At 74.7% G+C, this 57671-nt stretch carries 48 protein-coding genes and 1 tRNA gene (1 of these 49 running past the window's edge); 25 read left to right on the forward strand and 24 right to left on the reverse strand.

From position 1 onward, the window contains the following. Positions 1-180: 180 nt before the first annotated feature. The 8 genes from mtrA to secA all read left to right on the forward strand — a co-directional run bounded on the left by mtrA (position 181) and on the right by secA (position 12484). On the forward strand, positions 181-861 hold the full coding sequence (mtrA, locus tag ACFU9A_RS20745; RefSeq protein ID WP_430577195.1) for an MtrAB system response regulator MtrA: 681 nt from the start codon (positions 181-183) through the stop codon (positions 859-861). Continuing rightward, positions 848-2629 carry an MtrAB system histidine kinase MtrB gene (gene mtrB, locus ACFU9A_RS20750; protein ID WP_430577196.1) on the forward strand — a complete coding sequence of 594 codons (1782 nt, stop codon included), beginning with the start codon at positions 848-850 and terminating at the stop codon, positions 2627-2629. Before mtrA ends, mtrB begins: the two co-directional genes overlap by 14 nt. Then, positions 2626-4350 carry an LpqB family beta-propeller domain-containing protein gene (locus ACFU9A_RS20755; protein ID WP_430577197.1) on the forward strand — a complete coding sequence of 575 codons (1725 nt, stop codon included), beginning with the start codon at positions 2626-2628 and terminating at the stop codon, positions 4348-4350. The genes mtrB and ACFU9A_RS20755 overlap by 4 nt, the downstream gene beginning before the upstream one ends. Before the next feature lie 131 nt (positions 4351-4481). Then, entirely contained in the window at positions 4482-5354 is an 873-nt protein-coding gene (locus ACFU9A_RS20760) for a ComF family protein (RefSeq protein WP_430577198.1), read from the forward strand. A gap of 192 nt (positions 5355-5546) precedes the next feature. Beyond that, positions 5547-6209: a ribosome hibernation-promoting factor, HPF/YfiA family gene (gene hpf / locus ACFU9A_RS20765; RefSeq protein ID WP_430577199.1), complete on the forward strand. Its 663-nt coding sequence runs from the start codon at positions 5547-5549 to the stop codon at positions 6207-6209. 257 nt (positions 6210-6466) lie between these two features. Then, positions 6467-7705 carry a winged helix-turn-helix domain-containing protein gene (locus ACFU9A_RS20770; RefSeq protein ID WP_430577200.1) on the forward strand — a complete coding sequence of 413 codons (1239 nt, stop codon included), beginning with the start codon at positions 6467-6469 and terminating at the stop codon, positions 7703-7705. 94 nt (positions 7706-7799) lie between these two features. Next, entirely contained in the window at positions 7800-9404 is a 1605-nt protein-coding gene (locus tag ACFU9A_RS20775; RefSeq protein ID WP_430577201.1) for a cation:proton antiporter, read from the forward strand. Positions 9405-9574: 170 nt separating this feature from the next. Then, positions 9575-12484, forward strand: coding sequence for a preprotein translocase subunit SecA (gene secA / locus ACFU9A_RS20780; protein ID WP_430577202.1), 2910 nt, complete (start codon positions 9575-9577; stop codon positions 12482-12484). A 78-nt stretch (positions 12485-12562) separates the two neighbouring features. Here secA and ACFU9A_RS20785 read toward each other — a convergent pair whose 3' ends face one another. After that, a complete protein-coding gene (locus ACFU9A_RS20785) occupies positions 12563-13195 on the reverse strand; it encodes an Rv3235 family protein (protein ID WP_430577203.1) in 633 nt (210 codons plus the stop codon). A gap of 43 nt (positions 13196-13238) precedes the next feature. After that, positions 13239-14039 carry a LysM peptidoglycan-binding domain-containing protein gene (locus ACFU9A_RS20790; protein ID WP_430577204.1) on the reverse strand — a complete coding sequence of 267 codons (801 nt, stop codon included), beginning with the start codon at positions 14037-14039 and terminating at the stop codon, positions 13239-13241. Between the two features lie 157 nt (positions 14040-14196). Here ACFU9A_RS20790 and ACFU9A_RS20795 point away from each other — a divergent pair, with 157 nt between their 5' ends. Next, complete coding sequence (locus ACFU9A_RS20795; protein ID WP_430577205.1) at positions 14197-14745, forward strand: hypothetical protein; 549 nt, start codon at positions 14197-14199, stop codon at positions 14743-14745. A 12-nt stretch (positions 14746-14757) separates the two neighbouring features. On the opposite strand, the gene ACFU9A_RS20800 is transcribed toward ACFU9A_RS20795, so the two are convergent. Then, positions 14758-14967, reverse strand: coding sequence for a helix-turn-helix domain-containing protein (locus ACFU9A_RS20800; protein ID WP_430577206.1), 210 nt, complete (start codon positions 14965-14967; stop codon positions 14758-14760). A 133-nt stretch (positions 14968-15100) separates the two neighbouring features. Here ACFU9A_RS20800 and ACFU9A_RS20805 point away from each other — a divergent pair, with 133 nt between their 5' ends. From ACFU9A_RS20805 to ACFU9A_RS20815, 3 genes are read left to right on the forward strand one after another with little or no spacing between them, the layout of a single operon-like run. After that, positions 15101-15757, forward strand: a complete 657-nt coding sequence (locus ACFU9A_RS20805) for a hypothetical protein (protein WP_430577207.1) — start codon at positions 15101-15103, stop codon at positions 15755-15757. Beyond that, on the forward strand, positions 15757-17124 hold the full coding sequence (locus tag ACFU9A_RS20810; protein ID WP_430577208.1) for a hypothetical protein: 1368 nt from the start codon (positions 15757-15759) through the stop codon (positions 17122-17124). The genes ACFU9A_RS20805 and ACFU9A_RS20810 overlap by 1 nt, the downstream gene beginning before the upstream one ends. 44 nt (positions 17125-17168) lie before the next feature. Next, positions 17169-17702, forward strand: coding sequence for a DUF6912 family protein (locus tag ACFU9A_RS20815; RefSeq protein WP_430577209.1), 534 nt, complete (start codon positions 17169-17171; stop codon positions 17700-17702). Between the two features lie 18 nt (positions 17703-17720). On the opposite strand, the gene hisN is transcribed toward ACFU9A_RS20815, so the two are convergent. The 8 genes from hisN to ACFU9A_RS20855 form a co-directional block, all read right to left on the reverse strand. Beyond that, positions 17721-18542: a histidinol-phosphatase gene (gene hisN / locus ACFU9A_RS20820; RefSeq protein WP_430577210.1), complete on the reverse strand. Its 822-nt coding sequence runs from the start codon at positions 18540-18542 to the stop codon at positions 17721-17723. Positions 18543-18618: 76 nt separating this feature from the next. Next, the gene (locus tag ACFU9A_RS20825; RefSeq protein WP_430577211.1) at positions 18619-19191 is read right to left on the reverse strand and encodes a hydrolase; all 573 of its coding nucleotides are present in this window, start codon (positions 19189-19191) and stop codon (positions 18619-18621) included. Beyond that, positions 19188-20651 carry an MFS transporter gene (locus tag ACFU9A_RS20830; protein WP_430577212.1) on the reverse strand — a complete coding sequence of 488 codons (1464 nt, stop codon included), beginning with the start codon at positions 20649-20651 and terminating at the stop codon, positions 19188-19190. Before ACFU9A_RS20830 ends, ACFU9A_RS20825 begins: the two co-directional genes overlap by 4 nt. Then, positions 20648-21130, reverse strand: a complete 483-nt coding sequence (locus ACFU9A_RS20835) for a MarR family winged helix-turn-helix transcriptional regulator (protein ID WP_430577213.1) — start codon at positions 21128-21130, stop codon at positions 20648-20650. Before ACFU9A_RS20835 ends, ACFU9A_RS20830 begins: the two co-directional genes overlap by 4 nt. 80 nt (positions 21131-21210) lie before the next feature. Further along, a complete protein-coding gene (gene rsgA, locus ACFU9A_RS20840) occupies positions 21211-22260 on the reverse strand; it encodes a ribosome small subunit-dependent GTPase A (RefSeq protein ID WP_430577214.1) in 1050 nt (349 codons plus the stop codon). Then, the gene (gene aroA / locus ACFU9A_RS20845; protein ID WP_430577215.1) at positions 22260-23627 is read right to left on the reverse strand and encodes a 3-phosphoshikimate 1-carboxyvinyltransferase; all 1368 of its coding nucleotides are present in this window, start codon (positions 23625-23627) and stop codon (positions 22260-22262) included. The genes rsgA and aroA overlap by 1 nt, the downstream gene beginning before the upstream one ends. Positions 23628-23686: 59 nt before the next feature. Next, positions 23687-24241, reverse strand: coding sequence for a DoxX family protein (locus tag ACFU9A_RS20850; protein ID WP_430577216.1), 555 nt, complete (start codon positions 24239-24241; stop codon positions 23687-23689). A gap of 96 nt (positions 24242-24337) precedes the next feature. Next, complete coding sequence (locus ACFU9A_RS20855) at positions 24338-24484, reverse strand: hypothetical protein (protein WP_430577217.1); 147 nt, start codon at positions 24482-24484, stop codon at positions 24338-24340. A gap of 93 nt (positions 24485-24577) precedes the next feature. Here ACFU9A_RS20855 and ACFU9A_RS20860 point away from each other — a divergent pair, with 93 nt between their 5' ends. The 3 genes from ACFU9A_RS20860 to rsrA all read left to right on the forward strand — a co-directional run bounded on the left by ACFU9A_RS20860 (position 24578) and on the right by rsrA (position 26748). Continuing rightward, the gene (locus ACFU9A_RS20860) at positions 24578-25543 is read left to right on the forward strand and encodes a helix-turn-helix domain-containing protein (protein WP_430577218.1); all 966 of its coding nucleotides are present in this window, start codon (positions 24578-24580) and stop codon (positions 25541-25543) included. Between the two features lie 237 nt (positions 25544-25780). Further along, positions 25781-26470: a sigma-70 family RNA polymerase sigma factor gene (locus ACFU9A_RS20865; protein WP_430577219.1), complete on the forward strand. Its 690-nt coding sequence runs from the start codon at positions 25781-25783 to the stop codon at positions 26468-26470. Beyond that, positions 26467-26748 carry a mycothiol system anti-sigma-R factor gene (gene rsrA / locus ACFU9A_RS20870; protein ID WP_430577220.1) on the forward strand — a complete coding sequence of 94 codons (282 nt, stop codon included), beginning with the start codon at positions 26467-26469 and terminating at the stop codon, positions 26746-26748. The genes ACFU9A_RS20865 and rsrA overlap by 4 nt, the downstream gene beginning before the upstream one ends. Positions 26749-26840: 92 nt before the next feature. Here the strand turns inward: rsrA and ACFU9A_RS20875 are convergent, their stop codons facing one another. Together ACFU9A_RS20875 and ACFU9A_RS20880 are read right to left on the reverse strand one after the other, a co-directional pair. Further along, positions 26841-26915, reverse strand: coding sequence for a 50S ribosomal protein bL37 (locus ACFU9A_RS20875; RefSeq protein ID WP_375791718.1), 75 nt, complete (start codon positions 26913-26915; stop codon positions 26841-26843). A gap of 65 nt (positions 26916-26980) precedes the next feature. Beyond that, entirely contained in the window at positions 26981-31681 is a 4701-nt protein-coding gene (locus tag ACFU9A_RS20880; RefSeq protein ID WP_430577221.1) for a hypothetical protein, read from the reverse strand. 217 nt (positions 31682-31898) lie between these two features. Between ACFU9A_RS20880 and ACFU9A_RS20885 the strand changes: the two genes are divergently transcribed. Both ACFU9A_RS20885 and ACFU9A_RS20890 read left to right on the forward strand, forming a co-directional pair. Next, positions 31899-32699, forward strand: a complete 801-nt coding sequence (locus ACFU9A_RS20885) for a DUF4097 family beta strand repeat-containing protein (RefSeq protein WP_430577222.1) — start codon at positions 31899-31901, stop codon at positions 32697-32699. 35 nt (positions 32700-32734) lie between these two features. Continuing rightward, positions 32735-33262: a DUF664 domain-containing protein gene (locus ACFU9A_RS20890; protein WP_430577223.1), complete on the forward strand. Its 528-nt coding sequence runs from the start codon at positions 32735-32737 to the stop codon at positions 33260-33262. A gap of 6 nt (positions 33263-33268) precedes the next feature. Here ACFU9A_RS20890 and ACFU9A_RS20895 read toward each other — a convergent pair whose 3' ends face one another. Next, positions 33269-33871 (reverse strand): GDSL-type esterase/lipase family protein, encoded by a 603-nt coding sequence (locus ACFU9A_RS20895; RefSeq protein WP_430577224.1) that lies wholly within the window; start codon positions 33869-33871, stop codon positions 33269-33271. A gap of 125 nt (positions 33872-33996) precedes the next feature. Continuing rightward, the gene (locus ACFU9A_RS20900) at positions 33997-34923 is read right to left on the reverse strand and encodes an aldose 1-epimerase family protein (RefSeq protein ID WP_430577225.1); all 927 of its coding nucleotides are present in this window, start codon (positions 34921-34923) and stop codon (positions 33997-33999) included. A gap of 137 nt (positions 34924-35060) precedes the next feature. On the opposite strand from ACFU9A_RS20900, the gene ACFU9A_RS20905 reads away from it, so the two are divergent. After that, positions 35061-36056: an aldo/keto reductase gene (locus tag ACFU9A_RS20905; RefSeq protein WP_430577226.1), complete on the forward strand. Its 996-nt coding sequence runs from the start codon at positions 35061-35063 to the stop codon at positions 36054-36056. Positions 36057-36164: 108 nt separating this feature from the next. Here ACFU9A_RS20905 and ACFU9A_RS20910 read toward each other — a convergent pair whose 3' ends face one another. The 3 genes from ACFU9A_RS20910 to ACFU9A_RS20920 form a co-directional block, all read right to left on the reverse strand. Beyond that, entirely contained in the window at positions 36165-39941 is a 3777-nt protein-coding gene (locus tag ACFU9A_RS20910; protein ID WP_430577227.1) for a multifunctional oxoglutarate decarboxylase/oxoglutarate dehydrogenase thiamine pyrophosphate-binding subunit/dihydrolipoyllysine-residue succinyltransferase subunit, read from the reverse strand. 344 nt (positions 39942-40285) lie between these two features. Continuing rightward, entirely contained in the window at positions 40286-41425 is a 1140-nt protein-coding gene (locus tag ACFU9A_RS20915; protein ID WP_430577228.1) for a sensor histidine kinase, read from the reverse strand. Then, positions 41425-42171 carry a response regulator transcription factor gene (locus ACFU9A_RS20920; protein ID WP_430577229.1) on the reverse strand — a complete coding sequence of 249 codons (747 nt, stop codon included), beginning with the start codon at positions 42169-42171 and terminating at the stop codon, positions 41425-41427. Before ACFU9A_RS20920 ends, ACFU9A_RS20915 begins: the two co-directional genes overlap by 1 nt. A gap of 205 nt (positions 42172-42376) precedes the next feature. On the opposite strand from ACFU9A_RS20920, the gene ACFU9A_RS20925 reads away from it, so the two are divergent. From ACFU9A_RS20925 to ACFU9A_RS20935, 3 genes are all read left to right on the forward strand, one after another. Further along, positions 42377-43759: a hemolysin family protein gene (locus tag ACFU9A_RS20925; RefSeq protein WP_430577230.1), complete on the forward strand. Its 1383-nt coding sequence runs from the start codon at positions 42377-42379 to the stop codon at positions 43757-43759. Next, on the forward strand, positions 43756-44820 hold the full coding sequence (locus tag ACFU9A_RS20930; RefSeq protein ID WP_430577231.1) for a hemolysin family protein: 1065 nt from the start codon (positions 43756-43758) through the stop codon (positions 44818-44820). The genes ACFU9A_RS20925 and ACFU9A_RS20930 overlap by 4 nt, the downstream gene beginning before the upstream one ends. 211 nt (positions 44821-45031) lie before the next feature. Continuing rightward, the gene (locus tag ACFU9A_RS20935; RefSeq protein ID WP_430577232.1) at positions 45032-45880 is read left to right on the forward strand and encodes a D-alanyl-D-alanine carboxypeptidase family protein; all 849 of its coding nucleotides are present in this window, start codon (positions 45032-45034) and stop codon (positions 45878-45880) included. Between the two features lie 255 nt (positions 45881-46135). Here the strand turns inward: ACFU9A_RS20935 and ACFU9A_RS20940 are convergent, their stop codons facing one another. The 5 genes from ACFU9A_RS20940 to ACFU9A_RS20960 form a co-directional block, all read right to left on the reverse strand. Further along, positions 46136-46762, reverse strand: coding sequence for a CYTH domain-containing protein (locus tag ACFU9A_RS20940; protein ID WP_430577233.1), 627 nt, complete (start codon positions 46760-46762; stop codon positions 46136-46138). Positions 46763-46850: 88 nt separating this feature from the next. Then, positions 46851-47642: a class I SAM-dependent methyltransferase gene (locus ACFU9A_RS20945; RefSeq protein WP_430577234.1), complete on the reverse strand. Its 792-nt coding sequence runs from the start codon at positions 47640-47642 to the stop codon at positions 46851-46853. Next, positions 47639-48793, reverse strand: a complete 1155-nt coding sequence (locus tag ACFU9A_RS20950; RefSeq protein WP_430577235.1) for a bifunctional 2-methylcitrate synthase/citrate synthase — start codon at positions 48791-48793, stop codon at positions 47639-47641. Before ACFU9A_RS20950 ends, ACFU9A_RS20945 begins: the two co-directional genes overlap by 4 nt. 30 nt (positions 48794-48823) lie before the next feature. Then, positions 48824-49735 (reverse strand): methylisocitrate lyase, encoded by a 912-nt coding sequence (prpB, locus tag ACFU9A_RS20955; protein WP_430577236.1) that lies wholly within the window; start codon positions 49733-49735, stop codon positions 48824-48826. A 20-nt stretch (positions 49736-49755) separates the two neighbouring features. Further along, positions 49756-51273 carry an MmgE/PrpD family protein gene (locus ACFU9A_RS20960; protein ID WP_430577237.1) on the reverse strand — a complete coding sequence of 506 codons (1518 nt, stop codon included), beginning with the start codon at positions 51271-51273 and terminating at the stop codon, positions 49756-49758. Positions 51274-51671: 398 nt separating this feature from the next. On the opposite strand from ACFU9A_RS20960, the gene ACFU9A_RS20965 reads away from it, so the two are divergent. Continuing rightward, positions 51672-53165: an MFS transporter gene (locus tag ACFU9A_RS20965; protein WP_430577238.1), complete on the forward strand. Its 1494-nt coding sequence runs from the start codon at positions 51672-51674 to the stop codon at positions 53163-53165. 131 nt (positions 53166-53296) lie between these two features. Here the strand turns inward: ACFU9A_RS20965 and ACFU9A_RS20970 are convergent. Continuing rightward, positions 53297-53369, reverse strand: a tRNA-Arg gene (locus ACFU9A_RS20970). Between the two features lie 109 nt (positions 53370-53478). Between ACFU9A_RS20970 and ACFU9A_RS20975 the strand changes: the two genes are divergently transcribed. The 3 genes from ACFU9A_RS20975 to ACFU9A_RS20985 all read left to right on the forward strand — a co-directional run. Further along, on the forward strand, positions 53479-55146 hold the full coding sequence (locus ACFU9A_RS20975; RefSeq protein ID WP_430577239.1) for an arginine--tRNA ligase: 1668 nt from the start codon (positions 53479-53481) through the stop codon (positions 55144-55146). Continuing rightward, positions 55143-56531: a diaminopimelate decarboxylase gene (lysA, locus tag ACFU9A_RS20980; protein ID WP_430577240.1), complete on the forward strand. Its 1389-nt coding sequence runs from the start codon at positions 55143-55145 to the stop codon at positions 56529-56531. The genes ACFU9A_RS20975 and lysA overlap by 4 nt, the downstream gene beginning before the upstream one ends. Positions 56532-56635: 104 nt before the next feature. Beyond that, positions 56636-57671, forward strand: the 5' portion of a protein-coding gene (locus tag ACFU9A_RS20985; RefSeq protein ID WP_430577241.1) for a homoserine dehydrogenase. Its footprint extends 320 nt past the window's final position; only the first 1036 of its 1356 coding nucleotides appear in the window; it begins with the start codon at positions 56636-56638; its stop codon lies off the right edge, out of view.

A 57671-nucleotide genomic window follows, 5' to 3' on the forward strand; every position in this document is an offset into this window, starting at 1 on the left:
GGGGGGTGCTCCGGGCGCCCGCGGGGGGGGGGGGGGGGGGGGGGGGGGGGGGGGGGGCCCCCCCGGGGGGGGGGGGGGGGCCCGGGGGGGGCCGCCGGCCCCCCCGACCCTAGTACGCGGGACGGCGTCGCTCACGCGGCGCTCCACAGGACGTCCCGCCGGACCTGGCAGAATGGGCCCATGAAGTCCCGTGTCCTGGTGGTCGACGACGACACTGCGCTGTCCGAGATGATCGGCATCGTCCTGCGTTCCGAAGGGTTCGAGCCGACGTTCTGCGCCGACGGCGACGGCGCGCTCGTCGCCTTCCGCGACGAGCAGCCCGACCTCGTCCTGCTCGACCTGATGCTCCCCGGCAAGGACGGCATCGAGGTCGCCCGCGAGATCCGCGCCGAGTCCGGCGTGCCGATCATCATGCTCACCGCCAAGACGGACACGGTCGACATCGTGCTCGGCCTGGAGTCCGGTGCCGACGACTACGTGACGAAGCCCTTCAAGCCGAAGGAGCTCGTCGCGCGCATCCGGGCGCGCCTGCGCCGCACCGACGAGCCGGGCCCCGAGCGCCTGCGCGTGGGCGACGTCGAGATCGACGTCACCGGCCACAACGTGGTGCGCGACGGCGAGCGCGTCAGCCTCACCCCGCTCGAGTTCGACCTGCTCGTGGCCCTCGCCCGCAAGCCCTGGCAGGTCTTCACGCGCGAGGTGCTGCTCGAGAAGGTCTGGGGCTACCGGCACAGCGCCGACACGCGCCTGGTCAACGTGCACGTGCAGCGGCTGCGCTCCAAGGTCGAGCGCGACCCCGAGAACCCGACGGTCGTGCTGACCGTGCGGGGCGTGGGCTACAAGGCCGGTGCCCCGCGCTGAGTCCGCCGCGCGCCGCGTCCGCCGGACGTGGCGCCGGTGGCGCGCCTGGACCGTCTCGCGGACGCGGTACGTCGTCCGTCGGTGGCGGTCCTCGCTCCAGCTGCGGGTGGTGACGTCGGGCCTCGCGCTGGGCGTGGTCGCCGTCGCCCTGCTGGGCCTGTACCTGTCCGTCTCCATCCGCGACGGCCTGTTCGAGCAGCGCCTCGACCGCATCGAGCGCGAGAACGCGTCCATGACCGAGCAGGTCCGCACCTCGTTCTCGAACTCGCCCGCGACCTCCACGTCCGACCTGCAGCTCCTGCTCGCGCAGATGGTCAAGACGCTCGACGCGGGCGCCTCGAGCGCGCAGGACTTCCTCTTCCTCAACCCGCCGGACCAGCCGCAGCGGCTCGCCGACACCGGGACGCAGACCGGGCTGAAGTCGATCATCAGCGAGAACCTGCGCGCGGCGACGCTCGCCAGCGACGGCCAGGTGCTGCAGTCCGTGCAGATCCCCTCGGAGTTCACGAACTCCGAGGCGCCCGAGCCCGGCGTCGTCGTCGGGTCCACCGTCGAGGTGCCGTCGATCGGGACCTACGAGCTGTACGCCATCTACTCGCTGCAGTCCGAGCAGCAGACGCTGTCGTTCGTGCAGCGCACGCTGGGGATCGGGGCGCTGGCGATCCTCGCGCTGCTCGGTGTGCTCACGTGGGTCGTGACGCGGCAGACGGTCGCCCCGGTGCGGCGTGCGGCCACCGTCGCGTCGCGCCTGGCCGACGGTCACCTCGACGAGCGGCTGCCCGACGCCAAGGGGCAGGACGAGATGGCGACGCTGACCCGCACGTTCAACGAGATGGCCGCGAACCTGGAGGACCAGATCGCGCGGATGGAGGAGCTGTCCGCCGCGCAGCGCCGCTTCGTCTCGGACGTCTCCCACGAGCTGCGCACGCCGCTGACGACGATCCGGATGGCGGGCGAGGTCATCCACGCCTCGCGCGAGGACCTGGACCCGGCCGCGCGGCGCTCGGCCGAGCTCCTGTACGCGCAGCTGGACCGCTTCGAGGTGCTGCTGACCGACCTGCTGGAGATCAGCCGGTTCGACGCCGGCGCCGCCGTGCTCGACGTCGAGCAGCGCGACGTGCGCGACATCGTCGCCTCGGTCGCGGAGGCGTCGATGCCGCTCGCGGAGACCAAGGACGTCTTCCTGTCCGTGACGCTGCCGGACGAGCCCGCGACGGCCGACGTCGACCCCCGGCGCGTGGAGCGCGTCGTGCGCAACCTCGTCGTGAACGCCGTCGAGCACGCCGAGGGCAAGCCCGTCGAGGTCACGGTGGGGGTGGACCAGGCCGCCGTCGCGGTCGTGGTGCGCGACCACGGCGTGGGGCTGTCGCCCGACGAGATCGAGCGGGTCTTCCACCGCTTCTGGCGCGCCGACCCGGCGCGGGCCCGCACGACGGGGGGCACCGGCCTCGGCCTCGCGATCGCGCTCGAGGACGCGCGCCTGCACGCGGGCTGGCTCGAGGCCTGGGGGCGGCCCGGCGAGGGGGCGAGCTTCCGCCTCACGCTGCCGCGCCGGGCGGGCATCCGCCTCGAGCGCTCGCCCCTGCCGCTGGAGGGCCCGTCGAAGGGCGTGTCGGCGCCGCCCACGGGGCAGCTGCCGGTGGTGAACCCGCCGACCGGCCCCACGCCGACGGCGATCCCCGAGCTCGGCGTCGTCGACTTCGACGGGGTGGACATCGTCCACCAGCCCGTCCCGCAGCTGAGGCCGGACCACGAGGAGGACCGATGACCGCAGACCCTGCTCGCCGGCGCTCCCGCGCGGCCGCCGCCCTGGTCTCGGCCGTCCTCGTGCTCGTCGTGACGGTCGCGTGCGCACGCATCCCCACCAACGGCCCGGTCCGCGACGGCGACACGCAGCTCGAGAACCTCAGCGAGATCGGCTACATCCCCGCGGGCCCGACGGCGGGCGCCAACCCCGACCAGATCGTGTCGGGGTTCCTCAGCGTCGCCCAGCTCGGCCCGACGTCGAACACCTCCTACTCCGTCGCGCAGGAATACCTCACGGCGCCGGCGTGGGAGGGCTGGGACCGCTACTCCCGGGTGCTCGTGCTGGCGGAGGACCCGCAGCTCGACCCCGTCGACGTGCCCGAGGACGCGACGGAGACCACGGTCACCGCCTCGGTCCGGGTGGTCGCGACGCTCGACGAGCGCGGGATGTACACGGAGGAGGCCACGCCCTACACGTTCGACGTGGCCTTCGGGCTCACGCGCAAGCCGGGCGGCGAGTGGCGCATCTCCCAGCTCGACGACGGCCTCATGCTCCCGTCGGCGTTCTTCAGCCAGGCCTTCCACACCACGACGCTCTACTTCCCGACGCCGGACCTGACCTGGTGGGTGCCGGACGTGCGCTGGTTCCCGCGTCAGACGTGGCGCACCGACGCCACCAGCGAGATCCTCGCGGGCCCGCCCGAGTGGCTCCAGGACTCCACGACGACCGTCATCCCGGAGGGCACCTCCCTCGCCATCGACGCCGTCACGGTCACGGACGACGGCTCCATCGACGTCAGCCTGACCTCCACGATCACGCAGGCCAGCGCCGAGGACCGCGCCCTCGCGGTCGCGCAGCTGCAGGCGACGCTGGCGGAGGGGGAGGGCCGCACCGTCGTCCTGTCCGAGGGCAACACTCCGCTCACCACGACCGGCACCAGCGCGCTGTCCGTGCCGCGGACGACCGGCGACGCGCTCGCCGTGACGGACGGGCGGCTCCAGCGGGTCGTCGGGCGCGAGCTGACCGAGCCGAAGCAGCCGGTCTCGCTCGCCGGCCTCGACCCGACGGCCCTCGCGGTCGGGCCGGGCGACGACCCGGTCGTGGTGCGCGACCGGTCGCAGGGGATCGTCCGCGTCTCCGGCGACGACGCGCCCTCCGTGCTCATGACCGGGAAGGACCTGGTGCCGCCGTCGATCGACCGGTTCGGCGCGGTGTGGACCGCGCAGGGGTCGAAGCTCCGGGTCGCGCTCGCGTCGGGGCAGGTGCGGACGCTGGACGTCGACTGGCTCTCGTCGCGCACCGTGCGGTCCGTGCGGGTCTCGCCGGAGGGCGCGCGGGTGGCGATCGTCAGCTCGGGGCCCAGCGGGCGGCTCGTGCACGTGGCGGGCGTGGTCCGCGACGCCGAGAACGTCCCGACCGGCCTCTCCGCACCCGTGCAGGTCGGCGCGTCCGTGCGGCAGGTGTCGCAGGCGACCTGGCAGGACGAGGCGACCCTCGCCCTGCTGGGCAAGGAGTCCGACGGCGACGGCGCGGTGTTCCTGGCCGGCGTGGGCGGCCTCGCGGGGCAGGGCGGGCTGTCGCGGGCGCTGGCCGGGGTCACCGACCCGAGCTGGGTGACCGGCTCGGTCGGCACGGGCGCGATGCTCGCCATCGACGACGGCGGCACCCTCTACTCGCGGCAGAGCTCCGCGCTGTGGTCGATGGTCGCCGACGACGTCGACCTGGTCGCCTACCCCGGCTGACGCGTCCGCGCGCACGCGCCCGGGACGCTCCGCCGCCGCGCACCGGACGGACGCTGCCCCCAGGTCGGTGCCGTCCACGGCACGGCCGCGGGGCCGCCGCCCGGGACGCGGTGCCGGTGAGCCTGGTCGGCATGCGCCCACCGCCCGCCGCGCCCGCCGTCCGACCTGCCGAGGCGCCACCGCCCGCCCGCCCGCCCGCGCCGCCCGCGGAGCGCTCCTGGCCGGCCGGCTGGCTGCGCGAGCTGGGTCGGCTGGTCGTCCCCGTGGCGTGCCCGGGCTGCGGCGCGCTCGACGTCCTGTGGTGCGCCGGGTGCGCCGCGCTGCTCGACGGGCCGGCGTCCCGGGTCGAGGGGGCCGCGCCCCGGCCGGACCGGCTCGACGGCGTGCCGCCGCTCCCGGTGTGGGCGCTCGCGGCCTACACCGGCCCGGTGCGCGAGCTCGTGGTCGCCTGGAAGGACCGCGGCCGCGTCGACCTCGACCGGCTCGTCGCGCCCCGCGTGGGCGCCGCAGCCCGGGACGCCGCCCCGGCCGTCCGCGAGGCGTGCCGCGGACGCCGGCTCCTCGTCGTCGGCGCGCCCTCCACCGGCGCCTCCCGACGGTCCCGCGGACGCGACCACGTGCGGGCCCTGACCCGTGCCGTCGCGGCCGGTCTGCGCGACGCCGGGGTCCCCGCCGACGTCGTCCCCGCGCTGGTCCGCCGCGGCCGCGGGCGCGACCAGGTGGGGCTCGGGGCCCGCGCCCGTGCCCGCAACCTCACCGGCTCCGTCGCCGTGCGGCGGGGCGTCGTCGAGAGCCCCGACGGCACCCCCGCGGCGGTGCTCCTCGTCGACGACGTGCTCACCACCGGGTCCACCCTCGCGGCCGCCGAGCGGGCCCTCGAGGGGGTCGGTGCCGACGTCGTCGGTGCCCTCGTCGTGGCCGCGACACCCCCTCCCGGGACCGTCACGAGACCCGTGACGGATCTCCCGCCGCCCCCGGTATACCTCGCGCTCGGGAGGGGTTAGCCTGGGGGTCCCACGCGGGCGGACAGCCCCGAGACCACGGTCCGGGACGTCCTTCCGTGCGACCCACGAGCGGTCCGGACCAAGCGTCCGGCGACCCGGGAGGTGGTGCCGAACACGGCGCCCCACAGGGTGCCCAGACCGGAACTCGGGGCCGCTCGCGAGGGTGGCCTCACGACGAAGTGGAGCAACACGATGGAGATCGTCGTCGTCGGCAGGCACACGGAGGTGGCGGACAGGTTCCGCCGTCACGTGGAGGACAAGCTGAGCAAGGTGACCCAGCTCGCACCGGCCGCCCGTCGGGTGGACGTGGAGGTGACCCGGGAGAACAACCCGCGGCTCTCCGAGGTCCGCGAGCGGGTCGAGCTGACCGTGCGCGACAAGGGGCCCGTGATCCGCGCGGAAGCCGCGGCGGACGACCGGTTCGGCGCCCTCGACATCGCGTTGGACAAGCTCACGGAGAGGTTGCGCCGCTCGCGCGACCGCCGCAAGGACCACCGCCGCCGCGCCAACGACGTCCTCCCTGCCGTGGACGTCCGCACCTTCGACCAGGTGGCCGCGGCCGAGCCCGTCGCCCCGACGCCCGCGCCCGTCGCACTGGCCGAGCCCGGCGACGCCGTCGAGCAGCAGCTCGGCGACTCCCCGGTCGTCATCCGCCGGAAGCTGCACCACGCGGAGCCCATGACCGTGGACGACGCGGTGTACCAGATGGAGATGGTGGGGCACGACTTCTTCCTCTTCATCGACAAGGAGACGGCCCGCCCGTCCGCCGTGTACCGGCGCCGGGGCTGGACCTACGGCGTCATCGAGCTCGACTCGACGGTCGGTGGCGTGGAGCCGGTGACTGAGCTGACGTGATCTGCTCTCCGCACCTCTCGGTGCGGTCGGAGCCGGTCGAGGCCTGCGGCGCGGGGACGCGTTCACGGGCGCCAGGGCGCCCTCCACTTCGGGAGGGATACGTCCCCGCGCCGCAGGCCTCGACCGGCTCCTCGCATGTCACCTCGGCTTGAGGCTCCGTCTCGTCAGGGTCTGAGCTGCTGGGTGCTGGGGTGCGGGTGCTGGCGTGCGGGTGCTGCGTGCCAGGTCCTGTCGGTGGGGTTCGGCAGGATGGGCGGGTGGACTCCCTCTCGCTCGCGCAGGCCCGCCGTGTCGCCCTCGGGGCCCAGGGGCTGCACCGGCCGAGGCCTGACGTCGCGGACGGCGGCGGCGTGACGATGCGGCGGGCGATGGCGACCGTCGAGCGGCTCAACCTGCTGCAGATCGACTCCGTCAACGTGCTGGCCCGGGCGCACCTGATGCCGCTGTACTCGCGGCTGGGGCCCTACGACGTGGGGCTGCTGGACCGGGCGGCGGGCCGGGCGCCGCGCAAGATGGTCGAGACGTGGGCGCACGCCGCGTCGTACGTGCCTGCCGAGACGTACCCGCTGCTCGACTGGCGGCGCCGCGACTACCTCGGGGAGGCGTGGGGCACGATCTCCGGCACGCCGCTGGCGCACGCGGCCGAGCTGGAGCTCGTGCGGGGGATGGTCGCCGAGCGGGGGCCGGTCACCGCGCGCGAGATCCACGACGAGCTCGTCGCGCACGGGCACTCCGGCCCGCGCTCGCGCGAGGAGTGGGGCTGGAACTGGACGATGGCCAAGCGTTGCCTCGAGTTCCTGTTCTTCACGGGCGAGGTGATGTCGGCGCGGCGCAACACCGCCTTCGAGCGGTGCTACGACCTGCCCGAGCGGGTGCTGCCCGCCGCGGTGCGCGCCGCCGGCCCCGTGCCCGACGACGAGGCGGTGCGCCGCCTCCTCGAGCTCGGCGCGCGGGCGCACGGCGTGGGCACCCTCCGCTGCTTCGCCGACTACTTCCGTCTCAAGGGACCCGCGGTGCGCCGCGCGCACGCGGAGCTCCTCGAGGAGGGCGTGCTGCAGCCCGTCGAGGTGCGGGGCTGGGGCGAGCGCACGTTCCGGCACCGCGACGCGCGGCTCCCGCGCCGCGCCGAGGCCAGGACGCTGCTCAGCCCGTTCGACCCGCTCGTGTGGGAGCGGCGCCGGCTCGAGGCGCTGTTCGACGTCTTCTACCGGATCGAGATCTACGTCCCCGCGCCGCAGCGGGTGCTCGGGTACTACGTGCTGCCGTTCCTGGAGGGCGACGCGATCACCGCGTTCGTCGACCTCAAGGCCGACCGGCAGGCCGGGGTGCTCCGCGTGCAGGCGGCGCACCCCACCGTGCACGCCGGGCCCGGCACCGCCGGCGCGCTGGGCGCCGAGCTGGACGTGCTCGCGGGATGGCTCGGCCTGGAGTCCACCGGGGTGTCGCCCGCCGGGGCCCTCGCCCCGGCGCTCGCGGACGTCGTGCGCGCGGCGTGACCCGCGCCGCGGCGGCGGCGCTCGTAGGATCGGCGCGTCACGACGTCGGGCGTGCCGCCGTCGGACCCGGATCGGGAGCAGGTCAGGAGCGCTGATGGCCACGGCCGTGCTGTACCTCGCCGCCGCGCTCGTGGGCGGGCTGGCGGCGACCTTCCTGCGCCTGCCGCCCCTCGTCGGGTTCCTCGCCGCAGGGTTCGCGCTCGGGGCCACCGGGGCGCCCGAGCTGCCCGGCCTGGAGACGGTCGCGGAGCTCGGCGTCGCGCTGCTGCTCTTCGCCATCGGGCTCAAGCTCGACGTCCGCTCGCTGCTGCGGCCCGAGATCTGGCTCACCACCCTCGTCCATCTGGTGCTGACCGTCGCCGTGGCGGTCGGGTTCCTCGGCCTGCTCGCGGTGGTGGGCATCACCCTGCTCGCCGACGAGTCGTTCGGCTCGCTGGCCCTCGTGGGCCTCGCCCTGTCGTTCTCCTCGACGGTCTTCGTGGTCAAGGTGCTGGAGGACCGCTCCGACGCGACGGCGCTCTACGGCCGCATCGCCGTCGGCGTGCTCGTGGTGCAGGACGTCGTCGCGGTGGTCTTCCTCGCGGTGTCCACCGGCGAGCCGCCGAGCCCCTGGGCGTTCGCGCTCGTGGCCCTCGTCCCCGGCGCCTGGCTGCTGCGCCGCATCTGGGACCGTGCCGGGCACGGTGAGCTGCAGGCGCTGTTCGGCGCGTTCGTCGCCCTCGTGCCCGGCTTCTGGCTCTTCGAGATCGCCGGCCTGTCCGGCGACCTGGGCGCGCTGGTCATGGGGGCGCTGCTGGCGGGGCACCCGCAGTCCACCGAGCTGTCGCGCTCGCTGCTGACGGTGAAGGACCTCGCGCTGGTCGCGTTCTTCCTCCAGATCGGGCTGCACGGCATGCCGGCCCCGGTCGACGTCGCCATCGCGCTCCTCCTGCTGCTCATGCTGCCGCTGCAGGTGGCGGTCTACGCCCTCCTGCTGTGGCTGATGCGGCTGCGCCGCCGCACCTCGTTCCTCGCGGGGCTCGCGCTCGGCAACTTCTCCGAGTTCGGGATCATCGTCGTGGCCTTCGGCGGCACCGCCGGCCTGCTCGACGAGGAGTGGACCGTCATCGTGTCCCTGGCGGTCGCGGCCAGCTTCGTCGTCTCCGCCGTCGTCAACCGGCGGGGCGTGGAGCTCGCCACGCGGCTCACCGCCCTCCTGCCGCGCCGGGACGTGGACAAGCTGCACCCCGACGACCGGCCGGTCGACATCGGCCAGGTGGACGCCCTCGTCCTGGGCCTCGGACGCGTCGGCTCGGCCACGTACCGGCGGCTGCGGGACGTGCACGGCCTGTCGGTGATGGGCGTCGAGCACGACCGGACCCGGGTGGCCGCGCTGCGCGACGAGGGCATCGCCGTCGTGCCGGCCGACGCCACCGACACCGAGTTCTGGGCGCGGGTCAAGCGGGCCGGTCGCGTGCGCCTCGCCGTCCTCGCGATGCCGTTCCACAAGGCGAACCTCATCGCGCTCGCGCGGCTGCGGGCCGCGGGCTTCGGCGGCCGGGTGGCGGCGATCGCGCGGTACGACGAGGACGCCGCGGAGCTGCGCCGGCACGGCGCCGACGCCGTCTTCCACCTGTACGGCGCGGCGGGCGCCGAGCTGGCGGACCGGGCGGCGAGCGAGCTCGCCGCGGGCGGCGGCCGCGGCGACGCGGCGTCCTGACCGTTCGTCCGTCGCGAACCCGCACCTGACTTTCAGGTGATCGGCCTAGGATGGCTTCGGTGTGACCCAGGCGACGGCGCGGACGGGCGAGCTCCCGCCGCCCCGTCGGCCGTCCGTCGCGCCGCACGGTCCCGGACATCCCCGGGGCGCCACCGACCCTGGAGTACTGCGTGCCTGCGATCCTCGAGAAGGTCCTCCGAATTGGCGAGGGCCGGATTCTCAAGAAGCTCAACAGTCTGGCCGAGCAGGTCAACCGGCTCGAGCCCAGCTTCGAGGAGCTGAGCGACACCGAGCTGCACGAGGAGACCGACCGGTTCAAGGAGCGGCTCGAGCACGGCGCCGGCCTCGACGAGCTGCTCCCCGAGGCGTTCGCCGCCGTCCGCGAGGCCGCGCGCCGCACCCTGGGGCAGCGGCACTTCGACGTGCAGCTCATGGGCGGCGCGGCGCTCCACCTCGGCAACATCGCCGAGATGAAGACCGGTGAGGGCAAGACGCTCGTCGCGACGACGGCCGCCTACCTGAACGCGCTCGAGGGCAAGGGCGTGCACGTCGTCACGACCAACGACTTCCTCGCGAAGTACCAGGGCGACCTCATGGGCCGCGTGTTCCGCTTCCTCGGCATGACGACCGGCGTCATCGTCTCGGGCCAGTCGCCGGAGGAGCGCCGCAAGCAGTACGCGGCCGACATCACGTACGGCACGAACAACGAGTTCGGCTTCGACTACCTGCGCGACAACATGGCGTGGTCGCCCGACGACCTGGTCCAGCGCGGCCACCACTTCGCCATCGTCGACGAGGTGGACTCGATCCTCATCGACGAGGCCCGCACCCCGCTCATCATCTCGGGGCCGGCGTCCGGCGACGCCAACCGCTGGTACACCGAGTTCGCCAAGGTCGTGCGCCGCCTCTCCCTCGACACGGACTACGAGGTCGACGAGAAGAAGAAGACGGTCGGCGTCCTCGAGCCGGGCATCGAGAAGATCGAGGACTACCTCGGCATCGACAACCTGTACGAGTCGCTCAACACGCCGCTCATCGGCTTCCTCAACAACGCCATCAAGGCGAAGGAGCTGTTCAAGCGCGACAAGGACTACGTCGTCCTCAACGGCGAGGTCATGATCGTCGACGAGCACACCGGCCGTATCCTCGCGGGCCGCCGCTACAACGAGGGCATGCACCAGGCCATCGAGGCGAAGGAGGGCGTGGAGATCAAGGCGGAGAACCAGACCCTCGCCACGATCACGCTGCAGAACTACTTCCGCCTCTACGACAAGCTCGCCGGCATGACCGGTACGGCCGAGACCGAGGCCGCCGAGTTCCAGGGCACGTACAAGCTCGGCGTGGTGCCGATCCCCACCAACCGGCCGATGGTCCGCATGGACCAGGCCGACCTGGTCTACAAGAACGAGGACGGCAAGTTCAACGCCGTCGTCGACGACATCGTGGAGCGCCACGCGAAGGGCCAGCCGGTGCTGGTCGGCACCACGAGCGTCGAGAAGTCGGAGCTGCTCTCGGGCCTGCTCAAGCGGGCCGGCGTGCCGCACAGCGTGCTGAACGCGAAGGAGCACGAGCGCGAGGCGTCCGTCGTCGCGCAGGCGGGCCGCAAGGGCGCCGTCACCGTGGCGACCAACATGGCCGGCCGCGGCACCGACATCATGCTCGGCGGCAACGCCGAGTTCCTCGCGGTCTCCGAGATGGCCGAGCGCGGGCTCGACGCGGCGGAGGACCCGGAGGAGTACGAGGCCGCCTGGCCCGACGTCCTCGAGAAGGCCAAGGGCGCGGTGGCCACGGAGCACGAGGAGGTCACCGAGCTCGGCGGCCTGTACGTGCTCGGCACCGAGCGTCACGAGTCGCGCCGCATCGACAACCAGCTGCGCGGTCGTTCCGGCCGTCAGGGCGACCCCGGCGAGTCGCGGTTCTACCTGTCGATGCAGGACGACCTGATGCGCCTGTTCAACTCCGGCCTCGCGTCGTCGATGATGGACCGCGCCGGGTTCCCCGACGACATGCCGCTCGAGTCGAAGATGGTGACGCGCGGCATCCAGAGCGCGCAGTCGCAGGTCGAGGCCCGCAACTTCGAGATCCGCAAGAACGTGCTCAAGTACGACGACGTGCTGTCCCGGCAGCGCTCCGTCATCTACGCCGAGCGCAAGCGCGTCCTCGAGGGCGAGGACCTCGAGGACCAGGTGCAGCACTTCCTCACGGACGTCGTCACGGCGTACGTCGAGGGCGCGACCTCCGAGGGCAACCCCGAGGCGTGGGACCTGGACTCGCTGTGGACCGCCCTGAAGTCGGTGTACCCGGTCACGATCACGCCCGAGGACGTGGTCGAGGAGGCCGGCGGCGTCGGTCGCCTCAGCCACGAGATGGTCCTGGAGGAGCTGCTCTCGGACGCCCGCGTGGCGTACGCGGCGCGCGAGGAGACCCTCGGCGAGGCCGCGATGCGCCAGCTCGAGCGCCGCGTGGTCCTCTCCGTGCTGGACCGCAAGTGGCGCGAGCACCTCTACGAGATGGACTACCTCAAGGAGGGCATCGGCCTGCGCGCGATGGCGCAGCGCGACCCCCTGGTCGAGTACCAGCGCGAGGGCTTCCAGCTCTTCCAGGCGATGACCGAGGCCATCAAGGAGGAGTCGGTCGGGTTCCTGTTCAACCTCGATGTGCAGGTGCAGCAGCCCGGCGCCCCCGGTGGCCCGGTGATCTCCGCGGCCAGCGCGGCGGCCGCCGCGCAGTCCGGCGCCGGCCAGCTCGTCGGCGCCCCGGTCGCCGAGCCGACGCCGGTGGTCGAGCCCGAGGCGCCCGCGGAGCCCGAGCCCGCCCCCGTGGCGGAGGCGGAGCCGGTGCTCCTGGCCAAGGGGCTCGACGCCCCGGCGCCGCAGCGGCTGTCGTACTCGTCGCCGAGCGAGGACGGCTCGACCACGACGACGGGCGGCGCCACGCGCCGGTCGCGCCGGGAGCTGCACGGCGAGGCGACCGCGGCCACCAGCGACGGCCGGAGCTTCCCGGGCACGCCGCGCAACGCCCAGTGCCCGTGCGGCTCGGGCAAGAAGTACAAGGTGTGCCACGGCGTCAACGAGGAGTGACCCGGACGCCCTGAACCACCGGTGAGCACGGAGCCCCGACCCGCGACAGCGGGCCGGGGCTCCGTCGTTCCGGGACGGTCAGCCGATCTCGAGCACGGCCACCCGCCAGGCCCCGCGCCGGGCCTCCAGCCGCACGGCGGCGGCGCGCACCCGACCGTCGTCGTCCAGCACGACGGTGGCCTCGGCGACGTCCTCGCCCAGCCGGACCAGGCGGACCCGCCGCACCTGGACGGGCCGGTGCTGCTCCGTGTGGCGCACGGGGTCGTGGGCGAGCCCGATGCGGGCGCGCTCGGCGAGCTGGTCGCGCACCTGCGGCGTCACCCAGCGGGCGAGCTGCGCGGAGGGCCGTTCGCCGCGCAGCACCTCCACGGCGGCACGCACCACCGCGCAGCACTGCGCCGTGGGGTCGGGCAGGGGCGCCGGCTCGTCCTCGCGGAGCGGTCGGCGCGGGGCGTCCGCGTCGTCGTCCCCGGGCCGCCGCACGCCCTCGGAGCCGACGCGCACCCGCCGCACCCGGGGCCCCGGGCGGGTGCTCGCCTCGGGATAGCCCGCCGGGCGGTCCCGCCGCGGCGGGGCGGAGACGCGGAGCGGGCGGTGGCCGGCGCCCTCGGCGGGGGCGGCGTCCGCAGGTGTCCCGGGGCCGGGCGTCTCCGGCGCGGGCGCACGGCGCTCGGCGGCGGTGGTCTCGGTGGGGGTGGTCGTCGCGGTCATGGTGCCCTCCGGTGGGTGCGGGTGTCGTGGGACGTCCGGGCCGTCAGGCGGGGGCGCGCAGGATCTGGCCGGGGAGGATGCGGTCCGGGTCGTCGCCGACGACGTCGCGGTTGGCCTCGTGCCACCGCGTCACCTCGCCGAGGACCTCCGCGTCGGACGGGGCGCCGCCCAGGGCGTCCCGCGCGATGTCCCACAACGTGTCGCCACGGAGCACCACGCGGGTGCCGTCGGTGTCGTCCGTCGCGTCCTGGACCGCGGAGGTGCGGGCGACGGGCGTCGCGGCGACCGTCTCCGACCGCTCCGCCGCGGGCGGGACGGCGGGGACCCCGGCGGTGTCCGCCCCGCCGGCGGCGTCCGCGGGCGCGAGGTCCTCGGAGGTGGGCTGCCAGCCGAGGTCGAGGACGACCGACGCCTCCCCGGCGGGCTCGACCGGCGGGAGGTCGGCGGCGAGGGCGGCCGTGGGGGCGAGGGCGAGACCCGCTCCGACACCCACGCCGACGGCGGAGCGGACGAGCCGCCGGACCGCGGCCGGCGCGAGGCGCTCGACGGCGGCCTCGCCCGCGCGCCAGCGGCGGCCCAGCCGTGCGGCGGCGACGCACGCGAGGGCGAGGGAGCCGCTCAGGAACAGCCACGCGGCGGCGACGAGCCCCGCGGCGAGCACCCCGAGCTCCACCCACCGGTCGACGGTGAGGCCGGTGGCGCCCGCCGACGTCACCGGCACGAGGGACGCCGTGCGCAGCACCAGCGCCGTCCCGACCACGCCGGCGACGAGGGTCAGGAGGACCAGGCGGCCGAGACCGTCGTCGTCCCGCGGGTGCCGTGGGGTGCCGCTGCTGCCGGACATCAGGTCTCCTTCGTCCTTAGCCTCGACCAAAGTTCACATCTGATGATGATGGTTGATAGCGGTTGATGGTGTCTGGTGCTCGATATTGAAGCGGACTGGTGCCGGTCTGTCTACCCGGGCATCCTGTGGGCACCGGTCGCGCGACGAGAGGAGCCTCATGACGGGCACGGGTCCGGCCAGGTGGGAGCTGCTCTTCGCCGACCTCGAGGCGCGCTTCGACGCCGAGGCGGCCGCGGAGCGCGAGGGTGCCGTGGCGGAGCTGACGCGTGCCGAGCAGGCGTCGATCCCGCTGGTCGACCGGCTGCGGGCGGCGACCGGTGCGGTGCTGCGCCTGGAGCTGCTGGACGGGGAGGGCGTCGAGGGTCGCGTGGCGAGGGTGGCGCGCACGTGGGTGCTCCTCGACGGCCAGGGAGCGCGCGGCCGGGTGCAGCACCTGGTGCCGTTGCCGGCGCTGGCCGCGGTGGTCGGGCTCGGGCTGCACGCGGCGCCGTCGCGCGCCCGGACCGACGGGCTCGGGCTCGGTCACGTGCTGCGCGGTCTGCAGCGCGACCGGGCGCGGGTGCTGGTGCGGACCGCCGGGGGGTCGGTCACCGGCCGGATCGGCCGGGTGGGCGCCGACCATCTCGACGTGGAGGAGGCGGACCGCGCGCGGCCGGTCGTGCGCACGGTGCCGTTCGGTGCCGTCCTGCGGGTCAGCGAGGCCTGACGGCGGCTCGGCTCAGAGGTCGCCCGAGGCGATCCGCTCGCGGGTGCGGGCGTACTGGTGCTCGATGTACTCCTCGAGCTTGCTGGCCTCGACCCGCCACACCTTCTTGGGGCCCACCTGGATCGCGGGCAGCTCGCCCGAGCGCACCAGGGAGTACGCCTGCGTGCTGGAGATGTTGAGCAGCTCCTGCACGTCGGCGAGGGAGAGGAACCGGCTGGTCATACGGGCATTCTGGCACAGCGATGATCGCCGTTGGCGGCGGTTGTCCACAGTGGATGCCCGAAGCACACGTGGGGTCGCCGATGATAGGTTCCGGCCGGCGCGACGCTGCGCCCCAGAACCCCGGAGGACGTCCGTGAGCACCGACCCCTTGCCGGCACCCGTCGCGGCACGACTGCGCCGCCCCACCTGGCGCGACCCCCGGCTGGTGGTCGGGGTCGTCATCGTCGCGGCTTCCGTGGCCCTCGGGTCGTGGGCCGTCTCCTCGGCGGGGCGCACGGTGCCCGTGTACGTCGCCGACGGCACGCTCACGCCCGGCGAGACCGTGGACGTGGCCCGGCTGCGCACGGTCGACGTGCGGATCGACTCGGGCACCGAGCTCTACGTGCGTGCCGACCAGGAGCTGCCGGAGTCCGTGGTGGCGCTGCGCGTGGTCGACGACGGCGAGCTCGTGGCGCGATCGGCCCTCGGGGATGCGGCCAACGTGGACGTCCGCTCCGTCTCCGTGCCCGTGGACCAGGCGATGTCCACGCGTGTCACGCCGGGCGCCGTCGTCGACCTGTGGGCGGTGCCCGAGGCGCCCGCGGGGTCCGACGCCCCCGCCGCGGACCCGTCACCGCTGGTCACGGACGTCGTCGTGGAGCAGGTGGACGAGGCCGGCACGGGGCTCGTCGTGTCCGACGGGGCGACGCTGCACGTGCTCGTCCCCGCCCCCGACCTGCCCGCGGTCCTGCGGGCGCTGGGCGACCCGGGGACCGTCACCGTGGTGCCGCAGGCCGGGACCGGCGTGTGATGGCCGCCGCGGTGACCGTGCTCTGCGCGGTGCGGGGAGCGGCCGAGACCGACGTCGTCGTCGCGCTCGGCGCGCCCGGGTCGGGGACGACGGTGACGCGCCGCTGCGGCGACCTCGCCGAGCTCCTGGGCGCCGCCGCGGCGGGAGCCGGGACCGTGGCCGTCGTGTCCGCCGACCTCGCGGGCCTGGACCGCGAGGCGGTGGGCCGGCTGCACGCCGCCGGGGTGCGGGTCGTCGCGCTCGGCGACGACGCCGCGCCGGTCGCCCGCCTGCAGGGCCTCGGGGTCGACGCCGTCGTCGAGCGGTACGACGAGGCCGTGCTGCTCTCCACCGTCCGCGACGTCGCCTCCGTGCGCACGGGTCCCGGCGGTCCGGGAGGTGGGCCCGCCGACCTCGTGCTCGGGTCCGGCGGCCCGCGCGGCCCGCGCGACCCGCTCGACGACCTGGTCGCCGGGGACGGCGGCGAGGATCTCGCGGCGGACGACGCCGGGCCGCGCCACGGCCGGGTGGTGACGGTGTGGGGGCCGGTCGGGGCGCCGGGCCGCACGACGACGGCGCTCGAGCTCGCGGCCGCGCTCGGAGGACTTGCCGGTCGACGCCGGCGGCACGGCCGGGCGCGTCGCGACGCGCCGGCGCCACGGCAGGACGCCGTGCTCCTGGTCGACGCCGACACCTACGGGGCCTCCGTGGCCGCCCGGCTGGGCCTGCTCGACGACGCGCCGGGCCTGGCCGCCGTCGCTCGGGCGGCCGGCCAGGGCGCCCTCGACCTCCCCACGCTCGCCCGCCACAGCCCGGTGGTCGAGGGCCGGCTGCGGGTGCTGACCGGGATCACGCGGGCGGCGCGGTGGCCCGAGCTGCCCGCCAGTGCCGTCGAGGTCGTGCTGGAGCGGGCCCGGGAGCTCGCCGACTGGACCGTCGTGGACTGCGGCGCGCTCCTCGAGGCCGACGAGCTGCTCATGTACGACACGCACGCCCCGCAGCGCAACGCCGCCACGTTCGCCGCGCTGCAGGCGGCGGACGTCGTGGTGGTGGTCGGGGCGGCCGACCCGGTCGGGATCCAGCGGCTCGTGCGCGGCCTGGAGGACCTGCGCGACGTGCCGGTGGCCGTCGCGGGGGAGCGGGTCGTCGTGGCGAACCGGGTGCGGTCGTCGGCGGCCGGCGCCCGTCCGGAGGGCGCCGTGCGGGACGCGCTCGCGCGGTACGCGGGCGTGGACGACGTGCATCTCGTCCCGGACGACCCCGCCGGGCTCGACGCCGCGCTGCTCGCCGGGCGCACCCTCGCGGAGGAGGCGCCGGACTCGCCGGTGACGGCGGCGTTCGAGGCGCTCGCGGGGCGCGCCCGGGCGGCGGCGTCCGCGGCCGTCTGACCGTGGTGCGAGCGGCACGGCGCCCGGGGCGGCAGACTGTGCGCATGCGCATCTATGTTCCCGTCACGCTGGACGAGCTCGAGGGTGCGGCCGTCGCCGCCGGGGGCGTGCGCTGGGACCTCCCCGCGCGCCGGGCGCACGCCGTGACGCCGGCCCTGGTGCGCGAGCTGTCCGACGACGACGACGAGACCCGCGAGTACGAGGCGTTCCTCGCCGCCGCGGACGACTCCCTGGCTCTGGTCGCCGCGCGCCGCGGCGTGCCCCCGCTGCGCGTGGTCGTCTCCCTCGACGTGCCCGACGCCTCCGTGACGGCGGCCGACGGCGCCGAGGAGCCCAGCGCGGTGGACGTCGGAGCGCTGGCCGGTGTCGCGGTCGTCGCCGTCCACGTCGACGAGCCGGAGGCCGCCGCCGACGTCCGGGCCGTCCTGGCGGCCGCAGACGAGGAGAACGACGCCGAGCGCGCGGGCGACGTCGGCGCCCTGTCCGAGGAGGCGCTGGATGCCGCGCTCCAGCGCGTGACCGACCGCGACCTGCTCTGGTACGACCCCACGGAGATCTCGCAGATCCCGCGCCCCTGAGGGCGTGAGCGGCGGCTGTCAGCCGAGGTAGACGAGCGCCTCGTCGTGCAGGTGGCCGTTGGTGGCCAGGGCGCTGCGGTGCCACGGGCCGGGGGCGCCGTCGAGGGCGGTGAAACGGCCGCCGGCCTCGGTGACGATCGGCACGAGGGCGGCCATGTCGTAGACCTCGAGCTCGGGCTCGGCGGCGACGTCGGCCGCGCCCTCGGCGACGAGCATGTACGACCAGAAGTCGCCGTAGCCGCGGGTGCGCCAGACCTGCCGGGTGAGGTCGAGGAAGCCGTTGAGCTTGCCGTGCTCCTCCCAGCCGGACAGGGAGGAGTAGGCGAACGAGGCGTCGGAGAGCGAGCTCACGCCGGACACCGCCATGCGCGACGCGGACGCGAGCGACTTGCCCGTCCAGGCGCCGGAGCCCTTCGCGGCCCACCAGCGGCGGCCGAGCGCGGGCGCGGAGACGAGGCCCATGACGACGTCCTCGCCGTCGGCCAGCGCGATGAGCGTGGCCCACACGGGCACGCCGCGGACGAAGTTCTTGGTGCCGTCGATCGGGTCGATGATCCAGCGGCGGGCGCCGCTGCCGGCGGAGCCGTACTCCTCGCCGACGATGGCGTCGCGGGTGCGCGCCCGGTGCAGCTGCGCCCGGATGAACTCCTCGGCGGACCGGTCGGCGTCGCTCACGGGGGTGTTGTCGGGCTTCGTCTCCACGCGCAGGTCGAGCGCCTTGAAGCGGGACATCGTGATGGCGTCCACCTGGTCGGCGATGACGTGGGCCAGGCGCAGGTCGTCCTCGTACGTGCGCGCGGGGCCGCTGGTCGGGCTGGGAGACGGCTGTGTGTACGGCACGGTCACACCGTAGCGGTCCGACGGCGCCGCCAGGGCCCCGGCACGCGGGCGCGAGACAGAAGCCGGGACGCGGAGGTCAGTCGCCCAGGATCTCGAGCAGCTGGGCGGTCGTGCCGCACTCGCCGAGGCGGGGGAAGAGGCGTTCGGTGGAGTGGCGGTGGTCCTCGGCGGACCGGTCGCCCATGGCGTCGGTGACGAGGGAGACGTGGTAGCCGTGCTCCTGCGCGGCACGGGCGGTGGACTCGACGCCGATGCTCGTGGCGATGCCGGTCAGCACGACCTGGGTCACGCCGCGCCGGCGCAGCTGCAGGTCGAGGTCGGTGCCGTAGAAGGCCCCCCAGTTCCGCTTGGTGACGACGATGTCCGACGCGGCGGTGTGCAGGTCGGGGGAGAGGACGTCCCAGCCCTCGGGGCGCGCGCCGCCGCGCGGGGCGTCGGTGCGGCCGGGCACGGCATCCGCGCCGTCGGGCGCCGCGGTGACGCGCACGAGGACGACGGGCAGGTCGCGGGCGCGGAAGGCGTCGGCGAGCGTCGCGCTGCGGGCGAGGACGGCGTCGGCGGGGTGCGGCTCGACGGGCATCGCGAGGATGCCGGCCTGCAGGTCGACGACGACGAGCGCGGTGCGGGGGTCCAGGGTGGTGAAGGTCATCGGGGGTTCTCTCCGGAGGTGGGGGCGGGCGGGGACGTGGGGGCGGCCGGCCGGCGCCGCAGGGAGCGGTCGGCCAGGGTGAGGACGCCGGCGGCGACGGCGCAGCCGATCATCGCCAGGGCGAGGTCGTGCAGGCCGGTGGTGGTGGGGCCGTCGGCGTAGAGGGCGGCGATCGCCGCCGTGGAGACGAGCGCGCCGACGTACATGAAGGTGCGCAGCAGCCCGGCGGCGGCGCCGACGGACGCGCTGTCCGCCTGCTGTGCGAGGGCCTTCTGGTTCGCGAGCCCGGACAGGCCCTGCATGCCGCCGATCCCGACGCCGGCGACGACGAGCACCCAGGTCGGGCTGCCGGGCTGCACGACGGCGAGGACGGCGGCGCCGACCAGCAGGGACGCCGCTCCGACCAGCAGCGCGGCCCGGACGGGCGCCCGGCGCCCTGTCGCCGACGCCACGGTGACCGCGACGACCGAGGTCGGCAGCATGAGGAGCCCGGCGGCGGCCTCGCCGAGGCCGCGGCCCTGCTCGAGCCACTGCACGTAGCCGAACATGAACGCGTACGTCGCGGTGGCCGTCAGGAGGGCGCGGGCGTACGTGAGCAGCAGCGGGCGGTTCCCGGCCAGCAGCCGCAGGTCGATGAACGGGTGGGCGGTGCGCAGCTCGTGCCGCGCGAAGCCGGCGCCCGTCACGACGGTCACGGCGAGCACCCACCACGGGGTCGCGCCGACCAGCACCAGCATGAGCGAGGTGAGCGCCGCCGCGAACAGGGCCACCCCGGCCACGTCGAGGCGCGCCGCGACGGAGGGGCGGGCGGCGCCGTCGGCGACGGTCAGGTCGGTGGTGCCCGGCACGCGGGGCAGGCGCAGCCCGCCGAGCACGAGGCATGCGACCGCGAGCGGGACGTTGACCAGGAAGAGGGTGCGCCAGCCGCCGAGCCCCACGAGGAGGCCGCCGAGCGTCGGGCCCACGATCATCACGACCTGGTTCGTCACCGCCAGGACCGTGAGGACGGCGGCGGTGCCGCGCCCCTCGCCGGACCTGTCGGTGGCGCGCCGCACCAGCGACATCGCCGCCGGGTACGCGGCACAGGTGCCCAGGCCCAGGAGGGCGCGGGCCAGCACGAGCAGGCCGAGCGTGGGCGCGAACGCGCCGAGCAGCCCGGCGACGCCCACCAGCGCGGTGCCCACCAGGTAGGGGCGGCGGGGCCCGACGAGGTCGACCACCCGGCCCACGACGGGCTGCGCCACCGCGGTGACCAGGTAGAGCGCCGTGACCAGCCAGACCGTCTGCGCCGCCGGGGCGCCGAACGCGATCCCGATGGGCACCAGGGCCACCGCGATCATCGACGAGTTGATGGGGTTGAGCAGCGAGCCCAGCGCCAGCGGCAGGGTGAGGCGGGTGTCGTAGCCCTCCGCCGCGGCGGCCGTGGCCGGGCGGGAGGAGGCGCGGTGCAGCAGCGTCACGGGCGGGCGGCCCCCCGGGGGAGGGCGGCGTCCGGGCCGTCCAGCAGCGTGCGGTCCAGGAGGGCGAGGACGGACGTGACGGCGGCGAGCTCGTCGCCGCTGAGGCGCTCCTGCAGGGCGCGGGTCAGCCACTCCTGCCCGGCCTCGCGACGGCCCTCGACGAACGCTCGGCCGTCGTCGGTGAGGGACACCACCTGGCGGCGGCCGTCGGTCGGGTCGGGGTCGCGGCGCACGAGCCCGCGCACGTCGAGGACGCCGAGGGTGGCGCCGAGCGACTGCGGCCGGACCCGCTCGGCGGCGGCGAGCGCGCTGGGAGACGCCGGGCCGTGCTTGGCCAGCCGCGAGAGCAGCGCGGTCTGCGACGGGGTCAGCTCCTGGTTGTCGCTCAGCTCGATGAACCGGCGGCGGAGCCGGCCGACGAGGGAACGCAGCTCGCGGGCGGCGGCCGCGGCCTGGGCGGGGTCGGGGGAGACGGGCACGGCTCCACCGTAGAACTCATCAGTCCAGACTGACAAGTCTTGCCTGACGAATCACCGCCGCCCGCAGCGGGCGCGCGACGTCAGTCGGCGGAGTGGCGCGCGGTCAGCAGGCGCCGGAACGAGGCGACGCGGGCCTCGCGGGCCGGGCGCTCGTCGTCGGACGACGCCGCGAGCCAGTCGTCGAGGGCGCAGTCCGGCGCGTCGGCGAGATGCGTGCAGCCCCGGGGGCACTCGGCCGCGACCTCGGCGAGGTCCTCGAACGCCTGCAGCAGGTGGTCCGTCTCGACGTGCGCCAGCCCGAACGACCGGACGCCGGGGGTGTCGACCACCCACCCGTCGTACCCGTCCTGGCCGTCGGGCCCGCCCGGCACGGGCAGCCGCAGGGCCACCGCGGACGTGGACGTGTGGCGGCCGCGCCCGGTCACGTCGTTCACGACCCCCGTGGCGCGGTCGGCGTCGGGGACGAGCGCGTTGATGAGCGTCGACTTGCCGACGCCGGAGTGCCCGACCAGCACCGACGTGCGGCCGGCCAGGCGCTCGCGGACGGTCTCGACGCTGGCCGGGTCGTCGCGCCGGGTGACGACGACCTCGACGCCGATCGGCGTGTAGAGGTCGCGCAGCGGCGCGGGGTCGGCCAGGTCGGCCTTGGTGAGGCACAGCAGCACGTCCATGCCGGCGTCGTACGCGGCGACGACGCAGCGGTCGATCATGCCCGTGCGCGGCTCGGGCTGCGCGAGCGCCGTCACGACGACGAGCTGGTCGGCGTTCGCGACGACGATCCGCTCGTACGGGTCGGTGTCGTCCGCCGTCCGGCGCAGCACCGACGACCGGTCCTGGATCCGCACGATCCGCGCCAGCGTGCCCTCCTCGCCGGAGGTGTCGCCCACGACGTCCACCCGGTCGCCCACGACGACGCGGGTGCGCGTGAGCTCGCGCGCCTTCATGGCGAGCACGGTCCGCTCGTCCGGGGTGCCGTCGTCGACGACGAGCGTGTACCGCCCGCGGTCGACGCCCGTCACCATCCCCGTGACGGCGTCGGCGTGCTCGGGCCGCTGCTTGGAGCGGGGCCGCGAGCCGCGCTTCGAGGGTCGCGCGTACTGCGCGTGCTCGTCGACGGCGCGGCGGCCCATCAGGCCTCGACCCCGCGCGCGCCGGCGTCCGCCCCGAGCATGCGGAGCCACATCGCGTCGAACCCGGGCAGCGTCTTGGCGGTGGTCCCGACGTTCTCCACCCGCACGCCGGGCACGCGCAGACCCAGGACCGCGGCCGAGGTCGCCATGCGGTGGTCGGCGTACGTGCGGAACAGCCCGCCGTGCAGGGGGCGCGGCGTGATGACGAGGCCGTCGCGCGTCTCCTCGGCCTGGCCGCCGAGGCGCGTGATCTCGGTGGCCAGCGCGGCCAACCGGTCCGTCTCGTGGCCGCGCAGGTGGGCGATGCCGCGCAGCCGGGAGGGGGAGTCGGCGAGGGCGGCGAGGACGGCGAACGTCGGGGCGAGCTCGCCCGCGGCGCGCAGGTCGAGGTCGACCCCGCGGATCTCTCCGGTGCCGGTGACGCTCACGACGTCGCCGTCCTGCCGCACGTCGGCGCCGAGCCGGGCGAACAGGTCCGGGAGCAGCCCGCCCGGCTGGGTCGTCTCCGCGGGCCAGCCCGGCACGCGCACGGTGCCTCCGCCGACCAGCGCGGCGGCCAGGAACGGGGCCGCGTTGGACAGGTCGGGCTCGACCCGCACGTCGCGCGCGGCGACCGGGCCGGGGGAGACCTGCCAGATGCCGTCGCGGGAGTCGTCCACCGTGACCCCCGCGTCGCGCAGGGTGGCCACGGTCATCGCGATGTGGGGCAGGCTCGGCAGCGTGGTGCCGATGTGCCGCAGCGTGAGGCCGCGCTCGAAGCGGGCCCCCGCGAGCAGCAGGGCGGAGACGAACTGCGAGGAGGCGGACGCGTCGACGTCCACGGCGCCGCCCGCCACCCGGCCCGTGCCGTGCACGGTGAAGGGCAGGTGCGTCGGCCGGTCGCCGTCGGCGGCCGTGACGCGCACGCCGAGGGTGCGCAGCGCCTCCAGCACGGGAAGCATCGGCCGGACGCGGGCCTCCGGGTCGCCGTCGAAGCGCACGGGCCCGTCGGCCATGGCCGCCACCGGCGGCAGGAAGCGCATGACGGTGCCGGCGAGGCCGGCGTCGACGTCCACGTCGCCCCGCAGCGGGCCGGGGGTCACGCGCAGGGTGCTCGGGTCGCCGTCCTCGTCGATCCCGGCGCCGAGGGTGCGCAGGGCGCCGATCATGAGGTCGGCGTCGCGCGAGCGCAGCGCGCCGCGCAGGGTGCCGGGGCCGTCGGCGAGCGCGGCCAGCACGAGGAGGCGGTTCGTCAGGGACTTGCTGCCCGGCACCTCGACCGTCGCGTCCAGGGGGCCCGTCGCGACCGGCGCCGTCCAGCCGTCGTCGGCCGGCCCGCCGGCGTCGGGAACGGCGGGGGCGGAGTGCGGCGGCACGGCGGCGGTCATGGCACCGAGGCTAGTTCACCGGTCGTGGCGGTCGCCGCGCGTCTCGCCCGGTCGAGGCCTCAGACCGCCTCGGCGACCTTGGCACGCAGCTTCGCGGCCTCCGCGGTCGTCGCGGCCTTGACGGTGTCCGCCTTGGCCCGGACGGTCCCGGCCTTCGCCTCCGCGACGCGGGCGGCGTGCTCGCGCGCCTGGTGCACGCGGTAGCTCACGCCCGGGCGGCCCTCGAGGTCGATGCCGGCGATCACGGCGGCGCCGACCTTGCCGAGGTCCTTGACGAAGGCGGCCGTGCGCAGGCTGCGCTCGGCGCCCTTGCTCGTGAACGGCTGGTGCGCGACGGCGAGCGGCGCGGTGAGGGCGGCCAGCGCGAGGGCCGCGGTGCGCGGGGTGCGCCCGACGGCGAGGAGCAGCCCGGCGGCGGCGGTGACGGCGCCGTGCGCGCGGACCAGCAGGCCGAGCCGGCGGTCGCTCAGCGGCTCGGCGCCGACGGCGTCCGTGACCAGCGCGGCGCCGTCGCGGGCGGCGTCCACGTGCTCGGCCGGGTGCAGGGCGGCCTGGATCCCGTCGTAGACGAACGGTGCGGCGAGGAGGGGGCGGGCGATACGGCGCAGCAGCATGGGCCCACTGTGGCAGAGGGGTCCGTGGCTTGCGCGGCGACGTGCGGGCGCGCCGCCCGGTGGCGTCGGGTGGTGTCGGGCATGGTCGGAGGGCGCTCAGGCGAGCGGCGCGCCCTCCCACCAGTCGTGGTGCGACCGCGGCGGCCGCCGCGACCCGAGCCCGTCGCGGCGGACCGTGCGGACGAGGCGCGCGCCGTAGGTGGCGACCAGCAGGAGGGCGAGGATCAGCAGGATCGTGGTCATGGCAGTAAGTCTTCGCGCAGCGCACTCCTGCCACGAGTGGCAGGAGTGCCATGATGCATCGACATCCCGCCATGATCGTGGGACGCTGGTCGCATGATCCGCAAGGTCGCCGCCGTCGTCGTGCCGGGCGTCGCGCCGTTCGAGCTCGGCGTCGCGTACGAGGTGTTCGGCATCGACCGCTCGGACACCGGCGGCCCCGCGTTCGAGTTCACCCTCTGCACGCCGCGGCCCGGGCCGGTGATGACCAAGGGCGGCTTCCCCGTGGTCGTGGAGCGCGGCCTGGACGCGCTCGACGACGCGGACCTCGTCGTCGTCGTCGCCTACGGGATCGACGAGGAGGGCGACGAGGTGCTCCCGGGCGCCTACCTCGACGCGCTGCGCGGCGCCCACGACCGGGGCGCGTGGCTGTTCGCCATCTGCTCGGGCGCGTTCGCGCTCGCCGGGGCGGGCCTGCTCGACGGGCGGCGGTGCACCACGCACTGGATGTACACGGAGCGGCTGGCGGCCGAGGTCCCCACGGCCGACGTCGACCCCGACGCCCTCTACGTGGAGGACGGTCGGGTGCTCACCAGCGCCGGCACCGCCGCGGGCATCGACGCGGCGCTGCACCTGGTGCGGTCGGAGCTCGGCGCCGAGGCGGCCCGGAGCATCGCGCGGCGCATGGTGGTGCCGCCCCAGCGGGAGGGCGGGCAGGCGCAGTTCGTCGTCGACCCGCTGCCCCGCGAGGGGGAGTCCCTCGCGGGCCTGCTCTCCTGGATGCGCGCGCACCTCGCCGAGGAGCACACAGTCCCGCGCCTGGCGCGCCGCGCGGCGCTCTCGGAGCGGACGTTCGCGCGCCGCTTCCGCCAGGAGACGGGGACGACGCCGGCCGCCTGGCTGGCGCGTCAGCGGGTGGCCCGCGCGCAGGAGCTGCTCGAGACCACCCCCGCGCCCGTCGACGAGATCGCCCGTGTCTGCGGGTTCGGGAGCGCGCCGGTGCTGCGCCACCACTTCGCCCGGCAGCTCGGCACCAGCCCCGTCGCCTACCGTCGCCGGTTCGCCGCGCCGGTCGCTTCCTGAGCTCCCCGGGGCGGGAATGCGCGGGGCCCTCCCGCGGTTGCCACCGACGTGAACACCCGCACCTCGCCGACGGCGCTCGCCGCCGTCCCCGACGCCGGACCTGAGTCCGTGCGGCTGTTCGCCGTCCCGGCCGACGCCCTGACGGCGAGCACGTCCCGCCCGGCGGCCGGCAGCAGCAGCCCGCAGACCCCGTGGATCGGAGGACCCCTCCCTGTGCCTGGACTAGGCTCGACGGTGATGACCCAGGATCTGGACCCGGCAGGCGGCGACGCGCTGCACGGGAGCACCGGGACCACCCCGGACAGCGAGGAGATCCCCGAGGACACGGAACGTGCCCCCGAGGGAGAGAGCAGCGCGGCGCGTGCCGCGCGCTTCGAGCGTGACGCGCTGCAGTACCTGGACCAGCTCTACTCCGCCGCGCTGCGCATGACGCGCAACCCCGCGGACGCCGAGGACCTGGTGCAGGAGACGTTCGCCAAGGCGTTCGCCGCGTTCCACCAGTACAAGCCGGGCACGAACCTCAAGGCCTGGCTGTACCGCATCCTCACCAACACGTTCATCAACAGCTACCGCAAGAAGCAGCGCGAGCCGCAGCAGTCCCAGGCGGAGGACGTCGAGGACTGGCAGATCGCGCGCGCCGCGTCGCACACGTCGCAGGGGTTGCGGTCGGCCGAGGCCGAGGCGCTCGACCGGCTGCCGGACTCCGACGTGAAGCGGGCGCTGCAGGAGCTGCCCGAGGACCGACGCATGGTCGTGTACTACGCGGACGTCGAGGGCTTCCCCTACAAGGAGATCGCCGAGATCATGGGTACGCCGATCGGGACGGTGATGTCCCGACTGCACCGCGGGCGCCGGCAGCTGCGCGAGCTGCTCGCCGACTACGCCGCGCAGCGCGGACTGGTCTCGGCTCGTGGAGGAGCGTCATGACCGACCCCGTCACCCCCATCCCGCACGAGCGTGCCGAGGGTGAGAACGAGTGCGAGCACGCCCTCGTCCACCTGAACGAGTACCTCGACTCCGAGATGACCCCCGAGGACGAGCAGCGGATGCGCGCGCACGTGGCGCACTGCTCCCCGTGCCTCGCGGAGCTGAGCGTCGAGGAGCTGGTCAAGCAGCTCGTCCGGCGCTCCTGCTCGGAGCGCGCGCCGGAGACCCTCCGCGTCCGCATCCACGCGCAGCTGACGGTGATGTCGACGGTCGTCTGACCGCCGGCAGGCACCGGACACGCCGAAGGGCCGGGAACCCCGCGGGGTTCCCGGCCCTTCGACGTGTCCGGCGGACGTCCCGGCCCGAGTGATCAGGCGTTGGGACGCTTGCCGTGGTTCGCGCCGTTGCCCTTGCGGCTACGACGCTTACGACCGCGCTTGCTCATGGTGGTCTCCTCACGAAGGATGGACGGGGTCGCGTCCATGATCCCACATGGCTGCCACGACCTGATCAGCCGTCGCGCCGGCGCGAGCGGGAGACGACCACCCCGGCGACGCCGAGCGCGATGGCGGCGAGAGCGGCCGCCAACCACGGCACGAGGTCCGCGCCGGTGATCGGCAGGCTGCCGAGCCCCGTCGGGGGCGCCTCGGCCCCGGGCCCGCCCGGTCCGGTGGACGGCGACGCGGTCGGCGTGCCGGCGGACGGCTCGGGGGAGGGTGACGGGGAGGGCGCCGGACCCGCGTACGAGTTGACGATCACGCAGGTGGCCTCCTGCCCGGGCTCCAGCCCGCTCAGCTCACCCGCTCCGCCGCCGAGGTCCTCCACCGCGGGCGCCGCGCCGGGGCCGTCGTCGAGCGTGCAGGCCCAGCTGCCGTGGGTCCACTCCGACTCGTCCAGGCCCGCGACCGCCGACTCGGCGAGCGAGATGCTCACCTGCGCGGGCACGGCCGTGCCGGGGACGTTCCCCGGTGCTCCGTCGGGGTTGACGATCGTCCGGCCGTCGACGGCGCCCGTGAGCACCCAGTCCTCGGGCGTGCCGTCGCCGCCCTCCACCTCCTTGACGAGGTGGAGGACGGGGTCGACGGCGCGGTTCTGCGCCTCGCACCGGACCTGCTGGCCGGGGGCCAGCGGGGCGAGCGCCGCGGAGCCGTCGTCGCGGGTGACGATCTCGGGCTCGGGGGCCGCGGGGCCGTCGACCACCGCGCACGTCCAGCCGAGCTTGTCGTACCCGGAGTCGTCCCAGCCGTTCGGCGCCTCGTCGAGCACGAACGACTCGCCGAGCCCGACCACCTGGACCGGCGCCTCCGCCCCGGGCGAGCTGCCCGGGTTGCGGAGCGTCGTGCCGGCGTCGCCCTCGCCCGACAGCGTCCAGTCGGACGGCTCGCGGTCGGTGCCACCCGACACCTGCTTGTCGAGCTGCAGCTCCGGCGGGATCGCGGTGTTGGTGACGGTGCAGGTCACGTGCTGGCCGGCGCCGAGGCCGGGGAGGGTCGCCGTGCCCGGACCGCCCGCGGTGACGGCGACGTCGGCCCCGTCGGCGTCCTGGCACGCCCAGGCCCCGAGGTCGAAACCGCCGTCGGCCTCTCCCTCGCGTGCCCACGCCTCGCCGAGCGTGATGTCCGTGCCGATGGTGACGGGGGCGGCGGCCACGTCACCGGGCTCGCCGTCGGGGTTCACGTCGTCGTCCCCGTAGGCGCCGCTGAGCGTCCAGTCCGCGTCGCTGTACCGCTCGTCGCCGCCGGCGTCCACGATCTTGTCGAGCGCGAGGCTGGGCTCGTCGGCGGTGTTGGTGATGGTGCACGTGACGCTCTCGCCGACCGTGAGCCCGGGGAGCGTGGCGGCCCCCGGCCCGTCGACGTCGAGGGCGACGTCCTCGCCCTCCGCGTCCTGGCAGGCCCAGTCGCCGGGGGTGTATCCGGTGGCGTCGAAGTCCCCGGCCGGGGCCTCGGCGAGGGCGATGTCCTCGTCGACGGCCACCTGGCCGGTGGCGGTGCCGTCGCCGGTGACGCTGCTGCTCGCGCCGGTGCCGGTGAGGGTCCAGTCCGCGGCGCGGACGTCGGGGTCGCTGGACACGACTTCCTTGGCGAGCGACAGCGTCGGGGGCACCGCCGTGTTGGTGACGGTGCAGACGACCGCCTGCCCGACCGTGAGCGCCGGGATCGTGCCCTCCGCCGACACCGCGACCGCGGACGCCGGGTCGGTGCTGGTGTCCTCGCAGGTCCAGTCGCCGGCGGTGTAGCCGCGGTCGTCGAAGTCGCCGCGGGGCGCCTCCGAGAGCGCGTACCCCGTGTTGGTGTAGACGTCCGTGACCTCGGTGTCCCCTCCCTCCGGGTCGGTGACGGTCGGCGCGACCGGGTCGACGACCTCCGTCGGCTCCGCCGCGAGGACCCAGTCCGTCGACGTGGCGGGGCCGCCGCCGGCGACCTCCTTGACCAGCTGCAGGGTCGGCTGGATCGCCGTGTTGACGATCTCGCACGAGGCGCCCTCGCCGTCCGGCAGGTCGATCTGCCCGGTGCCCAGCGGGAACGGGGCGTCGGGCTGGGAGTCCAGCGTGCACGTCCACGTCTCGCCGTTCTCGTACCCCGCGACCGTCGACTCGGTCGGCACGTAGCCGCCCGGCAGGACCGGCTGACGCTCGACGCCGCCGGCCCCGCTGACGGGCTCCTGCTCCCGCGGCGGCGTGAACGTGCCGCCGGCGGGGTCCGGGGCGACGGGGGACGTCCACGCGGCCCCGAGGGTCCACCGCTCGGCCCCCTGGGTGGTCTCCCGCCCGTCGATCGCGACGGTCTTGACCAGCTCCAGCTCCGGCTCGGCGACGTTCTCGGCGGTGCACTTGGCCCACTGCCCGGCGCTGACGGTGACGCCGCCGTTGCGACCGTCGAACTGGTCGGTGCCCCAGGTCGGGGTGCCGTCGTCCCCGACCCCGGCCGCCGTGACGCAGAGCCACGACCCGGTGGCGCCGTTGGCGGCGGCGTCGTTCCACTGACCGGTCAGCGACGGGTTCCAGCGCTGGACGTAGCTCGACGACCCGCCGGTGGTGCCCTCCTCGCCGAGGGCGTACCGGACCTCCGGCGTCACCGGGCTCGTCGCGTCCTCCCTCCCGCTGACCGCGCCCTGCGGGCCGGGGAGCGCACCCGTGGCGTCGATCGCGGACGCGCTCAGCTCCCAGTCGTCCGCCGTGGCCGGGCCGGTGCTCTCCACCCACTTCTCGAGCGTGAGCCGGGACTCGCAGGTGACGGTGTTGACGACGGTCACCGCGTTGACGAACGGGGAGGAGTCGTCGCCGGTCGGTTCCAGCCCCACGTCGCCCGTGCCCGTCGCCTCGTTCGTGCAGAGCGGAGGCAGGCCCGTGACCGTCTCACCGACGTCCACCGTCCCGCCGGGCACGAGGTTGCCGTAGGTGGTGCCGAAGTAGTGCGGTCCGTCGGGCAGGCCGACGCCGTCGCCGGAGAGCGTGAGCGCGGCGGACAGGTTCGCGATGGGCAGCACGTCGTCGGGCCCGTAGGGCCCGTCGAGGTCCTCGCCGTCGCCGTCGAGGTCGAACCACCACTGCTTGTCGACCTCGAGCATCGCCGTCTGGGTCTCGGCCTGGTTGATGATCTGGCAGGACACGATGGCGCCCTGCGGCACGTTGACGGTGAACCCCGGGCCGTCGGCGTCGTTCTCGACCGCCACGGACTCCGTCGTCCAGCTGTTCGTGCAGGCGGCGTTGTCGCCGTCCTGGAGCTCGAGCGAATAGCCGCCCACCGTGTCCTCGACGACGTGGACGTCGTCGTCGGTGTCGATCGGCTGGTTGAGCTGGAAGCTCACCGCTCCGGTGGAGCCCGTCGCCGCCTGTGCGGACGTCGCGAACTCGTCGGTGCTGCCCGACACCTTGACGATCGGGGTCGCGGCATCGGCGGCCATCTGCCAGCCGGAGGTGGCGACCGGCGCGCCGCCGCCGGCCGGCCGGACCAGCTTGGTCACGTTCACGGTGCTCGCGCACCCGCCGCTGGCGAGCGTGCGCATCGTCTGCTGCAGCGCGGTGTAGTCGCTCACCGCGAAGTAGTCGGTGTTCGCGGTCGGGCCCGAGACCGCCGCGAGGTTCGCGGGGGAGCCGGCGATGCCGCTCCCCACACCGATGGCCTGGACGGTCACCCCGGACTGCTTGACGGCGTTGGCCGAGGCGACGGCGTGCTCGAGCTCGATGAACCGCGTCGTGCTGCCCGATCCGTCGCCGTTGACGTTGTAGTAGGTCGGGAGGCCGTCGGTGATCATCACCACGACGTCGAGGCCCTGGTCCGCCAGCGTGCTGACCCCGCGGAAGCCGGCGTCCCAGTTCGTCCCGTTGTTCGTCGGGACGGTGAGTCCGGCGACCTTGTCGCGGACGGTCTGCGCCCCGGTCGTGGTCGCGACGGAGGTGAGGCCGAGGGTCGAGTTGCCCGTGCCCGACGACGGCGAGGTCGTCCCGAAGGTCTGGATCGCGACGCGCGACGGCGTCCCGGCCAGCGCGTTGACGTAGGCCGTCGCAGCAGTCTTGAGGGCGTTGACGCTGCCGGAGTTCGAGACCGAGGTCGAGACGTCGACCAGCAGAGCGACGTTCAGGCCGCACTTCACGGCGAGGGCCGGGTTGTCGGCCGAGGCCGGCATCGCCGTCCCGGAGGTGGTCTGGTTCCGGGTGGTCGCCGCCGCCACGGTGGCGGGGACGGTGTAGGCGGTGTCCGCGTAGACGGGGCCGGTCTGGTACTCGAGGGCCACGGTGCTGCGGTTCGCCGTGGTGCCCGTCGTCACCTGGTCGATCAGGGTGTAGCCGGCCGGCACGGCGGTCGCCACGGCGATGTAGCCGTACGGCGTCGCGTTCTGGCCGCCCGTCGACGCGAAGCGCGGCGCCAGGGTCACGTTGCACATCCCCGTGCCGTCCGTCGTGCAGGTCGCGCCGTCGACCAGCGCGCCCCGGGCCCCGGTGCTGGTCGCCTGGTAGAACTGGAAGGTCGCGCCGGCCAGCGGCGCGATGGTGCCGTTGGCCGCGCGGGCCCCGCCCGCCTTGATCGTGATGTTTCCCTGGTCCGCCACCGGGAGCCCCTTGCCGGGGGCGCCCACCGCCGCTGCGGCGGTCGGCGTCGCCGGTCCGAGCGGAGCGACCAGGGCGATGGCGGCGACCACGGCGAGGAGGGTCCCTGCGACCCTGCGCCGCGGGTCGGTCCTGTGCCGCTCGCCCGAGACTCGATCCATCACGCGGTTCCTCCGTCAGCCGGTCAGCCCGTCGCCCGCCCCGAGGGGCGTGGGTCGCCGGCACGCGGCGCACCCGCCTGCCTGCGATGTAACCATGGCCCTAGGGGGACCGCGAACGGTCCCCAGGGTCGGATTCCGGGGCATCCCCGATCCGGGAGGCGGTCCGCTCTGAGAGGGTGGACCCGTCCCCAGCAGCCCGAGCACCACAGGGAGCCTCATGAGCACGGAGTCGTGGGCGGTCGCCGCCCCGCAGACCATCGACGTCGAGCAGGCGACGGGGGTGACGCTCCGCCTGCAGGACGGGCGCGCCGACGTGGTCGCCGACCCGGCGGCCACCGGCGTGCGCATCGAGCTGCTCGAGGTCGGCGCGAAGCCGCTCCAGGTCGTGCGCGACGGCGACCGGCTGCGGGTCGGCTACGAGTCCTCGGTGCTCGACTCCGTGATGGCGAAGCTGCGCAACCCGCGCCAGAGCGAGCGCGCCGTGGTGCGCGTGGTCGTGCCCGCGGACGGCGCTGTCGACGTCGGCACGCTCGGTGCGGACGTCCAGGTCACGGGCGGGCGGAAGGTCGCGGTGAAGACCGTCACCGGCGCCGTCCGCGCCACCGGCACCACCGGTCCGATGTCGCTCAAGACCGTGTCGGGATCGATGTCGGCGCAGGAGCACACGGGCGACGTGACGGGCTCGAGCGCGGCGGGCTCCATCGCGCTCTCGGGCGCCCTCGCGAGGGTCTCCCTGAACACGGTGTCGGGGGCCGCCACGATCACCGCGACCCAGGCCAGCCCGATGATCACCGCGAAGACCGTCTCCGGCGCGATCGACCTGCGCCTGCCCGCCGGCACGCCCGTCAACCTCCGGGTGCGCGGGGCGTCGGGCCAGGTGGTCCTCGACGGCTCGGTGCTCCCCAGCGCGGGTGCCACCCTGGTCGTCGACCACGGCGAGCAGCCGGCCGACGGCCGCAGCGCCGCCTACCTGTCCGCGACGGTGACGTCCGCGCACGTCACCGTCGACCGTCGCTGACCACCGACGCCCACGGGCGTCGGCGAGGAGGACCGATGACCGCACCGTCCGCACCCCACGTCGCCCTGCTGGAAGACGCCTTCGGGCGCGTCGTGGGGGAGGCCCGCCGCGTGCTCCGCGGCGCCACCGCCGAGCGCCTCGCGTACCGGCCCGACCCGGACGCGAACACGGTCGCGTGGCTCCTCTGGCACCTGGCACGGGTGCAGGACGACCACGTGGCGGACGTGGCGGGCGTCGAGCAGCGCTGGACGGCGGGCGGCTGGGCCGCGAAGTTCGCGCTGCCGTTCGACCCGGCCGACACGGGGTACGGCCACACGCCGGAGCAGGTCGCGGCCGTGCGCGCCGACGCGACCCTGCTCCGCGGTTACCTCGAGGACGTGCACGCCGCGACGACGGCGTACCTGGCGACCGTCACCGCCGCCGACCTGGAGCGTGTGGTGGACACCCGTTGGGACCCGCCGGTCACGCTGGCGGTGCGCCTCGTGAGCGTCGCCGCCGACGACCTGCAGCACGTGGGGCAGGCCGCGTACGTGCGCGGCCTGGCCCAGCGGGCGGGCGCCTGAGCCCGGTCACTCGTCGGCGGGCAGCCCGAGCCAGGAGTGCCAGCCGGTGTGCAGCACGAGCCACGCCATGAGGCCGTAGCCGGCCTGCCCGGGGTAGGTCGAGCCGCTGGTCGCGAGGTCGGCCAGCCACTGCTCGTGCTGCGCCAGCGGCGTGTAGGTGTCGACGTAAGGCACCCGGCGCCGGCTGGCGACGTCGGAGAAGGCGGCGGAGAGCTCGGCGATCCGGCCGCCGTCCTCCGGTCGGCCCGGCGGCGGCCCGACGACGAACGCCGGGACCCGGCTCGCCTCGGCCACGTCGAGGATGTTCGCCAGGTTCAGCCGCGACCGGGCCACGGACAGCGACGAGGCGACGTCGTGCCGCCCGAGCGCGACCACGAGGCGGTTCTCGCAGGTGTCCTCGGGTCCGAACCGCGAGTCCGTCTCGGCCTGCCAGCGCGCGCCGAGCGCCGAGCTGGTCTCTCCCGGCACGGCGAGCGTGAACGCCATCGCGGGCCGCCCGAACCGGGTGCGCGCCATGACGCGGCCCGTCCATCCCAGGGCGCGGGCGTCCCCGACGCCCACGCTGAGCTCGTCGCCCACGACGCAGATGCGCACCTCGGTCTGGGTCACAGAGCCTTCACCGTCCAAGTCCTGTCTCGCAGTTGCGCGGCCATTCTGCCCGCGGCCCGGCCGGGTGGCGGGATCCCACGCCGGGCCGGGCCGTGCGGCGGGCCGAGGGCATGCCCCGGACGGCGTCAGAGCAGGGTGGCGCCCCAGCGCACGACGTGCTCGTCGCCGGGGGCGAGCCGCACCAGGCGCTCCCCGGTGTTGAACGCGTCGGCGACGCAGCTCATGGGCTCGGCCGCGAGCCCGAACCGCTCGTACCCGGTGATGTGGTCGGCCGAGCAGACCTGCCAGCAGTCCATCGAGCCGTCCATCCAGATCGCGGCCGTGCGCCCGTCCGGGCACCCGAGCCGCGCCCAGGAGAGGCCGGCGTCGTCGCGGGTCGCGTCGACCCACGCGTCGTCGAGGTCCAGCCCCGCCATCGACCGGGTGGCGCGCAGGTCGTACGGGCCGGCGACGGGCTCGGTTCCCGTGGGCAGCAGGCGGTCGTCGACGGTCACGTGGGTCGTGGCGTCGAGGCTCACGGTGCACGTGTCGAGCGACGCGCCGCCGGTCGAGAGCCAGGGGTGGAAGCCGACGCCGTACGGCGCGGTCCCGGCGCCCACGTTGCGCGCCCGCGTCACCACCTCCAGGCCGGCGTCGGAGACCGCGTAGCGCACCTGCAGCACGAGCTGGAACGGCCAGCCCTTCTGCGCCGGGAGCGCGAGCTCGAGGGTCACCGTGTCCTCGGCGACCTCGACCGGCGTCCACCGGTACCAGCAGACGAGCCCGTGGAGGGCCGTGCCGCGGTCGGGCTCGCTCACCGCCACCTGGTGCGGCACGCCGTCGACGACGTAGGCGCCGTCGCGCAGGCGGTTGGGCCACGGCTGGAGGACGGCGGCGTTGAAGACGGGGGCGGCCTCCTCCTCGGCGAAGGGGACGAAGACGTCGCGACCGCCGACGGCGTACTCGCGCACCATCGCACCGACCTCGGTGATGGTGGCGCGGTGCTCGCCGGCGGCGATGCGGAACTGCCGGCCCGACGGGGTGGGGACGGCGGAGGATTCAGCGGTGTTCACGCTCACACCGTAGTCGGCACGCCGGATCGGTGCGGGCGACGTAGCGTAGGGGAGCCAGATCTGACGACACGTCTCCTCGCGCGCGCGAGGGGTCCGCGCCGACGTCGACGACGGCGGTGCCACCGAACGGGGGAACGATGGAGAAGCAGGTGCTCGGCCGCACCGGCCGGCTGGTGTCGGTCGTCGGCCTGGGAACCTGGCAGCTGGGGGCGGACTGGGGCTCGGTCGACGACGACCAGGCCCGGTCGGTGCTCGATGCCGCGTTCGAGTCCGGCGTGACCTTCTTCGACACGGCGGACGTCTACGGCGACGGGCGCAGCGAGCAGACCATCGGCGCGTTCCTCGCGGACCACCGCGACGACGGGCTCACCGTGGCCACGAAGATGGGCCGCCGGATGGACCAGGTGCCGGAGAACTACGTGCTGGCGAACTTCCGCGAGTGGACCGACCGGTCGCGCCGCAACCTCGGCGTCGAGACGCTGGACCTCGTCCAGCTGCACTGCCCGCCCACCGCCGTGTACTCGGACGACGAGGTCTTCGACGCGCTCGACACGCTCGTCGCCGACGGCGTGACGGCCGCGTACGGCGTCTCGGTCGAGACGGTCGACGAGGCGCTCACCGCCATCGCGCGGCCGGGCGTCGCCACGGTGCAGATCATCCTCAACGCGTTCCGCCTCAAGCCGCTCGAGCAGGTGCTCCCCGCGGCGTCCGCGGCCGGCGTGGGGGTCATCGCGCGGGTGCCCCTCGCGTCCGGCCTCCTGTCGGGCCGGTACACGCACGAGACCACGTTCTCCGAGGACGACCACCGCACGTTCAACCGCGAGGGCAAGGCCTTCGACGTCGGGGAGACCTTCGCGGGCGTCCCGTTCGACGTCGGGGTCGACGCCGCCGCACGGTTCACGGAGCTCGCGGGCTCCGCCGCGGGGCAGGACCTCACGCCCGCCCAGGCGGCCATCGCCTGGGTCTGGCAGCAGCCCGGCGTCTCGACCGTCATCCCCGGCGCGCGCAGCGCCGAGCAGGCGCGGCTCAACGCGGCCGCCGGCTCCGCCGAGGTGCTCGGGCCGCTGTTCACCTCCGGCGTGCGCGAGATCTACGACGAGGCGATCAAGGAGCACGTGCACGACAGGTGGTGAGGCGGAGGTCCCGCCGGACCTCGCCGCCGCACCGGACGTCGCAGCACGAAGGGCGCCCCTCCACCCGCAGGTGGAGGGGCGCCCTTCGTCGTCCCCGTGCGCGGCGCGTCAGACGCGGTCGAAGGCCTGCGCGAGCAGGACCTCCTGCTGCTCCTTGTGCCGCTTGGCCGTGCCGGGCGCGGTGGCGGCGGACGCCGGGCGGGACGCGACGCGCACGCGCGGCATGTCCTCCGGGAAGGCCAGGTGGAGGAAGGACCAGGCGCCCTGGTTCTCCGGCTCGTCCTGGACCCACACGACCTCGGCGCCCGGGTACTGCGCGAGCTGCGCGCGGATCTGCTCCTCCGGGAACGGGTAGAGCTGCTCCAGGCGCACCAGGGCGGTGCGGGTGTCCTCGCGGCGGGTCCGCTCGGCGAGCAGGTCGTAGTACACGCGGCCCGTGCTCAGCAGCACGCGGTCCACCTGCGCGGCGTCCACGGTCGGGTCCGGCAGGACCGGCTCGAACGTGCCCGTCGTGAAGTCCTCCACGCTGGAGGCCGCGGCCTTGAGGCGCAGCAGCTGCTTCGGCGTGAAGACGACCAGCGGGCGGCGCGGGCGGGCGTACGCCTGCTGACGCAGCAGGTGGAAGTACGACGCCGGCGTGGACGGCTGCGCGACGGTCATGTTGTTCTCGGCCGCGAGCTGCAGGAAGCGCTCGATGCGGGCGGACGAGTGGTCCGGCCCCTGGCCCTCGTAGCCGTGCGGCAGCAGCATGACCAGCGACGAGCTCTGGCCCCACTTCTGCTCGGCCGACGAGATGAACTCGTCGATGACCGTCTGGGCGCCGTTGACGAAGTCGCCGAACTGCGCCTCCCAGAGCACCAGGGCGTCCGGGCGCTCCACGGAGTAGCCGTACTCGAAGCCGAGGGCCGCGTACTCGCTGAGCGAGGAGTCGTACACCCAGAACTTCGCCTGGTCGCCCGCCAGGTACAGCAGCGGGGTCCACTCGGCGCCCGTGTTGCGGTCGTGGAGCACGGCGTGGCGCTGCACGAACGTGCCGCGGCGCGAGTCCTGCCCGGCGAGGCGCACCGGGGTGCCCTCCATGAGCAGCGACCCGAAGGCGGCGAGCTCGCCGAAGCCCCAGTCGATGCCACCCTCCTTGGCCATGAGCTGGCGCTTCTCCAGCATCTGGGCCAGCTTCGGGTGCACGGTGAAGCCCTCGGGGGCCGACACCTGGACGGCGCCGACGCGCTCGAGCACGGCGTGCGGCACGGCCGTCTGCCAGCCCACCATGTCGCCGGCGCCCTCGCGCTGCGACTCGGGCCGCTCGAGGCCGAGGATCTCGTCGTCGCCGTCGGGCGTCGTGGCCGCGCCCGCCGACTTGGTCTCGGTGAAGACCCGCTCGAGCTGGGACTGGTAGTCCTGCAGCGCCTGCTCGGCCTCCTCGACCGTGATGTCGCCGCGCGCCACGAGGTTCTTCGTGTAGAGCTTGCGCACCGACTGCTTGGCCTCGATGAGGTTGTACATCAGCGGCTGCGTCATCGAGGGGTCGTCGCCCTCGTTGTGGCCGCGGCGGCGGTAGCAGACCATGTCGATGATGACGTCGCGGTCGAACTGCTCGCGGTAGGCGAAGGCGAGCTCGGCCACGCGCACGCAGGCCTCGGGGTCGTCGCCGTTCACGTGGAAGACGGGGACCTGGTAGCCCTTGGCGACGTCGGTCGCGTAGGTGGTGGAGCGCGACGACGACGGTCCGGTGGTGAAGCCCACCTGGTTGTTGATGATCACGTGGATCGTGCCGCCGGTGCGGTAGCCGCGCAGCTGCGCGAGGTTGAGCACCTCGGGGACCACGCCCTGGCCCGCGAAGGCCGCGTCGCCGTGGATGAGGATCGGCAGGACGGAGAACCCGTCGCCGCCCAGGTCGATGCGGTCCTGCTTGGCGCGCACGATGCCCTCGAGCACCGGGTCGACCGCCTCGAGGTGGGACGGGTTCGCCGCGAGGTAGACCTTCGTGGTCGCGCCGGTCTCGGCCGTGAAGACGCCCTCGGTGCCGAGGTGGTACTTCACGTCGCCGGAGCCCTGCACGCTCTTCGGGTCGAGCTGGCCCTCGAACTCCTTGAAGATCTGGCCGTAGCTCTTGCCCGCGATGTTCGCCAGCACGTTGAGGCGGCCGCGGTGCGCCATGCCGATGCCGACCTCGTCGAGCCCGCCCTCGGCGGCCTTCGACAGGATGGCGTCCAGCAGCGGGATGACGGACTCGCCGCCCTCGAGCGAGAAGCGCTTCTGGCCGACGTACTTGGTCTGCAGGAAGGTCTCGAACGCCTCGGCGGAGTTCAGGCGGCGCAGGATGCGCAGCTGGTCCTCGCGCGGCGTGCGGGCGTAGCCCGACTCGAGCCGCTCCTGCAGCCACCTGCGCTGGGCCGGGTCGGCGATGTGCATGTACTCGACGCCGATGGTGCGGCAGTACGAGTCGCGCAGCAGGCCGAGGATGTCGCGCAGCGTGTCCTTGGTCTTGCCGCCGAAGCCGCCCGTCGGGAAGCGGCGGTCCAGGTCCCACAGCGTCATGCCGTGGTTCTGGATGTCCAGGTCGGGGTGCTTGCGCTGGCGGTAGGCGAGCGGGTCGGTCTCCGCCATGAGGTGGCCGCGCGAGCGGTAGGAGTGGACCAGCTCGGCGATGCGGGCCGGCTTGGCGGCCTCGACGTCGGCGTCCACCGTGTTGTCGCGCACCCACCGGACCGGCTCGTACGGCACCCGCAGGGCCGCGAAGACGCGGTCGTAGAAGCCGTCGAGGCCGAGCAGCTTGCCCGCGAGGACCTTGAGGAACTCGCCGGACTGCGCGCCCTGGATGATGCGGTGGTCGTAGGTCGACGTGATCGTCATGACCTTCGAGATCGCCATGCGGGCCAGCTGCTCCTCGGACGCGCCCGCGAACTCCGCGGGGTAGTCCATGGCGCCGACGCCGATGATCGTGCCCTGGCCGGCCATGAGGCGCGGCACGGAGTGCACGGTGCCGATGCCGCCCGGGTTGGTCAGCGAGATCGTGGTGCCGGCGAAGTCGTCCATGCCGAGCTTGCCGCCGCGCGCCTTGCGCACGAGGTCCTCGTACGCGGCCCAGAAGCCGGCGAAGTCGAGCTCCTCGGCCTTCTTGACGCTCGGCACCAGGAGCTGGCGCGAGCCGTCGGGCTTGGCGAGGTCGATCGCGAGGCCGAAGCCGACGTGCGCGGGGTGCACCACGTGCGGCTTGCCGTCGATGCTCTCGTAGTGCGCGTTCATCACCGGCATGTCGGACAGCGCCTCGACGAGGGCGAAGCCGATGAGGTGCGTGAACGAGATCTTGCCGCCGCGGCCGCGGGCCAGGTGGTTGTTGATGACGATCCGGTTGTCCACCATGAGCTTGGCGGGCACGGCACGCACCGACGTGGCGGTCGGGACCTCGATCGAGGCCTCCATGTTGGTGACGACGCGGGCCGCGGGGCCGCGCAGCTTCTGCACGTCGTCGGTGGCGTCGTCCTCGGCGGTCTTCGGCGAGGCCTTCGCGACCTCCGCGTAGGGCGCCGTGGCCGGGAGGGCCTCGGCGACGGGGCGGACCGCGCTCACCTCGGGGTCGGCCGGGACGGGTGCCGCCTTCGCGGCCTTGCTGGCCGCCTTCGCGGCCTCGGCCGCGGCGGTGCCGGACCCGCTCGCGGGGGTGGGGGCCGCCTGGGGCGCCGCGGGCGCTGCCGGGGCGGGAGCCTGCGTCACCGGGGCCGCGGGCTGCGCGGGCGCCGCGTCGGCCGCGGCGCCGTCGTGCTCGCCGGGCTCGTAGTCGGCGAAGAAGTCCCACCACGCGGGGTCCACCGCGTTCTTGTCCTTGAGGTACTGCTCGTAGAGCTCGTCGACAAGCCATTCGTTGGCTCCGAACGCGCTCGCCACGCTGATCGACTCTGACCCGTCCTTCGGGGACACCACGCGCGGATCGCCCACTTTCACACCGTTGCAACTCGTTCGACCGGAAAATACGCACGGCGGTGCCGCACGCAGGTCCCAGCCTATGCCCTTCGCGGCGTGTCGCCGGGGAGGCCGAGCGGCGTCAGACGGCCGTTCCGGGGCCCCCGGGGCGGCATCGTGACCGTCCGGTAATGCGGGGGGCAACGGCTCCTCGGGTCGACCCGATGACTCCGTTGTCCGGCGTCATGGGCGGACCAGGCCTGGCACGACGTGACGGACGAGTGTGAGCAACGTCACGCCGTGACGGCGGCCGGTGCGCGGGGCGACGGTCAGTCGTCGGACTCGGTCGTGACGCCGGGTGCGGGCCGGGCCTGGGCGGGGAGCGTGACACGCATCGTCGCGCCGCGGGCGGTGTCGGCGACCTCGACGTGCCCGCCGTGCAGGTCGACGGCCCAGCGGACGATCGCCAGGCCGATGCCGGTGCCGCCGCTCGCCATCCCGGCGGGCGGCGCGGCGTGCGGCCGGCCGGCGGCCGCGCCGCTGGCGAACCGCTCGAAGATGCGGCCGCGGTCCTCGGGGGCGATGCCGGGTCCCTCGTCGCTCACCTCGAGGACGACGTCGTCGTCCACGGGGTAGGCGTCCAGCCGCACCGTGCCGGCGTGCGGCGAGTGCCGGATCGCGTTCTGCAGCAGGTTGGTGACCACCTGGCGCAGGCGCTCCACGTCGCCCTCGAGCGTGAGGTCCGGGGGAGTGACGTCCACGACGTAGCTCAGGCCCTTGGCGGCGTCGACCATCGACATCGCCTGCGCCGTCTCCTCGAGGAAGTCGCCCACCGAGAACTCGCTCAGCACGAGGGCGGACGCCCCGGCCTCCACGCGCGACAGGTCCAGCAGGTACGTGACGAGCCGGGTGAGCCGCTCCGTCTGCTCCAGCGACAGCTCGAGCGCCGACGGCGTCGGCTCGGTGACGCCGTCCACCATGTTCTCCAGCTGTGCCTGCAGCGCCGCGACGGGCGTGCGCAGCTCGTGGGAGACGTTGGCGATGAGCTCGCGGCGCACGCGGTCGGAGGCGTCCAGGTCGGCCGCCATGACGTTGAACGCCTCGGCGAGCTGGCCCACCTCGTCGCGGCTCGTGGCGCGCACGCGGATCGAGTAGTCGCCCGCCGCCATCGCCTGCACGGCCGCCGTCATGTCCCGCAGCGGCGACGTCATGCCGCGGGCGAGGAGCTGCACGATGACCAGCGACAGGAAGATCGCCAGGGGGAGCGTGCGCGTGGGGCCGAGCTCGTTCTGCAGGCCGATCCACGTGATGAGGACGGCGAACGTCACCGTCGCGACGACCAGCACGCCCAGCTTCGTCTTGAGCGACCGCAGCGGGTCGAGCGGGCGGACGTCGGGCAGCCGGTGGTGCTCCTTGCGCCGCGGCGGGGGACCGGGCCTGTCGTCCGGTCCGCCGGGGCCGGCGTCCATCAGGACTCCGGCGGCTCGAAGGCGTAGCCGACGCCGTGCACGGTGCGGATCAGGTCGGGCCCGAGCTTGCGGCGCAGCGCCTTGATGTGCGAGTCCACGGTGCGGGTGCCGCTCGCGTCGGCCCAGTCCCACACTTCGGCCAGGAGCCGCTCACGCGTCTGCACCGTCTTGGGGGAGCTGGCGAGCATGACCAGGAGCTCGAACTCGGTGGGCGTCAGGTGCACCTCGTCGCCCCCGCGGTGCACGCGCCGCTGCGCCCGGTCGATCGTGACGTCGCCCATGACCATCGGCGGGTCGGCGGGCGTCGTGACGGCGGCCTGCTGGGCGCGCTCGACGCGACGCAGCAGCGCCTTGACGCGGGCCACGAGCTCACGCATGGAGAACGGCTTGGTCATGTAGTCGTCCGCGCCGACGCCGAGGCCCACCAGCATGTCGGTCTCGTCGTCCCGGGCGGTGAGCATGAGGATCGGGATCGGGTGGTCCGCCTGGATGCGGCGGGTGACCTCGAGTCCGTCGATGCCGGGCAGCATGACGTCCAGCACGATCGCGTCCGGGTGGAGGCGGGAGGCGGCGTCCACGCCGGCGAGGCCGTCGCGCGCCACCTCGACGCGCCAGCCCTCGGCGGACAGCCGCTGCGCGATGGCGGCCGCGATCGCTGGCTCGTCCTCGACGACGAGCACGGTGGCGTTCTGCTGGCCCGACGTGCCCGAGGTGCCCGGGGTGCTCGGAGGGGTCGCGGTGGTCATGGTGCCATCTTGCACCGCGAGCCTGGGGGAGCGCTGTACACACGCTGTCCGGGGTGGACGCCGACTCGCCCGGGGCCGGCCGCCGGATAGCATCGAGCACGATGGACGAGAGCCGATATAGCGCGCGGCCGCCCGCGCCGATCCGTCTGGCCACCCCGCCGCCGCACCGTTCGGTGCCGCCGCGCCGCACCCTCCGGAGCCGCTCGTGCTGAGCGACGTGCTCATGATCGTGCTGGGCGTCGCGCTCACTGCGGGCACCGCGGTGTTCGTGGCCAGCGAGTTCTCCCTCGTGACCCTCGACCCGGCCGTCCTCGGGGCCGACGACGAGGAGGGCGACAGTCCGCGGCCCGGCGGCGACACGACGACCGCGCGCCCGTCGGACCGGCGGGACCGGGCCGTGCGCGCCGGGCTCAAGCACCTGTCGACGGAGCTGAGCTCCGCCCAGGTCGGCATCACCATCACGACGATCCTGCTGGGCTACACCGCCCAGCCGGCGCTGCTGTCCCTGTTCTCCGACGCGTTCGCCGCCACGGCGATGGGGCAGGGCGTGGCCGGCGTGCTCGCGGTCGTGCTGGCGCTCGTGGTCGTCAACGCGTTCTCGATGCTGTTCGGCGAGCTGATCCCGAAGAACTTCGCGCTGTCCGCCCCGCACGCGACGGCGCGGCTCGTGGTCCCCGTGCAGCGCGTCTTCACGATGCTGTTCCGGCCCCTGATCGTCGTCCTCAACGGGTCGGCCAACGCGCTGCTGCGGCGGGTCGGGGTGGAGCCGCGCGAGGAGCTCTCCGGGGCCCGCTCGTCGTCGGAGCTGCTGTCGCTGGTACGCCGCTCGGCGCAGGAGGGCACGCTCGACCAGTCGGTCGCGACCCTCCTGACCAACTCCCTCGAGCTCGACGAGCTCTCCGCGCGCGACGTCATGACCGACCGGATGCGCATGGCCGTCGTCGAGCGGGACACCACCGCGGCGGAGGTGGTCGCCCTCGCCCGCCGCACCGGCCACTCGCGGTTCCCCGTGATCGGCGAGGACCGGGACGACGTCGTGGGCCTGGTGCACCTGCGCCGCGCCGTCGGCGTCCCGCACGACCGGCGCGGTGAGGTGCCCGCCGCCGCGCTCATGGTCGACGCGCCCCGCGTCCCCGAGACGGTGCGGCTCGGCCCGCTCCTCGTGGAGCTGCGCGGGCTGGGCCTGCAGATGGCCGTCGTCGTGGACGAGTACGGGGGCACGTCGGGGATCGTCACGCTGGAGGACGTCGTGGAGGAGCTCGTGGGCGACGTCGCGGACGAGCACGACCCCCGCCGGGCCGGCGTCGTGCGCGGTACCGACGGCTCGTGGGTCGTGCCGGGCGTGCTGCGCCCCGACGAGCTCGAGGAGCGCACGGGCCTGGTGGTCCCCGAGGGTCCGGCATACGAGACGCTCGGCGGGCTCGTCATGGCCGAGCTGGGCCGCGTCCCCGAGCGGGGCGACGAGGTCCGCTGCGGCGACGTGCTGCTGCGGGTCGAGGCGATGGACGGGCGTCGCGTGGAGCGCCTGCGCGTCCTCGCCGACCCGCCCGACGACGACGCCGACGACGCGCGGGGGGAGGGCCGATGACCACCGGGACCGCCCTGCTGCTCGGCGTGCTGCTGCTCGCCGGCAACGCCTTCTTCGTCGGCGCCGAGTTCGCCGTCATCTCCGCGCGCCGCAGCGCGATGGAGCCGCGGGCCGAGGCCGGCGACCGCCGCGCCCGCACCGCCCTGTGGGCCATGGAGCACGTGTCCCTGATGCTCGCCTGCGCGCAGCTGGGCGTCACGGTCTGCTCCACCGGCCTGGGCATCGTGGCCGAGCCCGCGCTGGCGCACCTGCTCGAGGTGCCGTTCGAGGCCGTCGGGGTGCCGGTGGCCCTGCTGCACCCCGTCTCGCTGGTCCTCGCGCTCGCGATCGTCGTGTACCTGCACGTGGTGCTCGGCGAGATGGTGCCCAAGAACCTCGCCGTCGCCGGCCCCGAGACCGCGGCCCTCTGGTTCGCGCCGCCGCTGGTGCTGCTGGGCCGGGCTGTGCGCCCGGTGATCTCCGCGCTCAACTGGGTCGCCAACCACGCGGTGCGCCTCGCGGGCGTCGAGCCCAAGGACGAGGTCGCCTCCGCGTTCACCGCGCAGGAGGTCCAGTCGATCGTGGAGCACTCCCAGGCCGAGGGCGTGCTCCGCGACGAGCAGGGGCTGCTCGCCGGCGCGATCGAGTTCTCGTCGCGGACCGCCGGGGACGTCATGGTCGCCCTCGACGAGCTCGTGGTGGTGGGGCCCGAGACCACGCCGGACGACGTCGAGCACCTCGTGGCACGCACCGGCTACAGCCGCTTCCCCGTGCGAGGCGACGCGGACGACGACGACGCCGACCGCACGGGCGGCGCCCTGCGGGGCTACCTGCACCTCAAGGACGTGCTCTACGCGGCGGACGGCGACCGCTACCTGCCCGTCCCGGCGTGGCGCGTGCGCGCGCTCGCGTCCGTGCGGCCGGGCGACGAGGTGGAGGACGCCCTGCGCGCCATGCAGCGCTCCGGGTCCCACCTCGCGCGCGTCGAGGGGCCGGACGGGGTGCTCGGCGTCGTGTTCCTCGAGGACATCCTCGAAGAGCTCGTCGGCGAGGTCCGGGACGCGATGCAGCGGCGACCCTGACCAGGGTGGACACCCTCCCACCCGAGAGGGCGCGCGCCGCGGGCAACCACGGGGCGGACCGGGACTTGGCGGGGGAGCGCGACCCCGTTATGGTTCCGTGACGGATCGCCCTTGCGGCCGCGTGCGGGACACGCGGCGACGGGCGGTCCGTGTTCGGGTCCGGAGACCCGGGCGGCCACGGCGGCCGTCCCGGTACGAGCGCGGAGGTGCTGTGGAGGCGACGTCGCAGGGTGACGCAGCCGCGCCGCGCTCACGCCGGGAGATCCGGGAGGCCGAGCTCGCCCGCGCCGGCAAGAAGCCTCGCAAGCGCTCGTCGTCCTCGCGCGGCGACGGGCGGCACGCCGCCCCCGCCGGCCACGCCTGGGTCACGCGCCTGACCGTCCTCGGCTCGCTCGCCGCGGCCACCATCGCCGCGCCCCTCGTCACCGACGCGCAGGCCAGCCACGGCGGCACCCCGTTCGACCTCGACACGCAGCCGACCGGCCCCTCCACCCTCGCCCTCCTCGAGCAGGGGGTGGACACCCCCCGCACGTCCAGCGCGATCGCCGCCGCGCCCCGCGACGTGCGCGTCGAGGCCTCCGCCGCCAGCCGGAGCGCGGAGCGCAGCCCGATGCCGGACTGCGACGCCGACGCTCCGATCGACGGCACCAACGGCCAGCTGGCCGACCACTCCCTCTGCAACATCTGGCAGGACGGCGAGAAGCTCCGGGCCGACGCCGCCGTCGCCCTCAGCGGCCTCAACGACGCCTTCCGCGCCCGCTTCGGCCGCGACCTGTGCCTCGTCGCCAGCTACCGCTCGCTGTCCACCCAGTACGCCGTCAAGGCCAGCCGCGGGTACCTCGCGGCGCAGCCCGGCTCGTCGATGCACGGCTGGGGGCTCGCCGTCGACCTGTGCGGGCAGGAGTACCGCACCAGCGACGTCTACGGCTGGTTGTGGGAGAACGGCCCCGCCTACGGCTGGGAGAACCCGCCGTGGGCGCAGCGTGGTGGCTCCGGCAACTACGAGCCCTGGCACTTCGAGTACCGGCCGGGCGTCGAGGAAGTCTCCGTCTGGCACTGAGCGCGCCGCTCCGGTTCTGAGCGGTGTCGTGGCGGGGTTCGCGGGGCGGCCGATGACCTTCGCGCGTCGCGTTCACGCGCCCCAGCGGGCGCTCCACTTCGGGAGGATACGACCGCGCGACGGACCTCGACCGCCCCGCTCGTCCGGAAACGCGTGGTCGCGTCCCGCTGTCGCACCGGGCGCGCCGCGTCGGGAGGGCGAGGGTGCCTCGACCGTCGCGACCGTCGCGACCGTCGCGATCGCGCCGACCGGCCGTCAGGTGGTGATGGTGGTGTTGCCGCCGAAGTCGTCGCGGAAGCGCGGGCCCTGGGCGGCGAGCTCCTGCGCGTACGCGGCGGACCAGCCGCGGAACGGGTCCACGGCGAGGGACTCGTTGGAGAACCGGCGGTCGTCGGTGAGCTCCGTGACGCAGAAGTCGGGGATCTGCAGGTCGGTGACCGGGCCCGAGCGCTCGCACTCCGCCACGACCAGGGGCGCGTTGGCACCGCCGAAGACGTCGATCGACCAGCCGTCGGCGCCGAGCCAGGCCGCGTAGCGGGTCTTGATGACCTGGGCGCCGCCGCGGCGCACCAGCTCGACGCCGACCAGCGGGTCCAGCTGGCGCTCGGCCTCGTACCGGGTGCCGCCCACGGACGGGCCCTTGACCGTGACGGCGGCGAAGTCGACGCGGGACCCGTACAGCTCCAGCACGTCGCGCGCGTCGCTGTCCGCGCCCAGCCGGGCCTCGACGCCCGTGGCCTGTACGCGCACCCGCAGCGCGTACCCGCCGTCGGAGAGGAAGTAGGACTGCACGATGAGGGCGGGCGCGTCGCGCAGCGCGTCGGGGAGCTCGCGGACGAAGAACCGGCGCTCGAACTCGAAGTCGGAGTAGTCGGCGGACATGCCGTCGAGCCTAGTGCGCCGCGGTGACGTGGCCGACCGCCCGACCGCCCGGTCGCCCGCGCCGCGGCACGACGGCTCGCCGGGCGGCTCAGCGGCGGCGGGCGCGCAGCACGCCGGTCCGCATCGGCAGGACGAACTCGCCCCGCGCAGTCTCCGGCCGGTCCGCGAGGTAGGCGCGGATCCGCCCGGTGGTCCCCGCCCGCTCAGCCTCCGGCATGACGAGCACGCCGGCGCGCGTCGCGAGCGTGGCGACCAGGGAGCCCGCGGTGCGGCGCTGCTCGTGGGGCAGCTCCGCACGCTCGGGCGGGTCGAACGGCGCCACGTCCGGTCCGGGCATCAGGTCGGACGTCGCCGCCCGCCAGGCCGCGGGCGTGTCGCGCGGCCCGACCACGGCGCTCCCCGCCACACGGGCGAGCCCCGCCACCCACCCGACGCCGTCGTCCAGGAGGTTCCACAGGCCGGCGAGGACGCCGCCGGGGACGAGCACGCGCGCGATCTCCGGGCCCGCGGCCGCCATGTCGAACCAGTGCAGGGCGTTGCCGGCCAGCACGGCGTCGACGGAACCGTCCGGCAGCGGGATCTCCTCGGCGCTGCCGGGCAGGGCGCGGGCGCCGGGGGAGGACCGTCGCAGCTCCCCCAGCATGGCGGGGTCGGGCTCGACGGCGACGACCTCCGCGCCGGGGACGACCGCCGGGTCGAGCAGCATGGCGGTGAGCTTGCCGGTCCCGGCGCCGAGATCGAGCACGCGCGGGCCGGGCGCGGGCTCGAGGGCCCAGCGCACCGCCGCCCGTGCGTAGTCCGGGCGGTGCGCCGCATAGGCGCCGGCGGCCCCGCCGAACGACGAGGCGGGGCCGGCCGGCGCCTGCCCGCCGACCGTCACGACGTCGCGGGCGGTACCTCGCGGCGCTCGGGACCCACGTACGCCGACAGCGGGCGGATGAGGGCGTTGGCGGCCTGCTGCTCCATCACGTGCGCCGTCCAGCCCGTGACGCGGGCCGCGACGAACAGCGGCGTGAACGTGGCCGTGTCGAACCCCATGAGGTGGTACGCCGGGCCCGATGGGTAGTCGAGGTTCGGGTAGATGCCCTTGCGCGCCACGAACTCGGACTCGAGCGCGTCGTAGAGGGCACCCAGGTCGGCGCGGTCGTAGTGCTCGACCAGCGTGTCGAGGGCGGCCTTCATGGTCGGCACGCGGGAGTCGCCGTGCTTGTAGACGCGGTGCCCGAAGCCCATGATCTTGCGCTTCTCGGCGAGGGCGTCGTCGAGCCACGCCGCCGCCCGGTCGGCCGAGCCGATCTCGGCCAGCGTCTCCATGACGGCCTCGTTGGCGCCGCCGTGCAGCGGGCCCTTGAGCGCGGCCACCGCGCCCACGACGGCGGAGTGCAGGTCGCTCAGGGTGGACGTGATGACCCGCGCCGTGAACGTGGAGGCGTTGAAGGAGTGCTCCGCGTACAGGGTCATCGAGCGGCTGAACGCGTCGGCGACCACGGGGTCCGCCTCGGCCTCGAAGGTCGTCCAGAGGAAGTTCGCGGCGTAGTCGAGGTCGTCGCGCGGGGCCACCGGCTCCAGGCCGCGGCGCCGGCGCTGCCCGTAGGCGACGACCGCGGGGAGCGCGGCGAAGAGGCGCACGCTGCGGGCGAGGTTGACCTCGGGGTCCGCGGCGGCCTCCAGGGCGGTGAGCCCAGCGGCCTCCCGCGCGCCGATCACGCTGACCGCGGTGCGCAGCTCGTCCATGGGGTGCGCCGTGACCGGCAGCAGGTCGATCGCCGCGCGCACGTCGTCGGCGAGGGGCCGGTGCTCCCGCTCGGTGGCGCGCAGGCCCGCGAGCTCGTCGGACGTGGGCAGCTCGCCGTGCCACAGCAGCCAGGCGACGGCCTCGAACGGCTGGGTGGCCGCGAGGTCCTGCACCGGGTAGCCCCGGTACAGCAGGGAGTTCGTCTCGGGGTCCACCTTGGAGATGGCCGTGACGTCGGCGACCACCCCCGCCAGCCCGCGGCGGACCTCCCGCTCGGACCCGGTGTGCTCTGTCATCGATGCTCCTTTGCTGCGATGGTGCGGCGGTCAGCCGTGCAGGTTGTCGTCCAGGGTGAAGTCGAAGACGCCGGTGTCGAACGACGAGTAGCCGGCGTAGTCCACGAGCTCGTACAGCCGGGCCCGGGTCTGCATGTGCTCGACCTGCCCCGCGAGCGAGCCCTCGGCCCGCAGGGCGTCCAGGCCGCGCTCGGCCGCGCCCATCGCGAGGCGCAGCAGCGAGACCGGGTAGATCACGAGCGCCACGCCGGCGTCGGACAGCTGCCGGGTGGTGAACAGCTCGGACTTGCCGAACTCGGTCATGTTGGCGAGCACGGGGACGTCGACGGCGCTCGCGACGGCCTCGAACTCCGCGAGGTCGCGCATGGCCTCGGGGAAGATCGCGTCCGCCCCGGCGTCGACCAGGGCCTTGGCCCGGTCGATCGCCGTCGCCAGGCCCGCGACGGCCCGCACGTCGGTGCGCGCCATCACCAGCAGGTTCTCGTCCCGGCGGGCGGCGACCGCCGCGCGCACGCGCTGCAGCGCCGTCGGCTCGTCCACCACCTGCTTGCCGTCCAGGTGACCGCAGCGCTTGGGGTTCACCTGGTCCTCGATGTGCATGCCGGCGACGCCCGCGTCTTCCATCGCCTGCACGGTGCGCGCGACGTTCATCGCCTCGCCGAACCCGGTGTCCGCGTCCACGAGCGTCGGCAGGTCGGTCATCCGGGCGACCTGGCCGGCCCGGCCGGCGACCTCGGTGAGCGTCGTCAGGCCGACGTCGGGCAGCCCCAGGTCGGCGGCGACGACGGCGCCCGAGACGTACACGCCGTCGAACCCCTTGTCCTGGATCAGCCGCGCCGCGAGCGGGTTGAACGCGCCCGGGAGCTGCAGCAGCTCGCCCGAGCGCAGGCGCTCGCGGAACGCCGCGCGCTTGGCGGCGGGGGTGGTGGACGAGTAGAGCACGGCGGGTCCCCTCCGGGTCCTCAGAAGATGCCGGGCGCGACGGGGTGCGCCGCCAGCGCGTCGGCGAGCGGGGTGACGGTGAGCCCGGACAGCTCGGCGGCGGTGAGCTCCGGGAGCCGCTGGGCGACGTCGAGGAACCGCTCGGTCTCCTCGTCGGCCAGCACGCCGGCGGCGAGGGTGCGGAACTTCGCCACGTACTGCTCCCGGGCGAACGGGCGGGCGCCCAGCGGGTGCGCGTCCGCGACGGCGATCTCCTCCACGACGCGCGAGCCGTCCGCGAGCTCGATCTCCACGCGCCCGCCGAACGCCTTCTCGGCCGGGTCGACCGAGTGGTAGCGGCGGGTCCACTCCGCGTCCTCGGCCGTCGTGACCCGGCGCCACAGCTCCACCGTGTCGGGGCGGCCGGCGCGCTCCGGCGCGTAGCTGGCCACGTGGTCCCAGGCGCCGTCCTGCAGCGCGACGGTGAAGATGTACGGGATCGAGTGGTCGAGGGTCTCGCGGCTCGCCGTCGGGTCGTACTTCTGCGGGTCGCCGGAGCCCGAGCCGATGACGTAGTGGGTGTGGTGGCTGGTGTGCAGCACGACGGACCGGACGTTCGCCGGGTCGCGCAGCTCGGGCCGCTCGGTGCCGAGGCGGCGCGCGAGGTCGATCCAGGCCTGCGCCTGGTACTCGGCCGAGTGCTCCTTGGTGTACGTGTCGAGGATGGCGCGACGGTCCTCGCCCGCGGCCGGCAGCGGCACGGTGTAGCGGGCGTCGGGCCCGTCGAGCAGCCAGGCGATCACGCCGTCCTCGCCCTCGTAGACGGGGCTGGGGGAGGTCTGTCCGCGCATGGCGCGGTCCACGGCCTCCACCGCCATCTTGCCCGCGAACGCGGGGGCGTGGGCCTTCCAGGTGGAGATCTCACCCTTGCGCGACTGCCGGGTGGCGGTGGTCGTGTGCAGGGCCTGGCCGACGGCCTGGTAGATCGTCCCGGCGGGCAGGCCCAGCAGGGTGCCGAGGCCGGCCGCGGCCGACGGGCCGAGGTGGGCCACGTGGTCGATCTTGTGCGCGTGCAGGCTGATGCCCTTGACGAGGTCCACCTGGACCTCGTACCCCGTGACGATCCCGCGCAGCAGCTCGGCGCCGCTGCGGCCCAGGTGCTGCGCCACGGCGAGGATCGGCGGCACGTTGTCGCCGGGGTGCGAGTACTCGGCCGCGAGGAACGTGTCGTGGTAGTCGAGCTCGCGCACGGCGACCCCGTTCGCCCACGCCGCCCACTCGGGGCTGGTGCGGGCGGCCGAGCCGAAGATCGTGGCGCCGGCGCCGCCTCGGGAGACCTGGTGCGCCTCCGCCTGCGCGCGGGCCGCGAGGATGGGCGCGCGGCCGAGGGACGCCGTCGCCACGGCCGCGTTGTCGATGACCCGGTTGATCACCATGTCGGTGACCTCGGGCGTCGGCTCGAGCTGCTCGGCCGCGACCTCCGCGATCTTCCACGCCAGCTGCTCGGTACGCGGCAGGGGCTCGTCGGAACGGTAGACGCGGACCTCGTGGTCGATCATGCGGGGGAGTCCTCCGGCTGCAGGCATGCGGGCAGGCATCGGCTGCCGGCGTCGTCGCCGCCCGGTGCTCCGGGCTGCCCCGAGAACGTAACGCCCGGCGGGCGCAGGGTCCAACGAGGGAGCGGGACGAGGCCCGCCGCGGCGCCGTCGGGAGGCCCTGTGGTGGGGTTCACGAACGGCGTGCCAAGGAACGGTGTCGTCGCAGGTGACGGCGCCGGCCCAGGTGCCGGTCCCGCACCATGATTGCCCCGGTGAACTTGCATCGGGGTCAAGAATCGGTAACGTGGCCGCCCATGTTCGGGCTCGGCGTCCGCCCCGCGGGGTGGACGCCGGCTCCCTGTCACGGGCCGGGCCGCTGCGACACACCGCGTGCCGCCGCGCCGGCCACGGAAGGAAACATGACCGCCGTACGACCTCAGGAACTGCCCGGCAACACCTCCGCGACCGCGGCCGCGCGCCGCAGGCTGCGCGTCTCCGACGTCACCGTCGTCGACAACTCCATGCTCAAGAAGACGATCGGCGGCACCGCCGTCGGGAACCTCATGGAGTGGTACGACGTGGGCGTCTACGGCTACCTCGCCGTCACCATGGGTGCCGTGTTCCTGCCGCAGGCGTCGTCCGGCGTGCAGATCCTCTTCTCCCTCGGCGTGTTCGCCGCCACCTACGTGGCGCGCCCGCTCGGCGGCATCGTGTGCGGCCGCATCGGCGACCGCGTGGGCCGCCAGAAGGTGCTCGCCTTCACGCTCGTGATGATGGCCAGCTCGACCTTCCTCATCGGCCTGCTGCCCACCTACGGCGTCCTCGGCGTCGCCGCGCCGCTGCTGCTCGTGCTGCTCAAGCTGGCGCAGGGCTTCTCGACCGGCGGCGAGTACGCCGGCGTCACGACCTTCGTCGCCGAGCACGCCCCCGACCGCCGCCGCGGCTGGGCCGCGTCGTTCCTCGACTTCGGCAGCTACCTGGGCTTCGCCCTCGGTGCCGTCGTCGTGACCGTGCTGCAGGTGACGCTTGGCCAGCAGGCGATGCTCGACGGCGGGTGGCGCATCCCGTTCCTGATCGCGGGCCCGATCGGCGCGTTCGCCGTGTGGTTCCGCCTGAAGATCGAGGAGTCCCCGGCCTTCCAGGCGCAGCAGGTCGCCGCCGAGGCCGCGAAGGACCACGGCGGGACCGCGCCGGCCCCGGCGGCCGACGTCACGCTGCGCTCGCAGTGGCGCCCGCTCGTCGTCGCCATGGTGCTCGTGGCCGTGGCCAACACGGCCGGCTACGCGCTCACCAGCTACATGCCGACCTACCTCACCGACACGCTCGGCTACGACGCCACGTCCGGCACCCTGCTGACGGTGCCCGTGCTGGTGCTGCTCGCCGTGATGATCCTCGTGGCTGGCCCGGTCAGCGACCGGGTGGGTCGCCGCCCCCTGCTGTGGTTCGGCGCGGGCTCCCTGGCCGTCCTCGCGGCGCCGGCGTTCCTGCTGCTGGCCCTGGGCCACGTGTGGTCCACGCTGCTGGGGCTGTGCCTCATGGCGGTGCCGGTGGCGTGCATGGTGGGCGTCCAGGCGGCGACGCTGCCCGCGATGTTCCCGACGGCCGTGCGTTACCGCTCGATGGGTCTGGCCTACAACGTGGCGCTCGCGGTGTTCGGCGGTACGACGCCGCTCATCGTGGAGTCGCTCACCCAGGCCACCGGTTCCAGCATGGCGCCGGCCTACTACCTCATCGGCTTCGCCGTCGTCGGCGCGGTCGCCGTGTGCTTCGTCAAGGAGAGCGCGGGCAAGCCGCTGCCGGGCTCGATGCCGTCGGTGGACACCGACGCCGAGGCGAAGGCGCTCGTGCGCACCCAGGAGAAGAACCCGGACCTCGACCTCGACGCGATGCCGGGCCTGGTCCCCGCCCGCTGAGCCGCCGTGCCGACCCTGACGTAGCGATCGGTCGTCGTCCCGCCGCGGGACGACGACCGATCGCTACGTCGAGGTCGGTAGACGACGAAGAACGGCCCTGGTCGATGACCAGGGCCGTTCTTGTGCTGCGGTGCGCCTGAAGGGATTCGAACCCCCGACCTTCTGCTCCGGAGGCAGACGCTCTATCCACTGAGCTACAGGCGCGGGCGCCGGCGAGGAACCGCTCGGCACGGTGCACGACACTACCAGCACCTGGAGGTCCGGGTGGCAACCGGCAGCACGCCGCCGGCCGCGGGCTTTGTAGAATCGCCCGGTGACCCCCGACGAGCTCTCCGGAGCACTCAGCGCTGCCCTCGCCTCGGCCGTGGCCGACGGCACCCTCGCCCTGCCCGCCGACGCCGTCCCGGCGTCGGTCCACGTCGAGCGACCCCGGCAGCGCGAGCACGGGGACTGGGCCACCAACGTGGCGCTGCAGCTCGCGAAGAAGGCCGGCACCACCCCCCGCGCGCTCGCGGAGGACCTGGCGGCCCGCCTCGTCGCGACGCCGGGCGTCAAGGCGGCGGACGTCGCCGGGCCGGGCTTCCTCAACATCACGCTCGAGGCCGGCGCCGCGGGCGAGCTCGCCCGGACGATCGTCACCGCGGGCGAGCAGTACGGCCGGACCGACGCCCTCGCCGGCCAGGTGCACAACCTCGAGTACATCTCGGCCAACCCGACGGGCCCGCTGCACATCGGCCACACCCGCTGGGCCGCGCTCGGTGACGCCCTCGTGCGGATCATGCGCGCCGCGGGCGCGGACGTGACCGCCGAGTACTACATCAACGACGCCGGCGCGCAGATGGACAAGTTCGGCGCGTCGATCGTCGCGCGGGCCAAGGGCGAGGACGTGCCCGAGGGCGGCTACCCCGGCGAGTACGTCGCCGAGCGCGCCGCCGAGGTGCTGGCGCAGGAGCCCGACCTGCTCGACCTGCCGGCCGACGAGGCCGCCACGACCGCGCGCGAGCTCGGCTACCAGGCGCAGCTCGAGGCGATCCGCCGCACGCTCGACGCGTTCGGCGTGCACTTCGACGTGTGGTTCTCCGAGCGCACGCTGCACGAGTCCGGCGCGGTGGAGCAGGCCGTCGCGCGCCTGCGCGAGCAGGGCCACGTGTTCGACGTCGACGGCGCGGTGTGGCTGCGCACCACGGACTTCGGCGACGACAAGGACCGCGTGATGATCCGCGCGAACGGCGAGCCCACGTACTTCGCCGCCGACGCCGCCTACTACCTGTCCAAGAAGGACCGCGGGTTCCCGGGCAAGATCTACCTGCTCGGGGCCGACCACCACGGGTACATCAACCGCCTGAAGGCGATCGCCGCGTGCGCGGGCGACGACCCGGAGGCGAACATCGAGGTGCTCATCGGCCAGCTCGTCAACATCGGCGGCGAGCGGATGGGCAAGCGCCGCGGCAACGCGCTGTACATGGACGACCTCATCGAGTGGCTCGGCTCGGACCCGCTGCGCTACTCGCTCGCGCGCTACCCGGCCGACTCGCCGCTGTCGCTGTCGGGCGAGGAGATGCTCAAGCAGAGCAACGACAACCCCGTCTACTACGTGCAGTACGCGCACTCGCGGACCTGCGCCGTCGACCGGAACGCCGCGGACCGCGACGTCGTGCGCGTCGCCGCGGACGGCTCGGACGCCTTCGACCCGGCGCTGCTGACGCACGAGACCGAGGCGGCGCTGGTGGGCGCGCTCACCGAGTTCCCGCGGATCGTGTCCCAGGCCGCCGAGCTGCGCGAGCCGCACCGCGTCGCGCGCTACCTCGAGTCGCTCGCCGCGGACTACCACAAGTGGTACCAGGAGTGCCGCGTGACGCCGTACCCGGACGAGGAGGTCACGGACACGCACCGCACGCGCCTGTGGCTGAACGACGCGGTGCGCCAGGTGCTCGCCAACGGGCTCGAGCTGCTCGGCGTGTCCGCGCCGGAGCGCATGTGACCGGGTCGCCGGCCGTGCCCGGCGTCCTCGGCGTGCCCTGGTCGACCGGGGTCCGGCGGCGCGCCGACGGCGCGGTCGAGGTGGGCGGCGTCGCCGTCGCCGACCTCGCGGCCACCCACGGCACCCCGGCCTACGTGCTCGACGAGGCGGACTTCCGGGCCCGCGCCCGCGGGTACCGGACGGCGTTCGCGACCGCGTTCGCGGAGGTCGGCACGGGCGTGGACGTGTACTACGCCGGCAAGGCGCTGCTCACCGTCGCGGTGGCGCGCTGGGCCCGCGAGGAGGGCCTGCGCGTCGACACCGCGTCGGGCGGCGAGCTCGCCGTCGCGCTGCGCGCCGGCGTCCCCGGCGCGGAGATCGGGCTGCACGGCAACAACAAGTCGGACGACGAGATCCTCGCCGCGCTCGACGCGGGCGTCGGCCGGATCATCGTCGACTCCCTCGTGGAGGTGGACCGCGTCGCGGCGCTGGCCGCGTCCCGCGGCGTCGTCGCGCCCGTCATGGTGCGCGTCACGACCGGCGTGCACGCGGGCGGCCACGAGTACATCTCCACGGCGCACGAGGACCAGAAGTTCGGGCTGTCGGTGAACCGGGGCGCCCTCGACGGCGAGGCGGGCGACCCGCCGGCGCTGCGGGCGCTGCTCGCGGTCGTCGCGCGGCCGGAGCTGCACCTGCTGGGCATCCACTCCCACATCGGGTCGCAGATCCTCGACCCGGCGGGCTTCGAGGCGGCGGCGCGCGTCGTGCTGCGGCTGCGCGCCGAGCTCGCCGAGCGCACCGGCGTGCTGGTCGACGAGGTGGACCTCGGCGGCGGCTACGGCATCGCCTACCTGCCGGGGGAGGTGCCGCTGGACCCGGACCGCATCGCCAAGGACGTGGCGGGCGCGGTGGCCGCCGTCTGCGCGGAGCTCGGCACGCCGCTGCCGCGGATCTCCATCGAGCCGGGGCGCGCGGTCGTCGGCCCGGCGGGGCTCACGCTCTACACCGTCGGCACGGTGAAGCCGGTGGCCCTCGACGACGGCCGCGTGCGCACCTACGTGTCCGTCGACGGCGGCATGAGCGACAACATCCGCCCGGCGCTGTACGAGGCGCAGTACCACGCGGAGCTCGTGGGCCGGACCTCGGACGCCGAGCCGGTGCTCGCGCGCGTGGTCGGCAAGCACTGCGAGAGCGGCGACATCGTCGTGCACGAGGTCATGCTGCCGGGCGACGTGCGCGCGGGGGACCTCCTCGCGGTCGCCGCGACGGGCGCCTACGGGCGGTCGATGGCGTCGAACTACAACCTGCTGACGCGGCCGCCCGTGGTGGCCGTCGCCGACGGCGCGTCGCGCGTCCTCGTGCGCCGCGAGACGGTCGACGACCTGCTCGCCCTCGACCTCGGCTGACCGTTTCCGACCGTGGCCGGGCCGCCCGTGGACGGGCGGCCCGGCCGCCACGCGGCGCGGCTATCCTGACCACCGTCCCGGCATCTCGTTCCGAAGGTTCTCCCGTGCCTGCAGCCCCCGTCCCCGCGCCCCCGGCCGACCCGCGCCCCGTCCCCGGCACGCTGCGCGTCGCCCTCCTCGGCTGTGGCGTGGTCGGGACGCAGGTGGCGCAGGCGCTCGTCCGGCACGCCGACGAGCTCGCGGCCCGCGCGGGGACGCGCCTCGAGCTGGTGGGCATCGCAGTGAGGGACGCGAGCCGCCCGCGCGACGGCGTGGGCACGGTCGTGCCGCGCGAGCTCCTCACCGAGGACGCCGAGTCGCTCGTGGACGGCGCCGACCTCGTCGTCGAGCTCATGGGCGGCATCGAGCCCGCCCGGGGGCTCATCCACCGCGCGATCGCCAGCGGCGCGAGCGTCGTGACGGCCAACAAGGCCCTCCTCGCGGAGCACGGCCCGGAGCTCTTCGAGGCCGCCGACGCCGCGGGCGTCGACCTGTCGTTCGAGGCGGCGGTCGCGGGCGCGATCCCGATCGTCCGCCCGGTGCGCGAGTCGCTCGCCGGCGACCACGTGCGCCGCGTGCTCGGGATCGTCAACGGCACCACCAACTACGTCCTCGACCAGATGACGACGCACGGGCTGGACCTCGAGGAGGCCCTCAAGGAGGCGCAGGGCCTCGGCTACGCGGAGGCGGACCCGACGGCCGACGTCGAGGGGCACGACGCGGCGGCCAAGGCCGCGATCCTCGCGTCGCTGGCCTTCCACACCCGCGTCTCGTTGTCCCAGGTCGCGTGCGAGGGCATCACGGGCGTCACCGCCGCCGACGTCGCGGCCGCGCAGCAGACCGGGCACGTGGTGAAGCTGCTGGCGATCGCGGAGCAGACGGCCGAGGGCGTCTCCGTGCGCGTGCACCCGGCGCTCGTCCCCTCGGCCCACCCGCTCGCGGCCGTGCACGGCGCCTTCAACGCGGTGTTCGTCGAGGCCGACGACGCCGGGCCGCTGATGTTCTACGGACAGGGCGCGGGCGGGCGGCCCACGTCGTCGGCGGTGCTCGGCGACCTCGTCTCGGCGGCGCGCGACCGGATCGTCGGGGGCCGCGGCCCGC

The organism is Isoptericola sp. NPDC057653 (assembly GCF_042799955.1).
Classification (GTDB): domain Bacteria; phylum Actinomycetota; class Actinomycetes; order Actinomycetales; family Cellulomonadaceae; genus Isoptericola.

Coding starts and splice junctions, on each gene's coding strand:
- mtrA (WP_430577195.1), top strand. CDS start 181: ATGAAGTCCCGTGTCCTGGTGGTCGACGACGACACTGCGCTGTCCGAG.
- ACFU9A_RS20755 (WP_430577197.1), top strand. CDS start 2,626: ATGACCGCAGACCCTGCTCGCCGGCGCTCCCGCGCGGCCGCCGCCCTG.
- ACFU9A_RS20760 (WP_430577198.1), top strand. CDS start 4,482: ATGCGCCCACCGCCCGCCGCGCCCGCCGTCCGACCTGCCGAGGCGCCA.
- hpf (WP_430577199.1), top strand. CDS start 5,547: ATGGAGATCGTCGTCGTCGGCAGGCACACGGAGGTGGCGGACAGGTTC.
- ACFU9A_RS20775 (WP_430577201.1), top strand. CDS start 7,800: ATGGCCACGGCCGTGCTGTACCTCGCCGCCGCGCTCGTGGGCGGGCTG.
- ACFU9A_RS20785 (WP_430577203.1), bottom strand. CDS start 13,195: ATGACCGCGACGACCACCCCCACCGAGACCACCGCCGCCGAGCGCCGT.
- ACFU9A_RS20790 (WP_430577204.1), bottom strand. CDS start 14,039: ATGTCCGGCAGCAGCGGCACCCCACGGCACCCGCGGGACGACGACGGT.
- ACFU9A_RS20795 (WP_430577205.1), top strand. CDS start 14,197: ATGACGGGCACGGGTCCGGCCAGGTGGGAGCTGCTCTTCGCCGACCTC.
- ACFU9A_RS20800 (WP_430577206.1), bottom strand. CDS start 14,967: ATGACCAGCCGGTTCCTCTCCCTCGCCGACGTGCAGGAGCTGCTCAAC.
- ACFU9A_RS20810 (WP_430577208.1), top strand. CDS start 15,757: ATGGCCGCCGCGGTGACCGTGCTCTGCGCGGTGCGGGGAGCGGCCGAG.
- ACFU9A_RS20815 (WP_430577209.1), top strand. CDS start 17,169: ATGCGCATCTATGTTCCCGTCACGCTGGACGAGCTCGAGGGTGCGGCC.
- ACFU9A_RS20825 (WP_430577211.1), bottom strand. CDS start 19,191: ATGACCTTCACCACCCTGGACCCCCGCACCGCGCTCGTCGTCGTCGAC.
- rsgA (WP_430577214.1), bottom strand. CDS start 22,260: ATGGGCCGCCGCGCCGTCGACGAGCACGCGCAGTACGCGCGACCCTCG.
- aroA (WP_430577215.1), bottom strand. CDS start 23,627: ATGACCGCCGCCGTGCCGCCGCACTCCGCCCCCGCCGTTCCCGACGCC.
- ACFU9A_RS20850 (WP_430577216.1), bottom strand. CDS start 24,241: ATGCTGCTGCGCCGTATCGCCCGCCCCCTCCTCGCCGCACCGTTCGTC.
- ACFU9A_RS20855 (WP_430577217.1), bottom strand. CDS start 24,484: ATGACCACGATCCTGCTGATCCTCGCCCTCCTGCTGGTCGCCACCTAC.
- ACFU9A_RS20860 (WP_430577218.1), top strand. CDS start 24,578: ATGATCCGCAAGGTCGCCGCCGTCGTCGTGCCGGGCGTCGCGCCGTTC.
- ACFU9A_RS20865 (WP_430577219.1), top strand. CDS start 25,781: ATGACCCAGGATCTGGACCCGGCAGGCGGCGACGCGCTGCACGGGAGC.
- rsrA (WP_430577220.1), top strand. CDS start 26,467: ATGACCGACCCCGTCACCCCCATCCCGCACGAGCGTGCCGAGGGTGAG.
- ACFU9A_RS20880 (WP_430577221.1), bottom strand. CDS start 31,681: ATGGATCGAGTCTCGGGCGAGCGGCACAGGACCGACCCGCGGCGCAGG.
- ACFU9A_RS20885 (WP_430577222.1), top strand. CDS start 31,899: ATGAGCACGGAGTCGTGGGCGGTCGCCGCCCCGCAGACCATCGACGTC.
- ACFU9A_RS20890 (WP_430577223.1), top strand. CDS start 32,735: ATGACCGCACCGTCCGCACCCCACGTCGCCCTGCTGGAAGACGCCTTC.
- ACFU9A_RS20905 (WP_430577226.1), top strand. CDS start 35,061: ATGGAGAAGCAGGTGCTCGGCCGCACCGGCCGGCTGGTGTCGGTCGTC.
- ACFU9A_RS20915 (WP_430577228.1), bottom strand. CDS start 41,425: ATGGACGCCGGCCCCGGCGGACCGGACGACAGGCCCGGTCCCCCGCCG.
- ACFU9A_RS20920 (WP_430577229.1), bottom strand. CDS start 42,171: ATGACCACCGCGACCCCTCCGAGCACCCCGGGCACCTCGGGCACGTCG.
- ACFU9A_RS20930 (WP_430577231.1), top strand. CDS start 43,756: ATGACCACCGGGACCGCCCTGCTGCTCGGCGTGCTGCTGCTCGCCGGC.
- ACFU9A_RS20940 (WP_430577233.1), bottom strand. CDS start 46,762: ATGTCCGCCGACTACTCCGACTTCGAGTTCGAGCGCCGGTTCTTCGTC.
- ACFU9A_RS20950 (WP_430577235.1), bottom strand. CDS start 48,793: ATGACAGAGCACACCGGGTCCGAGCGGGAGGTCCGCCGCGGGCTGGCG.
- ACFU9A_RS20960 (WP_430577237.1), bottom strand. CDS start 51,273: ATGATCGACCACGAGGTCCGCGTCTACCGTTCCGACGAGCCCCTGCCG.
- ACFU9A_RS20965 (WP_430577238.1), top strand. CDS start 51,672: ATGACCGCCGTACGACCTCAGGAACTGCCCGGCAACACCTCCGCGACC.